We start from the raw sequence: 56,655 nt of genomic DNA, 5'->3' as shown, positions 1-56,655 counted from the left end.
CGAACAGGTCCGGGCCACCGGCACCCGGGTGCTCAGCCCCCAGCAGGTGCTGGACGCGGCGGCCGTGCCCACCGGCATCCCGATGATCTCCGTGGACACCGGTGCCACGGAGGACCGGCTGCGCAGGAAACTGCCCCGAATCGACACGATCGACGTGGTCCGGTCGTGGCCGCACGGAATCGGGCTGAAAGTGACGGAGCGCAAACCGGTTCTGCTTCTGGCGGAAGGCCCTGCCGCCGCGCGCACCTTCACCGAAGTGGACAGGAACGGTGTGCGGTTCGCCACGGTGACAAAGCCGACAGCCGGGGTACCGCGCCTGGAGATGGCGGCCGGCCGCTCCCCGAGCCTGCGCCGGTTCGGCCAACAGAGGCTGCTGGCCGAGGCGGTGCGGGTCGCCGGGGGGCTGCCGCCCGTCGTGGCCCGTAACCTGACGGTGGTGAAGGTGACGTCGTACGACTCGATCACACTGGAACTGGGGCGTGACCGCAGCGTTTTCTGGGGCAGTGGTGAGAGTGGCGAGGTCAAGTCCCGGGCCCTTCTCGCCCTGATGAAGGCGTCCCCCGACGCGAAGCACTTCGATGTGAGCGCCCCCACCGCGCCTGCCGCATCGGGAAGTTGACGGCTCTTCGGGCCGGTCAGCCCCCTGGTTGGTCAGCGATCCGGGTGATCACATAGGGTGAAAAGAAAAACGGGAGGTTCGGCGTGTTCGTTGAACGCGCACCACTTGTCGACTTAGTGTCCTGTCCGGAAGAGTCCAAGGGACAGGCACACTGGTAACCCTAAACTTCAGCGTTAGGGTTCGGGTCGGCATTCGAACCGCCCCAAATTCGGCATCAGTCGTCGCGGCGCGGCAAACTCCGTGGCGGCACGTAAATCGAGGCGAGAGGCCTTCGACGTGGCAGCACCGCAGAACTACCTCGCAGTCATCAAGGTCATCGGTGTCGGCGGCGGTGGTGTCAATGCCATCAACCGGATGATCGAGGTCGGTCTGAAGGGCGTCGAGTTCATCGCCATCAACACCGACGCGCAAGCGCTGTTGATGAGCGACGCCGACGTCAAGCTGGACGTCGGCCGTGAACTCACCCGAGGACTTGGCGCAGGCGCCAACCCCGACGTCGGCCGCAAGGCGGCCGAGGACCACCGCGAGGAGATCGAGGAGGTCCTCAAGGGGGCCGACATGGTCTTCGTGACGGCAGGCGAAGGCGGCGGCACCGGAACCGGTGGCGCACCCGTCGTCGCCAACATCGCCCGCTCGCTGGGCGCCCTGACGATCGGCGTGGTCACCCGCCCGTTCACCTTCGAGGGTCGCCGTCGGGCGAACCAGGCGGAGGACGGCATCGCCCAGCTCCGCGAAGAGGTCGACACCCTCATCGTCATCCCCAACGACCGGCTCCTGTCGATCTCCGACCGCCAGGTCTCGGTCCTGGACGCCTTCAAGTCGGCCGACCAGGTCCTGCTCTCGGGTGTCCAGGGCATCACCGACCTGATCACCACCCCGGGCCTGATCAACCTCGACTTCGCCGACGTCAAGTCGGTCATGTCCGAGGCGGGCTCCGCGCTCATGGGCATCGGCTCGGCGCGCGGCGACGACCGCGCGGTGGCGGCGGCCGAGATGGCGATCTCCTCGCCGCTCCTGGAAGCCTCCATCGACGGTGCCCGTGGTGTGCTGCTCTCCATCTCCGGCGGCTCCGACCTCGGTCTCTTCGAGATCAACGAGGCCGCGCAACTGGTCAGCGAGGCCGCCCACCCCGAGGCGAACATCATCTTCGGCGCCGTCATCGACGACGCCCTGGGCGACGAGGTGCGGGTCACCGTCATCGCCGCCGGATTCGACGGCGGCCAGCCGCCGGCCCGGCGCGAGAACGTCCTGGGCGCCGGGGCGCAGAAGCGCGAGGAGAGCGCGCCGCCGACGCGTCCCGCGCCGGAGCCGACCCGGCCGACCGGCATCGGCTCCGTGCCGGTGCGCGAGGAGGCCCCGGCCCCGGTCGAGGTGCCCGCACCGGTCAGCGAGGTCCCCGTGCAGACGAGTCCCCCCCACGTCCCGCCGGCCCGCCCGTCCTACGCGGACGCCTCGGCCGAGGAGCTGGACGTACCGGACTTCCTGAAGTGATCCGGACCGTCTAGGTGATACAGCGGTACGACGACGAGAACGGCGCGCACTTCGCCTTCACCGACCGGTGGGGCGGGGTGAGCGCCGTTCCGTACGAGCAGCTCAACCTGGGCGGGGCGGTCGGCGACGACTCCGAGGCCGTACGGGCCAACCGCACGCTGGCGGCCGGGTCCCTGGGGCTCGACCCGGCGCGGGTGGTCTGGATGAACCAGGTGCACGGGCGGGACGTCGCCGTGGTCGAGGGGCCCTGGGCCCCGGACGCGGACATCCCCTCGGTGGACGCCCTGGTGACCGCCCGTCGGGGCCTCGCCCTCGCGGTGCTCACCGCGGACTGCGTCCCCGTCCTGCTGGCCGACCCCGTCGCCGGGGTGGCCGGGGCGGCGCACGCCGGACGCCCCGGAATGCTGGCGGGGGTGGTTCCCGCGGCGGTGGAGGCGATGGTCGCGCTGGGCGCCGAGCCCTCCCGGATGCACGCGTGGACCGGGCCGGCCGTGTGCGGCACCTGCTACGAAGTGCCCGAGCGGATGCGGGCGGAGGCCGCCGCGACCGAACCGGCCTGCTGGGCCGAGACCGGCTGGGGCACCCCGGCGGTCGACGTCGGCGCCGGAGTGCACGCCCAACTGGCGGCGCTCGGGGTGCGCGAGCGGTCGCGGTCGCCGGTGTGCACGCGGGAGTCGGCCGATCACTTCTCTTACCGCAGGGACCGCACCACGGGGCGGCTCGCCGGATATGTCTGGTTGGACGGGCAGGACTGATGGACCGTACGGAAGACACCGCCGCGCTCGCGGCGCGCAAGGACGAACTCGCCGCGAACCTGGCACGAGTGGAGGAACGTATCTCCTCCGCTTGTGCGTCTGTCGGGCGCGCCCGTGAAGAAGTGACCCTGATCGTGGTCACCAAGACCTACCCGGCGAGCGACGTGCGGCTGCTGGCCGGGCTGGGGGTGCGCCATGTCGCCGAGAACCGCGACCAGGACGCCGCCCCCAAGGCCGCGGCATCCGCTGACCTGCCGCTGACCTGGCACTTCGTCGGGCAGTTGCAGACCAACAAGGTGCGCTCGGTGGTCGGTTACGCGGACGTGGTGCAGTCCGTGGACCGGCTGAAACTGGTCGGCTCGCTGTCGTCCGCGGCGGTACGGGCCGGGCGCGAGGTCGGCTGTCTGCTCCAGGTGGCGCTGGACGCGGAAGTGGGCGCGAGGGGGGAGCGGGGCGGCGTCTCACCGGACGGCGTCGAGGAGCTGGCGGCCGCGGTGGCGGCCGCGCCCGGACTCCGGCTCGACGGCCTGATGACGGTCGCTCCCCTCGCCGGTGCGTACGCGGGCCGCCAACGGGCGGCTTTCGACCGGCTGGTGGAAATCTCGACCCGCCTGCGCACGGCACATCCGGCTGCCACCATGGTGTCCGCGGGCATGAGCGCGGACCTCGACGAGGCGGTGGCCGCCGGGGCGACACATGTGCGCGTCGGCACTGCGGTACTCGGTGCGCGCCCTCGCCTCGGGTAACGTCGCGAAGCAGTCGGACCACAGCAGAAAATATGGTCATCCCCACTATCCGGGGCAGGCCCAGTGGATCGCCGGCACTTGGTGACGAGGCCGATCCACCACAGAGCGGAGGACTCAGGAAATGGCCGGCGCGATGCGCAAGATGGCGGTCTACCTCGGCCTCGTGGAGGACGATGGATACGACGGCCGGGGCTTCGACCCCGACGACGATTTCGAACCCGAGCCGGAGCCGGAGCGCGACCACCGTCGCCACCAGCCCCCGCACCAGGTGGAACGGGAACGGGAGGAACCGGTGCGAGCGGTACAGCCGCCGGCCCCCCGCGAGCCCGTTCAGCTTCCGGCGGAAAGCACACGACCTGCACGAATCGCCCCCGTGGCGTCCATCACACCTGAACGTCCGAGCCTGGAGAAGAACGCACCGGTGATCATGCCCAAGGTCGTGTCCGAGCGGGAGCCGTACCGCATCACCACGTTGCACCCCCGGACCTACAACGAGGCCCGTACCATCGGGGAACACTTCCGCGAGGGCACTCCGGTGATCATGAACCTCACGGAGATGGACGACACCGACGCAAAGCGACTTGTCGACTTTGCCGCAGGTCTTGTCTTCGGTCTGCATGGCAGCATTGAGCGAGTGACGCAGAAGGTCTTCCTGTTGTCGCCTGCTAACGTCGATGTCACGGCGGAGGACAAGGCCCGTATCGCAGAGGGCGGTTTCTTCAACCAGAGCTGACAGAGCCGAGAGCAGGACCACCGGGAACAACCGGCCACCGGGGCCGGACCGAGGCGTGAGCCAGGGGAGAGGGAAGCACGGGAATGGGCATCGCACTGGACGTGATCTACATCGCGTTGATGTGTTTCCTCGTCGTGCTGATCTTCCGGCTCGTCATGGACTACGTCTTCCAGTTTGCCCGTTCGTGGCAACCCGGCAAGGCGATGGTGGTCGTTCTGGAGGCCACCTACACTGTCACCGATCCACCGCTCAAGCTTCTGCGGCGGTTCATTCCGCCGCTGCGTCTCGGGGGCGTGGCACTCGACCTGTCCTTCTTCGTTCTGATGATCATCGTCTACATCCTGATCAGCATTGTTAACAGCTTTGCGAGCAGGGTGTGAGCGATACGGTCCTGCCGACTGCCGACGACTACGTAGAGGTGAAGAAGAGATGCCGCTGACCCCCGAGGACGTGCGGAACAAGCAGTTCACGACCGTCCGCCTCCGAGAAGGCTATGACGAGGACGAGGTTGACGCCTTCCTCGACGAGGTCGAGTCCGAACTGACCCGCCTGCTCCGTGAAAACGAGGACCTGCGCGCCAAGCTGGCCGCGGCGACCCGTGCGGCAGCGCAGAACCAGCAGCAGCAGCAGGGCATGCGCAAGCCGGAACCGCAGGACAACCGCCCCGGTGGCCCGGGCGCACCCGTCCCCGCGGCCATATCCGGACCGCCTCAGCAGCAGCAGCAACCCCCGCAGCAGCAGATGCAGCAGCAGGGCGGCCAGCTCCAGCTCCCCGCGGGCCCCGGCGGGCAGCAGCAGGGCCCCGGTCCGATGCAGGGCCAGCACGGCCCCGGCCCGATGGGCCAGGGTCCCGGTCCGATGCAGGGCCAGCACGGTCCCGGCCCGATGGGCCAGAACCCCATGCAGCAGCAGGGCGGCCCCATGGGCCAGCCGCAGGGCATGGGCCAGGGCCCGATGGGCGGCCCCATGGGCCAGCCTCCGATGCAGCAGCAGCCGCCGATGCCGCAGCCCGGTGGCGACAGCGCCGCCCGGGTGCTCTCGCTCGCGCAGCAGACCGCCGACCAGGCGATCGCGGAGGCCCGTTCCGAGGCCAACAAGATCGTCGGCGAGGCCCGTTCGCGCGCCGAGGGCCTGGAGCGGGACGCCCGTGCCAAGGCCGACGCGCTGGAGCGGGACGCGCAGGAGAAGCACCGTGTCGCGATGGGCTCGCTGGAGTCCGCCCGCGCCACGCTGGAGCGCAAGGTCGAGGACCTGCGCGGCTTCGAGCGCGAGTACCGCACGCGTCTGAAGTCCTACCTGGAGTCCCAGCTCCGTCAGTTGGAGACCCAGGCCGACGACTCGCTCGCTCCGCCGCGGACCCCGGCGACGGCCTCGCTGCCGCCGGCTCCGCAGATGAGCAGCTCGATGGCTCCGGCCGGGGCGTCCTCCATGGGCCACTCCATGGGCGGCAACCCGTCGATGGGCGCTCCGTCCCCCATGGGCGGCCAGTCGAACGGTGCTCCGTCCTACGGCGGTCAGCAGCAGATGGCTCCGGCCATGACGCAGCCGATGGCACCGGTGCGGCCGCAGGGCCAGCCGCCGATGCAGCAGGCGCCGTCGCCGATGCGGGGCTTCCTGATCGACGAGGACGACAACTGAGGCCGGAGTTGCGCGTGATGAACGCGTAGCCGTCGGCAGGCTGAGGGGCGGGCCCCGGGACCTTGATGGTCCTGGGGCCCGCCCCTTTGGCATGGGCGGTACGGGGGCGGAGCGGGCCCGCCGGACGGCGCGGCCGGCGCCGGGGCGGGCAAGGGGGCTGGGGACAAAGGGAAAGGGGGGCGGGCCGGGAGCGTGTGCTTCCGGCCCGCCCCCCTCGGGGCGCCGGGCGGATCAGACCTTGCGGAGGTGGAAGGTCAGGGCGAGCGGCTCGTCCGTGAACGCGGGGCCGTAGGAGGAGTCGGGGGAGCCCTCCGCGTAGTCCGTGGCGAGGACCTCGTCGGCGATGAGCGGGGCGTGGTGGGCCAGCGCCTCCGCCGTCTCCGGCGAGGTGGACGTCCAGCGGACGGCGATGCGGTCGGCCACGTCCAGCCCCGAGTTCTTGCGGGCCTCCTGGATCAGCCGGATCGCGTCACGGGCGAGGCCCGCGCGCCGCAGCTCCGGAGTGATCTCCAGGTCCAGGGCGACGGTCGCACCGGAGTCGGAGGCCACCGACCAGCCCTCGCGGGGGGTTTCGGTGATGATGACCTCTTCGGGGGTGAGCAGGATCGTCTCGCCGTTCACCTCCAGCGGGGCCTCGCCGTCGCGCAGGGCGAGGGAGAGCGCGGCGGCGTCGGCGGCGGCGACCGCCTTGGCCACGTCCTGCACGCCCTTGCCGAACCGCTTGCCCAGCGCCCGGAAGTTGGCCTTGGCGGTGGTGTCGACCAGCGAACCGCCGCCCCGCTCATCAGTGGGGTCGGCGGAGAGGGAAGCGAGGGAGCTGACGTTCAGCTCCTCGGTGATCTGCGCCTGGAGTTCGGGGGAGAGCCCCGAGAAACCGGAAGCCGCCACCAGGGCGCGGGACAGCGGCTGGCGGGTCTTGACGCCCGACTCGGCGCGCGTGGCCCGGCCCAGCTCGACCAGCCGGCGTACCAGCGCCATCTGCGTGGAGAGGGCCGGGTCGATCGCGGCGAGGTCGGCCTTCGGCCAGGAGGAGAGGTGGACGGACTCCGGGGCGTCCGGGGTCACCGGCACGACCATGTCCTGCCAGACCCGCTCGGTGATGAAGGGGGTCAGCGGGGCCATGAGCCGCGTGACGGTCTCCACGACCTCGTGCAGCGTGCGCAGCGCGGCCTTGTCGCCCTGCCAGAAGCGGCGCCGCGAGCGGCGGACGTACCAGTTGGACAGGTCGTCCACGAAGGCCGACAGGAGCTTGCCCGCGCGCTGGGTGTCGTACGACTCCATGGCCTGCGTGACCTGGTCGACCAGCGCGTTCAGCTCGGACAGGAGCCAGCGGTCCAGGACCGTGCGCTCGGCGGGGGCCGGGTCGGCGGCGCTGGGCGCCCAGGCGGACGTACGGGCGTACAGGGCCTGGAAGGCAACCGTGTTCCAGTACGTCAGGAGCGTCTTGCGGACGACTTCCTGGATGGTGCCGTGGCCGACCCGGCGGGCCGCCCACGGGGAGCCGCCGGCCGCCATGAACCACCGCACGGCGTCCGCGCCGTGCTGGTCCATCAGCGGGATGGGCTGGAGGATGTTGCCCAGGTGCTTGGACATCTTGCGGCCGTCCTCGGCGAGGATGTGGCCGAGGCAGACGACGTTCTCGTAACTCGACTTGTCGAAGACCAGCGTGCCGATCGCCATCAGGGTGTAGAACCAGCCGCGCGTCTGGTCGATGGCCTCGGAGATGAACTGCGCCGGGTAGCGCTTCTCGAAGATCTCCTTGTTCTTGTACGGGTAGCCCCACTGCGCGAACGGCATGGAGCCCGAGTCGTACCAGGCGTCGATGACCTCGGGCACGCGGGTGGCCGTCAGGGCGCAACCCTCGTGCGTGCAGGGGAAGGTGACGTCGTCGATGTACGGGCGGTGCGGGTCCAGGGCGGACTGGTCACGGCCGGACAGCTCGGAGAGTTCGGCGCGGGAGCCGACGCAGGTGAGGTGGTCGTCCTCGCAGCGCCAGATGGGCAGCGGGGTGCCCCAGTAGCGGTTGCGGGACAGGGCCCAGTCGATGTTGTTGTTCAGCCAGTCGCCGAAGCGGCCGTGCTTGACGGTGTCCGGGTACCAGTTGGTCTTCTCGTTCTCTTCGAGGAGACGGTCCTTGACGGCGGTGGTGCGCACGTACCAGGACGGCTGCGCGTAGTAGAGGAGCGCCGTGTGGCAGCGCCAGCAGTGCGGGTAGCTGTGCTCGTACGGCACGTGGCGGAAGAGCAGGCCGCGGGCGGCCAGGTCCTCGGTGAGCTTCTCGTCGGCCTTCTTGAAGAAGACGCCGCCGACGAGCGGGACGTCCTCCTCGAAGGTGCCGTCGGGGCGGACCGGGTTCACGACCGGCAGTCCGTACGCCTTGCAGACCAGGAGGTCGTCGGCGCCGAAGGCGGGGGACTGGTGGACGAGGCCGGTGCCGTCCTCGGTGGTGACGTAGTCGGCGTTGACGATGTAGTGGGCCTCGGAGGGGAACTCGACCAGGTCGAAGGGGCGCTGGTAGGTCCAGCGCTCCATCTCGGCGCCGGTGAAGGACTCGCCGGTGGCCGTCCAGCCCTCGCCGAGGGCCTTCTCGAGCAGCGGCTCGGCGACGACGAGCTTCTCCTCGCCGTCGGTGGCGACGACGTAACGGACCGTCGGGTGCGCGGCGACGGCCGTGTTGGAGACCAGCGTCCAGGGGGTGGTCGTCCAGACCAGCAGCGCGGCCTCGCCCGCGAGGGGGCCGCCGGTCAGGGGGAAGCGGACGAAGACCGAGGGGTCGACGACCGTCTCGTACCCCTGCGCCAGCTCGTGGTCGGAGAGGCCGGTGCCGCAGCGGGGGCACCAGGGGGCGACCCGGTAGTCCTGGGTGAGGAGGCCCTTGTTGAAGATCTCCTTCAGGGACCACCAGACGGACTCGACGTACTCGGGGTCCATCGTGCGGTACGCGTCGTCCAGGTCCACCCAGTAGCCCATGCGCCGGGTCAGCTCGGCGAAGGCGTCGGTGTGGCGGGTGACGGACTCGCGGCACTTGTCGTTGAACGCGGCGATGCCGTAGTTCTCGATGTCCTGCTTGCCGCTGAAGCCGAGTTCCTTCTCGACCGCCAGCTCGACCGGGAGGCCGTGGCAGTCCCAGCCGGCCTTGCGACCGACGTGGTAGCCCTGCATGGTGCGGAAGCGGGGGAAGACGTCCTTGAAGACGCGGGCCTCGATGTGGTGGGCGCCGGGCATGCCGTTGGCGGTCGGCGGGCCCTCGTAGAAGACCCACTCGGGGCGGCCGTCGGACGCTTCGAGGGACTTGGTGAAGACCTTGGCCTGCTCCCAGAACTCCAGCACGGCGTGCTCGAGGGCGGGCAGGTCGACCTGCGCGGGGACCGGGTTGTACTGCGGCGGTGTCATCGGGCGCTCTTCCTCCGGCGGACTGGTGGCTTCCGTCGGAGGGACGAGAGCGATCGTGCTGCTCCCGCGGTACCACCCTCCTTGGCCCCGGACGACGTGCGTCCGCGGCCCCCTCATTAGGGGCGCGATGCCGGGTCTACTCGCCCGCCGTTCGTGCGCGGGATTTCTTCCGGCGGCTCCGGGGTGATGCTTCACGCCGTGCTCGCCCCCGGGCTCTCACCGTCCCCGGGTCGCTCATGGCTGCGTGCGGCGCTACTCGGCCCCATCCATGCCTTTCGCTGGGGCCAGTGTACGGGGCGGGGTGCGGGGCGGCTCACCGGTTTCCGCGGGCAGGCGGGCGGGGTCCGCGCCGGGGGCCGGGGTGACCCGAATGGGCATACGGGGGCGAACGGGCTCGGGGGCCGGTTCCCGGGGGCGATTACCCGGCGGAGAGCTGGGCACAACGGTTGCAGGTTCGTCGGGGAGCGGTGGGGGGAGGGCGAAATCGGCGGCGTGCCCCGTTGCCGCGGCGTTGGGGTCGATTTATCGTCCCAGCACGATGCGCGTGCAAGATCACAAAATGTGAAGGGGCCGCGGCCATGGTGGCTGACAAGACCCGGGGTGCCGAGAGTGCCGCGAAGAAGGCTCCGGCCCAGAAGGCGGCTGCCAAGAAGGCCTCGGCACCGGTGAAGAAGGCGGCGGCGAAGAAGGCGGCGGTGAAGAAGGCCGCGGTGAAGGAGGCCGCGGCCGAGGTGACTGCCGCCGGGGAGCCCGGCGCCGAGGAGGCGCCCGCCAAGGAGGCGGCGCCGAAGAAGGGCACGGCGAAGAAGAGTGCGGTGAAGCAGAGCACGGCGAAGAAGAGCGCGGTGACGAAGACGGCGGCGAGGAAAGCGGCCGGGAAGAAGGCGGCGGCCGGCCCGGCCGCCGCCGACGGGCCGGAGACCGCGGAGCTGGCCGCGGTCTCCGGGAAGCAGGCCGCGTCCGCGGCCGAGGGGGCGGCGCAGGCCGCACAGACAGGAGCCGAGACGGTGGTAGCGAAGAAGAGCCCGGGCTCAGCGGCGACGGCCGGCACCAAGGCGGTGCCGCAGGCCCGCGCCACGACGGCCGTGGTGCCGGGGCAACTGGCCGTCCGGCCGGGGGAGGACCCCTGGACGCCGGACGAGATCGCCGAGGCGCGGGCCGAACTGGACGGCGAGGTCCTGCGGCTGCGGGCCGAGATCGCCTCCGCGGAGGAGGCGCTGAGCGGGCTGATGCGCGACTCCGCGGCGGACAGCGCGGGGGACGACGACGCGGACACCGGTACGAAGAACATGACCCGTGAGCACGAGATGTCCCTGGCGGCGAACGCCCGGGAGATGCTGGAGCAGACGGAACGGGCCCGCGACCGGCTGGACGCGGGGACGTACGGGGTCTGCGAGAACTGCGGGAAGCCGATCGGCAAGGCGCGGGTGCAGGCGTTTCCCCGGGCGACGTTGTGCGTCGAGTGCAAGCAGAAGCAGGAGCGCCGGTACTAGGCGGAGGTGCGCGGACGGGCCCGGACCCCCTCGGACGGGCGTCCGGCGCCCCGGGGGCGCGCGGGGGAGCGCGGAAGGCGGCCCGCGGGGTCCCGAGGCAGTGGGGGGCGTACGGCTGTGCCGTAGTCTCGTGGCAATCGGGTACGAGGGCGAGGGACTGACGTGGCAGAGGCGGAGCGCATCATCGGTACGCCGGACGACGAAGAGGCCGGTGTGAGCGAGGAGTCGGCCGAGGGCGGGGCCACCGTTGTCGGCCGGATCAAGCGGAAGCTGCCGATGCTCCTGATCATCGCGCTGATCGCGTACGCGCTCGACCTCGGCAGCAAGCTCCTCGTCGTGGCGGAGCTGGAGCCCAGCGGCAGGACGATCAACGTGATCGGCGAGCTGTTGCAGTTCCGGGCGATCCGCAACCCGGGTGCCGCGTTCGGCATCGGCGAGGCGTACACGATCGTCTTCACCGTCATCGCGGCCTCGGTGATCGTGGTGATCGCCCGGCTCGCCCGCAAGCTCTACAGCACGCCGTGGGCCATCGCGCTCGGGCTGCTGCTCGGCGGTGCGCTCGGCAATCTCACCGACCGGATCTTCCGTACGCCCGGATTCCTGGAGGGGGCGGTCGTCGACTTCATCGCGCCCGCGCACTTCGCGGTGTTCAATCTGGCCGACTCCGCCGTCGTGTGCGGCGGGATCCTGATCGTGATCCTGTCGTTCAAGGGCCTGGACCCGGACGGGACCGTCCACAAGAGCTGAGGCGGGGCCCGTGCGGTAAGGGCTTGCCGGTGCGGTCCTGCATACTCGACGGGTGAGTACGATTCCCGAGATCCGCACCCTGCCCGTTCCCGATGGCCTTGAGGGCGAGCGCGTCGACGCCGCCATTTCCCGGATGTTCGGGTTCTCCCGGACCAAGGCGGCCGAGCTCGCCGCTGCCGGAAAGGTCCAGGTCGACGGCTCGGTGGTCGGGAAGTCCGAGCGCGTGCACGGCGGGGCCTGGCTGGAGGTCGAGATGCCCGCCCCCGCCTCCCCCGTCCAGATCGTCGCCGAGCCCGTCGAGGGCATGGAGATCATCCATGACGACGACGACGTGCTCGTGATCGTGAAGCCGGTCGGGGTCGCCGCCCACCCCAGCCCCGGCTGGACCGGTACGACCGTGATCGGCGGACTGGCCGCCGCCGGGTACCGGATCTCGACCTCGGGCGCCGCCGAGCGCCAGGGCATCGTGCACCGGCTCGACGTCGGTACGTCGGGGCTGATGGCCGTCGCCAAGTCGGAGCGCGCGTACACCTCGCTCAAGCAGCAGTTCCGCGAGCGGACCGTGGACAAGCGCTACCACGCGCTGGTGCAGGGACACCCGGACCCGATGAGCGGGACGATCGACGCGCCGATCGGCCGGCACCCGAACCACGACTACAAGTGGGCCGTCGTCGCCGAGGGCAAGCCGTCGGTGACGCACTACGACCTCATCGAGGCCTTCCGCGCCGCCTCGCTGCTGGACATCAAGCTGGAGACGGGGCGCACCCACCAGATCCGGGTGCACATGTCCGCCCACCGCCACCCCTGCGTCGGCGACACGACGTACGGCGCGGACCCCACGATCGCCAAGCGGCTCGGCCTGACCCGGCAGTGGCTGCACGCCGTGCGGCTCGGGTTCACGCACCCGGGCAGCGGCGACTGGGTCGAGTTCGAGAGCGCGTACCCGGCGGACCTCCAGCACGCGCTGGATGTGATCCGGGCGGAGAGCGAATGAGCTCCCAGGACGGGCCGCGCGTGCCGTTCGCGGTGCGGGTGGCCGAGGGGCCCGAGGACCTGGAGGCGTGCTTCGCGGTGCGCAAGGAGGTCTTCGTGGTCGAGCAGGAGGTGCCCGCGGAGCTGGAGTACGACGCGTACGACGCCACCGCGGTGCACGTCCTGGCGGTCGGCCGGGACGGCACTGCGCTGGGGACCGGACGGCTGCTGTACGGGGCGGACGCGGCCGGGAAGACCGGCGCGGGCCCCGAAGTGGGCTCGCTGGGCCGCCTCGCGGTGAGTGCGGCCGCCCGGGGGCTCGGGGTCGGGGCGGCGCTCGTGCGGGGGATCGAGGCGGCGGCGCGGGAGCTCGGGCTGACCGCGGTCGATCTGCACGCGCAGACGCAGGCGCTCGGGTTCTACGAACGGCTGGGGTACACGGCCTACGGGCCGGTGTTCCCGGACGCGGGGATCGACCACCGCGGGATGCGGCGCGCGCTGCCGTAGGGGAGCCCGCGCCGGCCGGAGGTTCTGCTGTGCCGCGCGGGGGTCGTCTGTGCCGGTTTGAGGGGTTCGTGGCACGCTGGGGGTCTTGATCGTTCACTCCGGAGGCGTACCCGTGGATCAGCTGGCTCTGTTGTTCGTGCTGCTGCTCGGGGCCGTGGTCTCCGTACCGCTGGGGGAGCGGCTGGGACTGCCCGCGCCGGTGCTGATGACGCTGGCGGGCGTCGTGCTGGCGCTGATCCCGTTCGTCCCCAATCCGGACATCCCGCCGGAGTACATCCTTCCGCTGGTGCTGCCGCCGCTGTTGTACGCCGCCGTGCAGCGGACGTCCTGGCGGCAGTTCACCGCCAACTTCCGGCCCATCCTGCTGCTGGCCGTGGCCCTGGTGTTCGTGACGACGGCGGCCGTGGCGGCCGTCGCGCACGCGGTCGTGCCGGGGCTGCCGATCGCCGCCGCCGTCGCGCTGGGGGCGCTGGTGGCGCCGCCGGACCCCGTGGCCGCCACCGCGGTGGCCGGGTCCCTGGGGCTGCCCCGGCGGCTCGTGTCGATCCTGGAGGGGGAGGGGCTGTTCAACGACGTCACGGCGATCGTGCTGTACCACGTGGCGATCGGCGCGGCGGTCAGCGGGACGTTCTCCTGGCCCGCAGCGATGGGGGAACTGGTGCTGTCGGCCGTCGTCGCCGTGGTGGTCGGGGGCGGGCTCGGCTGGGCCAGCAACAAGCTGATGGGGCTGCTGGGGGACGCGACCCTGCAGATCGGGCTGACGCTGTTGGTGCCGTTCGTCAGCTACGTGTTGGCGGAGGAGTTCATGGGGTCGGGCGTGCTGGCGGTGCTCACGTCGGCCCTGTACCTCGCGTCCCACGCGGTCGACGCGGACGACGTGCAGGGCCGGCTGGCCGGGCAGACCTTCTGGCAGGTCGTGGACACGCTCGTGACGGGCGTCGCCTTCGGGCTCATCGGGCTGGAGCTGCACAGCGTCTTCGGGCTCGCCGACGGGCGGTTCGGGGAGATGCTGGGGTGGGGCGCGGTCGTGGTGGTCGTGGTGGTCGGAGTGCGGCTGCTGTGGCTGCTGCCGGCGACCTGGCTGGCGAAGCGGCTGCACAAGCGGCGGGACGTGGACGAGGACATCCCGGTGTCCTGGCGGGAGACCGTCGTCATGTGGTGGGCGGGGATGCGCGGGGTGGCGTCGGTGGCGCTGGTGCTCGCGATTCCGCTGAAGACGGAGTCGGGGGAGCCGTTCCCGGCGCGGGACGAGATCCTCTTCGTCGCGTTCTGCGTGATCATGACGACGCTGGTCTTCCAGGGGCTGACCCTGCCGTGGCTGGTGCGCAAGCTCGGGGTGCGGGCGGACTCCGACGCCGAGCGGGAGCTGGAGCACACGCTCGCGGTGCGGGCGGCGAAGGCGGCCCGGCGGCGGCTCAAGGAGATCGAGGAGGTCGAGGAGCTGCCGGAGGAGGTGTCGGAGCGGTTGCAGCGCGGGGCGTTCGACATCGGGGCGCGGATCAGCCCGGACATCGTGGACGAGGAGCGGCGGGAGGCGTACGCGTCGCGGGCGGAACGGCTGAAGGCCGTGATGCGGATTCAGCGGGAGATGATGTCGGCGGCGCGGCACGAGGTGCTGGCGGCGCGGAACGAGGCGGGGGTGGATCCGGAGGTGGTGGACCGGGTGCTGCACCAGTTGGATCTGCGCAGTATGAGGTAGGGCAGGGTACGGGGGCGCCCGGGTGTGCGGCCGGGCCGGGCGGGGGCGTTCCGGGGTGGGCCGGGAGCGGGAGGGGCCGCCCCCTTGCCCGCCCTCCCCCAAGGTCTCGGCTTCGTTCGAGCAGGGGGTGCCCCCGTCGCCCAAGGGGGCGAGGCGGGGGTGGGGCCGGTCAAGGGGGCGGGGGACTGCGCTGCCCGACGGGGCGGTGCTCTGTGGGGGTCAGCCGCGGCCTGTGTGGGGGAGGGCGGGGTCGGGGGCGGGGGCCGGGGCCGCCGTGGTGCGGCGGGCCGCCGCGCCACGGGCGCCGGGGGCCGGGGCGTCGTCGTCGGTGCGGATGTCCGCGTTGTTGGTGTGGATCTCCTCGGGGCGCGGGGCCCGGCCGTTCGAGGAGGCGCGGGACGGCCACTGGTCGCCCGGGGGCGGGACCGCCTCCGCGGTGCTGACCTTGGGGAGGGCGTACGGGTGGTGCGCGCACAGCCAGCTGATCATCTGCTCGCGGACCGCGCAGCGCACCGTCCAGATGTCGTCGGCGTCCTTCGCGGTGACCACCACCCGTATCTCCATGGTGTTCGGGGTGGTGCCCGTCACCGCCAGGCTCCAGTCGCGGCCGTCCCAGGACGGGGTGGAGCTGAGGATCTCGCGGAGCTTGTCGCGCATCTCGGCCACCGGGGCGTGGTGGTCGAGCTGGAAGAAGACCGTGCCGGTCATCTGCGCGCCGCCGCGCGACCAGTTCTCGAAGGGCTTGCTGGTGAAGTACGAGACCGGCATGGTGATGCGGCGCTCGTCCCAGGTGCGCACGGCCAGGAAGGTCAGGGTGACCTCCTCGACCACGCCCCACTCGCCGTCCACGACCACGGTGTCGCCGAGCCGCACCATGTCGCCGAACGCGATCTGGAAACCCGCGAAGAGGTTGCCCAGGGTGGACTGCGCGGCGACACCGGCGACGATTCCGATGATTCCCGCCGAGGCAAGCACCGACTTCCCGATGGCCTGCATGTTCGGGAAGGTCATGAGCATGGCGGCGACGGCGACCACGGCCACGACGGCCGTCACGATCCGCATGATGAGGGTGACCTGGGTGCGCACGCGCCGCACCCGCGCGGCGTCCCGGGAGAGGGAGGCGTAGCGGGCGTACGACGACTCGACGACGGTGGACGCGACCCGCACGATGAGCCACGCCGTGGCCGCGATGAGGACGAGGGACAGGACCTGGCCTATGCCCGCCTCGTGCTCCTCGATGAGCTCGATCCTGGTCTGGTCGTACGCGCCGCGCAGCAGGGCGGTGAGCAGCACGACCATCAGGGGTGGCCGGCAACGGCGCAGCAGTCCCCACAGGGGGGTCTCGTGGTGTCGGGCGTCGGCCCGGCGCAGCACCACGTCGACGATCCAGCCGACGAACAAGGTGAGTACGACCGAGCCGCCCAGCACGATCAACGGACGCAGTGCGTTCTCCATGAATTCGTGACTCCGGCGCTGGTGGCAGGATGGACGGAATGGACATCATTCTTTTCCACTCCGTCTACGGTCTGCGCCCGGCCGTGCACGCCGCCGCCGAACGGTTGCGCGCTTCCGGGCACCAGGTGCACGTGCCCGACCTCTACGAAGGTCAAACGGCCGGGACCGTCGAGGAGGGCCAGGCCGTCCTGGACCGGATCGGCCGCGAGGAACTGCTGCGCCGGGCCGTGCAGGCCGCGGCCCCGCACTCCGAGAAGGGCCTGGTGTACGCCGGTTTCTCGTGGGGCGGCGCGGTCGCGCAGAACCTCGCGCTGGGCGACGAGAAGGCGCGCGGGCTGCTGCTCCTGCACGGTACGTCGGACCTCGCGGAGGGCACGACCGTCGACGAACTGCCCGTACAACTGCACATCGCCGACCCCGACCCCTTCGAGTCCGACGACTGGCTGAACGCCTGGTACCTCCAGATGCAGCGGGCCGGGGCGGACGTCGAGATCTACCGGTACGCCGGGGCCGGGCACCTCTTCACGGACGCCGGGCTGCCCGACTTCGACCAGGCCGCAGCCGAGCAGGCATGGAAGATCGCGGTGGGCTTCCTGGCGACGCTGTAGGCACTGCTCAGTCCCGGGTGCAGCGGCCCCGCGGGCTGCTCGCGGGGGGTTGGCAGAGGTAGCCGCGGTCCGCCCGGTCGTCGCTGATCCAGCGGCCCACGCAACTGTTCGCGGTGGTGCGGCCGCGCAGGGCGCAGTACGCGAGGGCCGCCCGGCCGCTCTCGAAGGGGCCCGGCGCGTAGATCACCCGGTAACCCGGGTTCAGGGACGCGTAGTCGTCGCTCAGCAGGACCCGGGCGTCCGGCACCTGGGCCCTTGTCCGCGCCAGGCTGCGGTCCAGGCCGCGTCGGCCCGTCGAGACGGGTTCGGAGTGCAACTGCGCGACCCAGGTGCCGCCCGGCCCGGCGGGCGGCGCGCTCGGGGGCGTGGACGGCGGGGGCGGCGGGGGCGGCTCGGCGGGGGGCCTGGAGGTGCTGGGCGTCGGTGCGGGCGACGGCGGGAGTGCGGCGGACGCGCCGGAGCCGGCCGGGGTGCCCGAGGGGGACGCGCCGGAGCCGGAGCTGCCCGAGGCGGCCGGTGCGCCGCTCGCCCCCAGTACCGGGGCGACCGGGTCCCGTTCCCCGCCTGCCAGCACGTACGTTCCGCCCGCCACCAGCCCCAGCGCGAGGACCGCGCCGACGACCGCCGCCACCCCGCGCCGGTTCCGGCCGGTGGTCCGGGGCCGCGTCGACGGCTTCCCGGTGTGCCCGGGCGGCAGCCGGCCCGCCCCCGAGGTCGCGGCGTCCGGGCCGGCGCCCCTCGGCACGGTCGGGTACGTGTCCGGGCCGCCCGGGGGAGGCGGCGGCACACCCGGCCCTCCTCCCGGCGGCGGCGGCACGCGCCCGTCCAGCACCGTCGGGGTCGGCCCGGCGGCGGCACCCGCCCCGGCCCCGCCGCCCGACTCGACCGCGGCCAGCAGCGCGTCCAGCCGGGCCCCGTCCGGGCGTGCCGCCGGATCCCGCACCAGCACCCCGGCCAGCACGGGGCCCAGCGGCCCGGCCAGGCGGGGCGGCGGCACCGGGTCGTCCAGTACGGCGGCCAGCGTGGCCAGGGTGCTGTCCCGGCGCATCGGACTGCGGCCCTCCACGGCCACGTACAGCAGCATGCCCAGCGACCAGAGGTCGGCGGACGCGGCGTCCTCGGCGCCCCGCACCCGTTCCGGCGCGATGTACTCGGGCGAGCCGACGAACTCGCCGGTCAGGGTCAGCGGGGACGCCCCGGCGAGCGCGGCGATGCCGAAGTCGGTGAGGACGGCGGTGCCGTCGGGCCGCAGCATCACGTTCGCCGGTTTGACGTCCCGGTGGTGGATTCCGGCGGCGTGCGCGGCGCGCAGCCCGGCCAGGACGCCGCGGCCCAGCCGGGCCGCCGTGCGGAAGTCCAGCGGGCCCCGGGCCAGGTGCTCCTGGAGGCTGCGGCCCGGCAGCAGCTCCATCACCAGCCACGGGTGCGCCGCCCCGGCCGCCGCGTCGGCCGCGGGCCCCGCGCCGTCCACGATGTGGTGGATGGTCACCACGTTGGGGTGGCTGATCCTGGCCAGCGCCCGCGCCTCGCGCAGCACCCGCAGCCGCAGGTGGCGCGAGGCCGTGGGGTCGGCGGCGGCCAGGGCCGGATCGGGCGGGCGGACCTCCTTGAGCGCCACCTCGCGCTCCAGTGCCAGGTCACGGGCCCGCCACACGGTGCCCATCCCGCCGCTGCCCAGCCGTTCCAGCAGTTCGAACCGGCCGTCGACGATCCGTCCCGGCCCGTCGGCCCCGTGCGCCGCGCCCCCAGTCATGCGGCTCAGCGTACGGGCTGGTGCACCCTCTCCACCGCCTGAGTTCCCGAACGGGTCCGGTAGGACCTGCGCCACGAACTGCTCGCGTCCCGGCGGGTCTTGTCGGACACCGCGTAGTAGTCCATCTGCGCGTGCTCGGGCCGCACGTCCAGGACGCCGTAGCCGTGCGAGTCCATGTCGACGTACTTCACATGGCGGTTGGCGGCCCTGACCGCGGTGCCCGCCGCGGGCGACAGGGTCTGCGGGGCGACACGCAGCATGTCGTCCAGGTTGTCGGAGGTCACCGAGGTCACCACGAACTCGACGCCCGCCGAGCCCGAGGCCGGGTAGGTGGCGGCCTTCACCGGCACGTCGTTGGCCCAGGCCATGTGGATGTCGCCGGTGAGGAAGACCGTGTTGGAGATCCCCCGGTCCTTGAGGTGGCCGATCAGCTCCTTGCGGTCGTCCGTGTAGCCGTCCCACTGGTCGGTGTTGACGGCGATGCCCTCCTTGGGCAGGCCGACGAGCTCGGCGACGGGCCCGAGGAGGTGCGCGGGCACCGAGCCGAAGGCCACCGGCGAGATCATCACCGAGGTGCCGACCAGCTTCCAGGAGGCGTCGGAGGCGGCCAGCCCCGACTTCAGCCAGTCCAACTGGGCGCGGCCGGTGATCGTGCGGTCCGGGTCGTCCACCTTGCCGCTGCCGACGGAGACCTGTTCGGTACGGAAGGACCGCAGGTCGAGCAGGTGCAGGTCGGCCAGCCTGCCCCAGCGCAGGTGGCGGTGGACGGTGCCGGCGGTGGAGGCGCGTACCGGCATCCACTCGAAGTAGGCCTGCTTGGCGGCGGCCATCCGGGCCGGCCAGTCGCCCTCGGCGCCGGGGGTGTGGTTCGTCGCGCCGCCGGGGAAGGCGTTGTCGGCGAACTCGTGGTCGTCCCAGATCGCGACGACCGGGTGCCGGTGGTGCAGGGCCTGGAGGTCGGGGTCGGTCTTGTACGTGCCGTGCCGCAGGCGGTAGTCGGCGAGGGTGACGGTCTCGTGCCGCGGCATGTGCGGGCGGACGACGTGCTTCGGCTTCGGGTAGGCGCCGGTGGCGTACTCGTAGAGGTAGTCGCCGAGGTGCAGGACCGCGTCCAGGTCCGGGCGGGCCGCGAGGTGGCGGTACGCGGAGAAGTAGCCCGCCTCCCAGTTGGCGCAGGAGACCACGCCGAAGCGCACGCCCGCGACGGCGGACTCGGTGGCCGGGGTGGTGCGGGTGCGGGCGGCGGGGGAGCGGACGTCGCCGCAGGAGAAGCGGAAGTAATAGTCGGTCGCCTGGCGCAAGCCCCTTACGTCGGCCTTGACCGTGTGGTCGGCGGCGGCACTCGCGGTCGTCGTCCCCCGGGCGACGACCCGGGCGAACGCCTGGTCCTCCGCGACCTCCCAGGCCACCGCGACGTCCGGGCCGAGACCGGAGCCGGGCGTGGCCCCGGGCGTGGGCGTGACACGGGTCCAGAGCAGGACGCCGTCGGGCAGCGGGTCGCCGGAGGCCACGCCGTGCAGGAAGGCGGGGGCGGCCGGGGCCGCGTGGGCGGCCGCCGCGGTGAGGGCGGGCGCGGCGAGCGCCGCGGCGGCCGCGGCCTTCAGGGCCGTGCGGCGGGACGGGGACCCGGAGGCGGAGGAGACGCCCGTGGCAGGAGTGAGTTGACTGGTCACGGGCGATCACATTACGGATCGGCAAGGCCTTCGGGTGGGCGAAACAGAAAGGTTTCGCCCACCCGCTGCCCGCCCGTCGGGCAGGCGCCGGGCGCGGTGTGACGGAGCGTCAGGCCTTCAGGGCCTTCTCCAGCGCCGCCTGGAAGTCCGCCGGGGCCATCGGGGCGGCCTCGGTGCCCTCCTTGACGACGGCCTTGCCGTCCATCTTCAGCGTCGGCGTGCCCTTGATGCCGCTGGCGTCGAACTTCTGCGACATCTTCAGCGCCCAGGGGTCGAAGGTGCCGGCCTTGACCGCGTCCTGGAACTTCTTGTTGCCCTTCAGGGCGGGCACCTGGTCGGCGATCTTGATCAGGTAGCTGTCGTCGCCGAACTTGTCGTCGCGCTCGTCGGGGTGGTTGGCCTGCGCGTACAGCTTGCCCTTGTACTCCAGGAAGGCCTCGCCGCTCACGTTCAGCGCGGCGCCCAGCGCGCTGGTGGCGTTCTTGGAGCCCTCGCCGCCGGCCATGTTGTCGATGAAGGTCGCGCCGACGTACTGGACCTTGTACTTGCCCGCGTCGACGTCCTTCTTGATCTGCTCGCCGTTGGCCTGCTCGAAGGCGGCGCAGCTCGGGCAGCGCGGGTCCTCGTACAGCTCCAGGGTCTTCTTGGCGTCGGCCTTGCCGATGACGACGGTGGTGCCGTCGGCGCCGGTGGTGTGGGCGGGCTTGGTGACCGAGCCGTCCTTGGCCACCTCCGCGGCGGCCTCCCAGGCCTTCGGCTTGTTGGCCTGGACGACGAAGTAGCCGACGCCGCCGGCGATCGCGAGGACGGCCACGACCGACCCGGCGACCACGAGCTGGCGCTTGGTCTTGTCCTTCTTCGCCTGCCGCTCGCGCTCCGCCTTCAGCCGCTCGCGGGCCGCTGCCTTGTTCGCCTGGTTGTTGCGTGCACTCATGATCGTTTCACTCCGTGGGTACTGACGTGCCGGGTGGGGGTGCGCCGGGCCGGGTGCGGCTCAGGCGGCGGGGGAGAACCCGGCGGCGGGCGGGCCGCGCCGCCCCACGGAGTGCACGAGGTGCCGGGTGCGCAGCAGCGCGGCCGCCGCCTCCCGGCGGGCCGCCGGACGCGCGGGGCCCCGTACGAGGAAGAATCCCGCCACCGAGGCCACCGCGAACAGCAGCGGCCGGAACGCCAGGCAGCCGGCCGTGCGCAGCAGCCCGGCCAGCGCCGCCTCGCCGCGCCGCAGCCACAGCGCGGCCAGCAGCCCGACCGCCAGGTGCGCCCCGAGCAGCAGCCAGGGCAGCGCGGGGTCGGGCGAGGCCAGCAGGACGCTCAGGCGTTCCTTCGTGCCGGTGTGGACGAACGGGGCGCCGACCGGGGTGCCGCCGCACAGCACGTCGAGCCCGACGGAGCGCAGCGCACCGGCGACGGGACCGCCGGACGGCCCGTAACAGACGTGCTGCCCGGTGGTGAAGAGGGTGTCCGCCGCCAGCTCCAGCGGCACCAGCAGGGCGGCGATCGGACCGAAGCCGCGTTCCCGCCCGGCGAGCGCGTACGCGAGGCCGAACACGGCCGCGCCGAGGGCGACGACCGTGAGCGGCGGCAGCGGGACTCCGGACAGCAGCACGTGCGAACCCACGGACAGCGTCACGACGACCGCCGTGAAGAGCGCTGCCCGCAGGGTGCGAAGCGGAGTCCTGGTTATGCCCATCGTGAATGAGTCTGCCACGAGCCCTCGTAAGGGCCTTCTAAGGATCAGAGACCCGTGATGCGACCGTTGCGGAACAGGTCCACGAAGATCTGGTGGTCGGCGCGGGCGCGCGCCCCGTAGCTGTGCGCGAAGTCCACCAGCAGCTCGCCGAAGCCGTCCTCGTCGGCGGCGATCGCCGCGTCGATGGCCCGCTCGGTGGAGAACGGCACCAGCGAGTGCCCGCTCTCGTCGTCGGCCGCCGAGTGCATGGTGGCGGTCGCCCGGCCCAGGTCGGCGACGACGGCCGCGATCTCGGCGGGCTCGTCGATGTCCGACCAGTTCAGGTCCACCGCGTACGGCGACACCTCGGCGACGAGCTGGCCCTGCCCGTCCAGCTCGGTCCAGCCCAGCCACGGGTCGGCGTTCACCTGCAGGGCGCGCTGCGAGATGACCGTGCGGTGGCCCTCGTGCTGGAAGTACTCGCGCACGGCGGAGTCGGTGACGTGCCGGGAGACCGCCGGGGTCTGGCCCTGCTTCATGTAGATGATCACATCGTTCTCCAGGGCGTCGCTGTTGCCCTCCAGGAGGATGTTGTACGAGGGCAGGCCAGCCGAGCCGATGCCGATGCCGCGGCGTCCGACCACGTCCTTCACGCGGTACGAGTCGGGGCGGGTCAGCGAGGACTCCGGGAGCGTCTCCAGGTAGCCGTCGAAGGCGGCCAGCACCTTGTAGCGGGTGGCGGCGTCCAGGTCGACGGCGCCGCCGCCGGAGGCGAAGCGGCGCTCGAAGTCGCGGATCTCCGTCATCGAGTCGAGGAGCGAGAACCGGGTCAGCCGCCGGGCGTCGCGCAGGGCGTCCAGCAGCGGGCCCTCGGCCGTGTCCAGGGTGAACGGCGGCACCTCGTCGTTCTTGGCGCCGGTGGCGAGCTGGTGGACGCGCTCGCGGTAGGCGGCCGCGTACACCCGGACCAGGTCGCCGATCTGCGCGTCACCGAGCGCCTTCTGGTAGCCGATGAGGGCGATCGAGGCGGCGAAGCGCTTGAGGTCCCAGAGGAAGGGGCCGACGTACGCCTCGTCGAAGTCGTTGACGTTGAAGATCAGGCGGCCTTCGGCGTCCATGTACGTGCCGAAGTTCTCCGCGTGCAGGTCGCCGTGGATCCACACCCGGCTGGTCCGCTCGTCCAGGTAGGGGCCGGCGTGCTGCTCGCGCTCCTGGTCGGCGTAGAAGAGGCCCGCCGCGCCCCGGTAGAAGGCGAAGGCGGAGGCGGCCATCTTGCGGAACTTGACCCGGAAGGCCGCCGGGTCGGCAGCGAGGAGCTGGCCGAAGGCGGTGTCGAACACGGCGAGGATCTCCTCGCCGCGCTGGGTGGCTGCTGTCTGCGGAACCGACATCGCCGGGCCTCCTGGTGCGGGCGTTCACGTGCTTGCGGGGACGGGTCGGACGGGCGCCGGGGGCAACCGTCCTCCCGTCCAACGCACGACCGTACCGCTGAGTGCCCCGCGGATCGGACGGTCTGCCGAACCGCCGCACGGCGGGCCGCGGAGCCCCGGTCCTGTCAGTGCGGGGAAGTAGACTCGGCTCTCGCATCCACCGCCTGTCACCGACCCGCCGCCGGAGGCCCCCGCCGTGACCAAGCCGCCCTTTACGCACCTCCACGTCCACACCCAGTACTCGATGCTGGACGGTGCCGCGCGGCTCAAGGACATGTTCGACGCGTGCAACGAGATGGGCATGACGCACATCGCGATGTCCGACCACGGCAACCTGCACGGGGCGTACGACTTCTTCCACACGGCGCAGAAGGCGGGCGTCACGCCCATCATCGGCATCGAGGCGTACGTCGCCCCGGAGTCCCGGCGCAACAAGCGGAAGATCAAGTGGGGCCAGCCGCACCAGAAGCGCGACGACGTCTCCGGTTCCGGCGGTTACACCCACAAGACGATCTGGGCGGCGAACAGCACCGGGCTGCACAACCTCTTCAAGCTGTCCTCCGACGCGTACGCCGAGGGCTGGCTCCAGAAGTGGCCGCGCATGGACAAGGAGACCATCTCCCAGTGGTCCGAGGGGCTCATCGCCTCCACCGGCTGCCCGTCCGGCGAGCTCCAGACCCGGCTGCGGCTCGGCCAGTACGAGGAGGCCAGGCAGGCCGCCTCCGACTACCAGGACATCTTCGGCAAGGACCGGTACTTCCTGGAGCTGATGGACCACGGCATCGACATCGAGCGCCGGGTCCGCGACGACCTCGTCAAGATCGGCAAGGAACTCGGCATCCCGCCGCTGGTCACCAACGACTCGCACTACACCTACGCGCACGAGGCCTCCGCGCACGACGCGCTGCTGTGCATCCAGACCGGCAAGAACCTCTCCGACCCGGACCGCTTCCGCTTCGACGGCACCGGCTACTACCTGAAGTCCACCGACGAGATGTACGCGGTGGACTCCTCGGACGCCTGGCAGGAGGGCTGCCGCAACACCCTCCTGGTCGCCGAGCAGATCGACACCACCGGGATGTTCGAGAAGCGCGACCTGATGCCGAAGTTCGACATCCCGGAGGGCTTCACCGAGGTCACCTGGTTCCAGGAGGAGGTGCGCCGCGGCATGGAGCGCCGCTACCCGGGCGGCGTCCCCGAGGACCGCCAGAAGCAGGCCGAGTACGAGATGGACACCATCATCTCGATGGGCTTCCCCGGGTACTTCCTCGTCGTCGCCGACTTCATCATGTGGGCGAAGAACCAGGGCATCGCCGTGGGCCCGGGCCGTGGTTCGGCGGCTGGCTCGATCGTGGCGTACGCCATGGGCATCACCGACCTCGACCCGATCACGCACGGCCTGATCTTCGAGCGCTTCCTGAACCCCGAGCGCATCTCCATGCCCGACGTCGACATCGACTTCGACGAGCGCAGGCGCGTCGAGGTGATCCGGTACGTGACGGAGAAGTACGGCTCGGACAAGGTCGCCATGATCGGCACCTACGGCAAGATCAAGGCGAAGAACGCCATCAAGGACTCCGCCCGCGTCCTCGGCTACCCGTACGCGATGGGCGACCGCCTCACCAAGGCCATGCCCGCCGACGTCCTCGGCAAGGGCATCGACCTCTCCGGCATCACCGACCCCAAGCACCCGCGCTACAGCGAGGCGGGCGAGATCCGGGGGATGTACGAGAACGAGCCGGACGTCAAGAAGGTCATCGACACCGCGAAGGGCGTCGAGGGCCTGGTCCGTCAGATGGGCGTGCACGCGGCCGGCGTCATCATGTCCAGCGAGCCCATCGTGGACCACGCCCCGCTGTGGACCCGGCACACCGACGGCGTCACCATCACGCAGTGGGACTACCCCCAGTGCGAGTCGCTCGGCCTGCTCAAGATGGACTTCCTGGGCCTGCGCAACCTGACCATCATGGACGACGCCGTCAAGATGGTCCGGGCCAACAAGGGCATCGACCTGGAGATGCTCTCCCTCCCGCTGGACGACCCGAAGACCTTCGAACTGCTCTGCCGCGGCGACACGCTCGGCGTCTTCCAGTTCGACGGCGGCCCCATGCGCTCCCTGCTGCGCCAGATGCAGCCCGACAACTTCGAGGACATCTCCGCCGTCTCGGCCCTGTACCGGCCGGGCCCGATGGGCATGAACTCGCACACCAACTACGCGGAGCGCAAGAACGGCCGCCAGGAGATCACGCCGATCCACCCGGAGCTCGAAGAGCCCCTGAAGGAGACGCTGGGCCTCACCTACGGCCTCATCGTGTACCAGGAGCAGGTGCAGAAGGCCGCCCAGATCATCGCCGGGTACTCGCTCGGCGAGGCCGACATCCTGCGCCGCGTGATGGGCAAGAAGAAGCCCGAGGAACTGGCCAAGAACTTCGTCCTCTTCCAGGAGGGCGCGAAGAAGAACGGCTACAGCGACCAGGCCATCCAGGCGCTGTGGGACGTGCTGGTGCCGTTCGCCGGCTACGCGTTCAACAAGGCGCACTCCTCCGCGTACGGCCTGGTCACCTACTGGACCGCCTACCTGAAGGCGAACTACCCCGCCGAGTACATGGCGGCCCTGCTCACCTCGGTGAAGGACGACAAGGACAAGTCGGCCGTCTACCTCAACGAGTGCCGCCGCATGGGCATCAAGGTGCTCCCGCCGAACGTCAACGAGTCGGAGTCCAACTTCGCCGCCCAGGGCGACGACGTGATCCTCTTCGGCCTCACCGCCATCCGCAACGTCGGCCAGAACGTCGTGGACTCGATCATCCGGATGCGCAAGGCGAAGGGGAAGTACAGCTCCTTCCCCGACTTCCTCGACAAGGTCGAGGCCGTCGTCTGCAACAAGCGCACGGTCGAGTCCCTCATCAAGGCCGGCGCCTTCGACGAGATGGGGCACACCCGCAAGGGCCTCGTCGCCCACCACGAGCCGATGATTGACAACGTGGTGCAGGTGAAGAGGAAGGAGGCCGAGGGCCAGTTCGACCTCTTCGGCGGCGGCGAGGAGGACAGCAGCGAGCCCGGCTTCGGACTCGACGTGGAGTTCTCCGACATCGAGTGGGAGAAGTCCTACCTGCTCGCGCAGGAGCGCGAGATGCTCGGACTGTACGTCTCCGACCACCCGCTGTTCGGCCTGGAGCACGTCCTGTCCGACAAGGCGGACGCGGCCATCGCCCAGCTCATGGGCGGCGAGCACGCCGACGGCGCGGTCATCACGGTCGGCGGCATCATCTCCGGCCTCCAGCGCAAGATGACCAAGCAGGGCAACGCCTGGGCGATCGCCACGGTGGAGGACCTGGCGGGCTCCATCGAGTGCATGTTCTTCCCGGCCACCTACCAGTTGGTCTCCACGCAGCTCGTCGAGGACACGGTGGTCTTCGTCAAGGGCCGTCTCGACAAGCGCGAGGACGTGCCCCGGCTGGTCGCGATGGAACTCCAGGTCCCGGACCTGTCGAACGCGGGCGCCAACGCCCCCGTCGTCCTGACCATCCCCACGGTCAAGGTCACCCCGCCGATGATCAGCAAGCTGGGCGACATCCTGTCCCACCACCGGGGCAACACCGAGGTGCGGATCAAGCTCCAGGGCCCGCGCAAGACGACCGTGCTGCGGCTGGACCGGCACCGGGTGACCGCGGACCCGGCGCTCTTCGGCGACCTGAAGGTCCTGCTCGGCCCGAGCTGCCTGGCCGGATAGGCGCTGTGCGTGGCCGGCCGCGGGTGCGTGGTGGCCGGCCGCGCGGCTCCCCGCGTCCCGCAAGGAAAGGCGCGCCCCCCTCATGGAGGGGGGCGCGCCTTCTTCATATGCCAGAAGTGATCAGTTGTGGCCGAAACGCCGCTGGTGCTTGCGCGCCACGTCGGCCGGGCTGCCCTGGGCCGGGGGCTGCGCCTGTGCCTCGAAGGAGCTGCTCTTCTCGGACTGCTGCGCGGCCTTGTCCTGAGTGGTGGGCTGCTTGCGGGAGTTCTTGTTCTTGGCCATGGAATGCCTCCTGAAAGGTGTCGGTGCCAGGGCCGCGACCAGACTCACACAAGGGGACAGACCTCGCATTTTCGATCATCGCCGTACGTAACCGACGCCATCGGGAGTAACCTCCCCGGTAACTTCGTCCGTCGCCACGCCGATGATCGAGTTCCGGCCGTTAAGCCCCGCGAGGTCGGGCAGACTCAGGTGAAACCCGCGAAGACTGCCGGTCCTTGTCCTTTGTTTTCGAGATCTCACCAGTTCTTCGAACATTTTTCGAGGTTCCAGAAAGAGGGTGGAACGCGTGGACCGCTGCGTCGTCCTGGTGGACGCCGGCTACTTGCTGGGCGCCGCCGCGAGTCTGCTGGCCGGGGAGCCGGCCCGCTCGCGCATCACCGTCGATCACGCCGCCCTCATCCAGGGCCTGCGTGAACGCGCCGAGGCCGATACGCAGCAGCCCCTGCTGCGCATCTACTGGTTCGACGGCGCGCCCGACCGCGTTCCGCAGCCCGAGCACCGGCGGCTGCGCGTCATGCCGCGGGTGACCGTGCGCCTGGGCGCCCTGACCCGCAGCGACGGCCGCTGGGCGCAGAAGGGCGTCGACGCGGCCATGCACGCCGAGCTCACCGAACTGGCCAGAAATCGCGCCTGCTCCGACATCGTGCTGGTGACCGGCGACGGCGACCTGCTGCCCGGACTGATGTCCGCCAAGGAACACGGCGTCGCCGTCCACCTGTGGGCGGTGCAGGCCGCCGACGGCGACTACAACCAGTCCGAGGACCTCGTCGCCGAGGCCGACGAACGCCGCGTCCTGGACCGGGTCTGGATCACGCGCGCGGTACGGGCCAAGGAGTACGGCGGCGGGTGCGCCCCGTCGCCGGCCCCCCGCCCCGAGATCGCCGCGATCCTCTCCGCCCCGCTGCCCGAGTCCGCGCTCGCCGCCCAGGCGGAGGCGCAGGCCCGCGCCGACGCCCGGGCCTGCGACGCCCAGGCCCCCGCCCGGGACGGCGCCCCCGCCCGCAACGGCTCCGCCGAGGCCCCCGCCGCCGCGAGCGGCCGTGCCGTGCCCACGCCGAAGGACCTCGCCGGACTGCGCGGCCCCGGCAGCCAGCCCGCCCAGCCCCCCGGGCACGCCGCGCAGCCCCCGGCGACCAGCGCCACCCTGCGCTGGTCGTCCGACCGGGGATGGGTGGAGCGCCCCGGCTCCGGTCCCGCGCTCGGCGAGCCCCCCGAGACGGCGTCCCTGCCCACCCTCGCCCAGCTCACCAGCGCCGAGCAGCGCTGGGCGGACCGCGAGGAGGACATCACCACCGTCGGCGGCGACCCCTTCGAGGTCGGCCAGGTCTTCGCCCGCCGCTGGATGGAACGCCTCCCGGAGCCCGGCCACACCCAGAAGCTCTCCACCATGTACCCGCGCATCCCGCACCGCATCGACGGCGAGCTGCTGCGGTACGCGGCCCGCTTCGGCCTCCTCGCGCACAAGGACGACCAGATCGACGAGCACGACCGGTACGCGATCCGGGCGGGCTTCTGGCGCGAGATCGACGTCCGGGCCGCCGCGGAGCACGCGACGGTCGCGGACTGAGCCCCCGGGACGACGGCCACCGGCCGCCGCCCGGCCGGGGCGAACGCACCCCGACCGGTACGCCATAGGAGGGACCCGGCGGAGCGGACGCCGCCGGGGACCCCGTAAGGTCGTGGCTCGTGAGTACGGGCAGCGGCGCGCCGCGAGTGGAGTCGGCGCAGACAGCGGGCACGGCCCCGGCACCGCACGACAGGTCCCCGGGAACGTCTCCGGACGTGTCCTCCGGCAGGCCCCGCGCGGGGGACCGGGACGTCGTGTGCGCGGTCGAAGGGCTGGTCAAGGTGTACGCCGCCGCACGCGCCCGGCGCGGCGCGCCCGCCGTGCCCGAGGTGCGGGCCAGCGACGGCGTCTCCCTGGCCGTGCGCCGGGGCGAGATCTTCGGCCTGCTCGGCCCCAACGGGGCGGGCAAGACCACCCTGGTGCGCCAGCTCACCGGCCTGATGCGTCCCGACGCGGGCAGCGTCTCCGTACTCGGCCACGACCTGGTGCGCCACCCCGAGCGCGCCGCCCGGCTGCTGGCCTACCTCGGCCAGGAGAGCAGTGCCCTCGACGAGCTGACCGTGGCCCTGGCCGTGGAGACGACCGGCCGGCTGCGGGGGCTGTCGCTGAAGCAGGCGCGCGCCGAGCGCGACGACGTACTCGAAGAACTGGCCCTGACCCCGCTCGCGGGCAAGGCGCTCAAGAAACTCTCCGGCGGACAGCGCCGGCTGGCCTGCTTCGCGACCGTACTGGTGGGGGAGCGGCCGGTACTGGTCCTCGACGAGCCGACGACCGGGATGGACCCGGTCGCCCGGCGCGCCGTCTGGTCGGCCGTCGACCGGCGGCGCGCCGAACGCGGCGCGACGGTCCTGCTGGTCACCCACAACGTGATCGAGGCCGAGACCGTCCTGGACCGGGTGGCCGTGCTGGAACGCGGCAGGGTCATCGCCTGCGACACCCCCGCCGGGCTCAAGGCGCACGTCGCCGACGAGGTCAGGCTCGAACTGGTGTGGCGCGAGCGGGCCCCGCTGGAGGTCCCCGAGGTGGCGGCCCTGCGCGAGCTGGGCTCCGCGGTGCAGGAGTCCGGGCGGCGCTGGACGCTGCGGCTGGCGCCGGACGAGGCGCGGGCGGCGGTCGCCGCGGTCACCGGAGGCGCGGCGTTCGCCGCCCTCGACGACTTCACGCTGGCCACCCCCAGCCTGGAGGACGTGTATCTCGCGCTCGGCGGCGGGCGCAACGAAGGGCTGGTCAAGGCGTGAGCGCTGGATCCATCGAGGCAGTGGGGACGACGACGGGGTCCGCCGCCGCGCGCACGGACGCGGGGCCGGACGTCGGGCCGGACGCCGCGGACCTCGCGCCCGCCGCGCGCTTCCTGCCCTCCCTCGCTGCCGTGTACCGCTCGCAGCTCTCGCGCGCCCGGGTGGCGCGCATCCCGCTCCTGTTCGTGGCGACGTTCCAGTCCGTCGGGATCATGATCCTGATGCGGGGCGTCGTGGACGGGGGCGGGGAGGCGCGGGCGGTCGTCGCCGGGTCGAGCGTGCTGGTGGTCGCCTTCGTCGCGTTGAACCTGCTGGCGCAGTACTTCGGCCAGTTGCGGGCGAGCGGCGGACTGGACCACTACGCGACGCTGCCGGTGCCGCCCGCCTCGGTGGTGCTGGGCGCGGCGGGCGCGTACGCCTCCTTCACGGTCCCCGGAACGCTCGTCACGGCGGGCATCGGCTGTGTGCTCTTCGGCCTGCCGATGGGGCACCTCTGGGTGCTCGCGGCGGTCGTCCCGCTGGCCGGGGCGGCGCTCGCCGGGCTCGGCGCGGTCCTCGGCCTGCTCGCCCCCAAGCCCGAACTGGCCACGCTGCTGGGGCAGTTGGGAATGTCGGCGGCGCTGCTGCTAGGGGTGCTCCCGGCGGAACGGATGCCGCTGGTGATCTCCTGGGCGCGGGACCTGCTGCCCTCCACCTACGGGGTGGAGGCCTTCGCCCGTACCTTCGACGCGCACCCGGACTGGGCGGCGGTCGGCCTCGACCTGGCGGTCTGCGCCGGGGTCGGCGTGGTGTCCCTCGCCGTGGCGACCTGGGCCTACCGGCGGGCCGCCGTCCGCTGACGCGCGCCGACGCCCGAGTGCCGGACAGGAGGGGCGTCCGGTGAGGCGCCGCCCGCAGGGGCCTGGCACGATGTCAGGGTGACTGCTCCTCTGACACCGCCTCACCAGCCTTCGCCGCACGACCCCTGGCAGACGCCCGAGGGCGCGACCGAAGCCCCGTACGCTCCGGCCGACGACGCGTCCGAGCGCTCCGCCGAACTGGCCGCGGACATCCGCAAGGGGCTGGTCGTGCTGGTGGTGACCGCGGTGGCGGGTCTGCTGCTGGGCGCGCTGTGGGCGTGGCTGGCGCCGAAGGTGCCGCTGATCTCGACCGACAAGGCCGTCTTCCTCAAGGACACCGAGGGCGAGGAGGCGGCGGGCGCGGACGGCGTCTTCGTCCTGCTGTCACTGGGGCTGGGGCTGCTCACCGGGCTCGGCGCCTTCCTCCTCCACCGCCGGGGCGGAGTGCCGGTGGTCCTGGGCATCGCGCTCGGCGCGCTCATGGGGGCGTGGCTGGGGTGGATGGCCGGGGGCTGGTTCGGGCCGACGGCGGACGTGGTCGCGCACGCGAAGGCGGCGGGGGCCGGGGCCGTCTTCGACGCGCCGCTGAAGCTGGGGGCGAAGGGGGCGCTGCTGGCGTGGCCGTTCGCGGCGGTGCTGGTGCACTTGGGGCTGACGGCGGTGTGGGGGGTACGGGACCCGGAGCCGGAGTTCGAGTGGGGTGCGTACTACGGCGCACCGTCCCAGGCGGGGCCGGCGCCGCAGGACACCGGGTCGGCGTAGGGGCGGGGGCGACTGCCCGAAGGGCACGCCCTCGGGGGCGCGGGGAACTGCGCGACCGGCCACGAGGCAGCCGCACATCCAACGGCTCAGCCGCCTCGCACCCGCCCGGGACAGCCACGACGCAGCCGCACATCCAACGGCTCAGCCCTCTCCCATCCGCCCGGGACAGCCGCCTCGCACCCGCCCGGCCTACGCCCGCCCGATCGGTGCGAGGACCGCCGAGGTCAGCGCCGCCAGGTCCGCGGGGGCCAGTTCGACCTCCAGCCCCCGGCGTCCCGCCGAGACGCAGATCGTGGCGTGCGCGGACGCCGACGCGTCCAGCACCGTGGGCAGCCTCCTGCGCTGGCCGAGCGGCGAGATCCCGCCCCGCACGTACCCCGTGGTGCGCTCCGCCGCCGCCGGGTCCGCCATGACGGCCTTCTTGCCGCCGACGGCCGAGGCCAGCGCCTTGAGGTCCAGGGACCCCGCCACCGGCACCACCGCGACGGTCAGCGTCCCGTCCACGTCCGCCACCAGCGTCTTGAAGACCCGGTCCGGGGTGACGCCGAGCGCCCGGGCGGCCTCCTCGCCGTACGAGGGCGCCGCCGGGTCGTGCGCGTAGGAGTGCACCGTGTACGCCGTGCCCGCCGCCGTCAGGGCCACCGTCGCGGGCGTCCCGCCCGCCTGCGCGGTCTGCTTCTTCTTCGCCACCGTAACGAGGTCCTCAGCTCAGTTGGGGCAGGTGGGGGCCCGGGTCAGGGCCTCCGCCGGAATTGACGGCAGGTGCCGGATCAGGGCCGACTCCTGGCGCAGGATGGTCAGCTCCTCGCGCAGCCGGGTCGCCGTGTCGGGGGCCTGGAGCAGCCGCTGCCGGGTCGGCGTGTCGAGCATGGTCGCCGCCGCCACCAGGTAGGAGACCACCGACGGCTCGTCGGGCAGGTCGGCGGCCGTCGTCAGGGTCGCCTCGCGCGCCCCCGCCAGCCGCTTCTGGTACGTCCGGAACGCCCGCAGCACCCCCTCGGCGAGGGCGCCCGCCTCGTCGCCGGGGTCCTCCTCCAGCTCCTCCAGCTCGGCCACCAGGTACGGGCCGCTCGCGTCCACGGACAGCAGCCGCACCCGCCGCGTGCCCGTGGCGAGCACCTCGAAGCTGCCGTCCTCGCGCTCGCGGATGGTCGCCGCGTCGGCGATGCAGCCCACCCGGTGGAAGGCCTGGATGGGGTCGGCGCCGAAGCCGGCCGCCGGGCCCTGCTCGGTCACGGCGGTCGGGTCGTCGGGCATGCCGGTCGCGGTGCGGGCGGTCTCCCGGCCGTCGCGGATCGCCACGACCGCGAAACGGCGCGCCTCGTCGTCGGCGCCGTCGGCGTCCTGGCCGGCGCCGCCGGGCCCTTCGGCGTCGGGGGACGACTTCAGCAGGTCGCGCATCATCGCGCGGTAACGCTCCTCGAACACGTTCAGCGGCAGGACGAGGCCGGGGAACAGCACCGAGTTGAGCGGGAAGAGCGGAAGGCGAGCGGTGGTCACAGCGCTCAAGCGTAATGGCCGTCGGACCTGCTGCGGCCGTGAGACCACTTCCGGGCCCCCTCGGGTCTCGTGCGGTCCGCCGCCGGCGGCGGACCGGCCCCCGCCAGCGAGCGCGCCGTGTCCCGCAGTTCGAGGAACCTGCCGAGCGGGTCCCCGGTGAGCCGGGCCCACGGAAAGGACGTGGCGTACGGCCCGATCAGCCGGAACTGCTCGACCGCCTCCGCCCACCGCTCGCGGCGGACCAGGACGTAGGCGAGGAGGTTGCGGACCTCGGCCGCCCAGGGGTCGCCCGGCGCGTACTCGGCGGACAGGGCGATCGCCAGGTCGGCCGCCTTGTCGACGCGGGCGCCCAGCCCCGCCGCGAGGGGCTGCGCGGTCCCCGTGCCCCGGTCCACCAGGAGCACGAAGGCGGCCCGCAGGGGGAGCGCCTGGATGAGGGAGCCGGGGAGCGCGTCGTCGGCGGCCTGTTCGGCGAAGTCGAAGCACTCGCGGTACGTGGAGCCCTGTGCGGCCAGGTACTTCAGGGCCGCCACATGGCACCCGTAGTGGTGGGAGGACCGGCGGATCGCCTGCCCCCACAGCGCCTCGAAGGTGTCGTGGTCGGCCTGGGTGCCGCGCGCGTGGTCCAGCGCGATGCGCCAGGGCACCGGGTCGCTGGGCGCGCCCGCGGCGGCGGCGTCGATGAGCGGGCCCGCCGGGCGCAGCCGGTCGGCCGGGGCCGGGGACTCCAGCGCCCTGCGGACCTCCAGCTCGGCCTTGACCAGCAGGGCGTCCGGGTCCCGGGGGGCGGCGAGCAGCCAGTCGGTGAGCCAGTCCTGGCGGTGCCGGGCGAACGCGGCCAGCCGCAGCGCGTACCGGTCGCGGTTCTCCCACTCGGCGCCTTCGCGGGTCGCGGCGAGCAGGGCGGCGGCGGGTGCGTGACGGCCCTGGGCGGCGGCGACGAGGGCGGGGGCGATGCGGTCGTCGGGGGCGTCGAGCAGCAGCTCCTCGTCCGTGGCGGGCGGCCCGTCGGCCGCGTGCGGGGAGTCCCGGCGGGACCGGCGTGCGGTGCTCATCAGGGCGCGAAGGAAAGACATGGTCAGACCATTGAAAACCGCAGGTGAGCGGGGTGCCAGGGGTGGTCTGTGAAGCTTTGGTAGCGGCGCGAAGGTTGTACGGTTTTCGGTCAAGGGACGGTAAAGAAAGAGGGCGGAGACGAAGGGTGTGTGGGGGCGCGGGGGAGGCGGGGTGAACGGCTCGAAACTCCGTGCCGGTACCCATGCGCACCCGACCCGCGCCGCACCCCGGCACCCGCCCCGCCCCGGAAGCCCCCCATTACCCCCCGGAGGCCCCCGCCTCACCCCCGCCGCAGCAGTCGGGACGCGCCCGCCGCGACCGTCGTCGCCAGGACCCAGCCCAGCAGGATCAGCCCCGCTGCCGCCCACTGCCAGACGCCCTTGAGCAGCCAGTGGCCGTCCTGGCCGAGGTTGATCACGGGCACCAGCAGGTCCAGGGCGTAGAGGGCCGCACTCCACTGCGGGTGCTCGTCGGCCTTGATGGGCTCGGGATCGTAACGCGAGAAGGCGAGCGTCCCCGCCGCCCACAGCACCGCCATCCACAGCGCCGCCCGGCCCGGCCGGTACCCGTACGCGACCGTCCAGTCCTGGAGGACGCCCCAGGCCTTTCCGGCCAGCGGCAGCGTCTCCCGCCGCCGGCGCTGCTTGGTGAGCAGCACCTCGCGCGCCTCGGAGTCCTCGCCGCTGTTGCGCTTGACGGCGGCCAGCCGCTCGTACGGCTCCGGGGCGTACTCGGGGGTCGCCGCCGTCACCCACTCCAGCCGTCTGGCCAGCGGGAAGTGCCCCACCGGGACCAGGGTCTCGTACACGAAGCCGCCCATCGAGAGCTGCCCGGGCCCCGGCCAGCTCGTCGACTTGTCGACCAGGGTGACGATCCGCGCGCCGGACAGCACCACCCTGCCCCGCTCCGGACGCTCGCCGAGGAAGCGCAGCTCGGGGGTCTGGATGCGGCGCAGCGAGACCTCCTGGTCGTTCTCCAGCGTGAAGCGCGCGTCCTGGAGGTCGACCGCGTCGCCGAACCGGCCGTCGTCCAGCCGGATGCCGCCCAGGCACTCGAAGCGCTGCACGCGCACGCCCCGGGCGGGGGTGCCGCCGATGCCGCGCCCGATGCCGTACGGGGGAGTGGCGTTGCCGTAGAGCTGCGAGGAGAGTCCGGCCGGGGTCAGGTAGAGCGAGCGCTCCACCGTGAGCTGCGGGGCGTTGAGCGCGAGCTTGCCGTACGGGTTGCTGAGCCGGCTGCCGCGCAGGCTCAGCGACACGCCGATCTTCGCGCCGCGCAGGCTGATCTCGCCGTGCGTCTCGATCAGCTCCGCCTGGAGGTCCTGGGCGACCGAGAGCCCGTCGGCGAGCAGGGACTTCCCGCGCCGGTCGCGGCCGATCACGACCTGGTTGATCAGCAGGTCGGTGCCGATCTGGGCGTCGGTGAGCCGCACCCCGTTCTCCACCCGGCAGCGCGGCAGGTGCAGGTCGCCCTCGGTGTGCAGCCGGGCCGCCTCCAGGCGCGGAACCGAGCAGCCCACCAGCCGCAGCGTGGTGAACCGGCACTCCGGCAGCAGCAGCTCGCCGTCGAAGCGGCAGCCGTTCAGCTCCACGTACGGAGCCACCGTGCCGCCCGACAGGTCCAGCGCCCCGGTGATCTGCACCCCGCGCAGCTTCAGCGCCGCCACCCGGCCGGGCCGCGCCTCGGGCCCGCTGAGCAGCAGCAGCGCGACCACCCTGGCCCGGACCGTGCGCTCGGGCCCCCAGGAGCGGGCCGCCATCGGGTCGTCGGCGAGCGGGTCGCGCACCCGCAGGTCGTAGGCGCTGCCGTTGCGGAAGGCCTGCCACATCCCCAGCTCCGCCGCGCTGAGCCAGTCGGGCGCCTCGTCGTCCCGCTGCCCCTCGGTCACTGCGCCGCCCCATCCCTCGGTTGCGTACGTAACGCAGTGCACGCTAGTGGTCACCGGTGACACACGGGACCACTGTGCCGCGTATCAGCCAGTGATACGGGCGGCCGGTGGCCGGAAGCCGTCTGCGAGAATTGGGTACGTGATCTCACGAATCGATCTGCGCGGCAAGGCCCTCCCCGAGGGCGGAGCCCTGCGCGACCTGCTGCCCCGAGCCGACTTCGACGTGACGGCCGCCCTGGAGAAGGTGCGGCCGATCTGCGAGGACGTGCATCATCGTGGCGACGCGGCGCTGGTCGAGTACGCCCAGAGGTTCGACGGGGTCACGCTGACCGAGGTCCGGGTCCCGGCGCGGGCGATCGCCGACGCGCTGGAGCAGCTCGACCCGGAGGTCAGGGCGGCCCTGGAGGAGTCCATCCGGCGGGCCAGGCTGGTGCACCGCGCACAGCGCCGCTCCACCCGCACCACCCAGGTCGTGCCCGGCGGCACGGTCACCGAGAAGTGGGTCCCCGTCGACCGGGTGGGCCTGTACGCGCCCGGCGGCCGGTCCGTCTACCCGTCGTCCGTGATCATGAACGTGGTCCCCGCGCAGGAGGCCGGCGTCCCGTCGGTCGCCCTCGCCTCCCCGGCGCAGGCCGAGTTCGGCGGCCTGCCGCACCCGACGATCCTCGCCGCGTGCGCGCTGCTGGGGATCGACGAGGTGTACGCCGCGGGCGGCGCCACCGCCGTCGCGATGTTCGCGTACGGCACCGAGTCCTGCGCGCCCGCCAACATGGTCACCGGGCCCGGCAACATCTGGGTCGCCGCGGCCAAGCGCTACTTCGCGGGCCGCATCGGCATCGACGCCGAGGCCGGGCCCACCGAGATCGCCGTCCTCGCGGACGACACCGCCGACCCGTCGCACGTCGCCGCCGACCTGATCTCGCAGGCCGAGCACGACCCGCTGGCCGCCGCCGTGCTGGTCACGGACTCCGTCGCGCTCGCGGACGCCGTCGAGCGCGAACTCGTGCCGCAGGTGGACGCCAGCAAGCACCGGACCGACCGGATCCGCCCGGCGCTCGCCGGGCGGCAGTCCGCGATCGTGCTGGTGGACTCGGTGGCGGACGGCCTCACGGTGGTCGACGCGTACGGCGCCGAGCACCTGGAGATCCAGACCGCCGACGCCGCCGCCGTCGCCGACCGGGTCCGCAACGCGGGCGCGGTCTTCGTCGGCGCGTACGCCCCGGTCTCCCTCGGCGACTACTGCGCGGGCTCCAACCACGTCCTGCCCACCGGCGGCTGCGCCTGCCACTCCTCGGGCCTGTCCGTCCAGTCCTTCCTGCGCGGCATCCACGTCGTGGACTACTCCCGCGAGGCCCTCGCCGACGTCGCCCACCACGTGGTGACGCTCGCCGAGGCGGAGGACCTGCCCGCGCACGGCGCGGCGATCAAGGCGAGGTTCGGATGGAAGGTGCCCGGCAAGTGACCGGTATCGACGACCTCCCCATCCGCGAGGAGCTGAAGGGCAAGACCCCCTACGGCGCCCCCCAGCTCGACGTCCCCGTCCGGCTGAACACCAACGAGAACCCGTACCCGCTCCCCGAGGAGCTGGTCGACCGCATCGCCGAGCGCGTCCGCGAGGCCGCCCGCACCCTCAACCGCTATCCCGACCGGGACGCGGTCGAGCTGCGGACGGAGCTGGCCGCGTACCTGACGAAGACCGCCGGGCACCCGGTCGCCGTCGAGAACCTCTGGGCGGCCAACGGCTCCAACGAGATCCTCCAGCAGCTCCTGCAGACCTTCGGCGGTCCGGGCCGCACCGCCATGGGTTTCGAGCCCTCGTACTCCATGCACGCGCTCATCTCGCGCGGCACGGGCACCGGCTGGATCCCGGGCCCCCGCAACGAGGACTTCACCATCGACGTCGAGGCGGCGCAGCAGGCCATCGCCGAGCACCGGCCCGACGTGGTGTTCATCACCAGCCCCAACAACCCCACCGGCACCGCCGTCGAGGCCGACACCGTCCTCGCGCTGTACGAAGCCGCCCAGGCCGCCAAGCCGTCCCTGGTCGTCGTCGACGAGGCGTACGGCGAATTCAGCCACCGCGCCTCCCTGCTGCCGCTGATCGAGGGCCGCCCCCACCTGGTGCTCTCGCGCACCATGTCCAAGGCCTTCGGCGCGGCGGGGCTGCGGCTCGGCTACCTCGCCGCCGATCCGGCCGTGGTGGACGCGGTCCAGCTCGTACGGCTGCCGTATCACCTGTCCTCCGTGACCCAGGCCACCGCGCTCGCCGCGCTGGAGCACACCGATACCCTGCTCGGGTACGTCGAGGCGCTGAAGGCCGAGCGCGACCGCCTGGTCGCCGAACTGCGGGCCATCGGCCACGAGGTCACCGAATCGGACGCCAACTTCGTCCAGTTCGGCCGCTTCGACGACGCGCACGCCGTGTGGCAGCAGATCCTCGACCGGGGCGTCCTGGTCCGGGACAACGGCGTACCCGGCTGGCTGCGGGTCACGGCAGGCACCCCCGACGAGAACGACGCGTTCCTGGAAGCGGTACGCGACCTGAAGAAGGAGCGAGACGCATGAGCCGCATCGGACGTGTCGAGCGGACCACCAAGGAGACCTCGGTCGTCGTCGAGATCGACCTCGACGGCACCGGCAAGGTCGACGTCGCCACCGGGGTCGGTTTCTACGACCACATGCTCGACCAGCTCGGCCGCCACGGCCTCTTCGACCTCACCGTCAAGACCGACGGCGACCTGCACATCGACACCCACCACACCATCGAGGACACCGCCCTCGCGCTCGGCGCCGCCTTCCGGCAGGCCCTCGGCGACAAGGTCGGCATCTACCGCTTCGGCAACTGCACCGTGCCGCTGGACGAGTCCCTCGCCCAGGTCACCGTCGACCTCTCCGGCCGCCCCTACCTCGTGCACACCGAGCCCGAGAACATGGCGCCGATGATCGGTTCGTACGACACGACCATGACCCGGCACATCTTCGAGTCCTTCGTCGCGCAGGCCCAGGTCGCCCTGCACATCCACGTGCCGTACGGACGCAACGCCCACCACATCGTGGAGTGCCAGTTCAAGGCCCTGGCGCGGGCACTGCGCTACGCCGCCGAGCGCGACCCGCGGGCCGCCGGCATCCTCCCGTCGACCAAGGGCGCGCTGTAACCCCATGAACGGCCTCTCCACCATCCTCATCGTCGTCGGGCTCTTCCTGCTCGGCGGCATGTACTCCTTCTCCAAGCAGAAGATGCCCAAGGGCGTGATCGTGCTGCTCGGACTGGCCTCCGCGATGTGCCTGGTCGCGGGCGTCCTGCGAATTCAGGGACTCTGGGAATGACGAACACGAAGAAGGTCGTCGTCTTCGACTACGGCTTCGGCAACGTCCGCTCCGCCGAGCGGGCGCTCGCCCGGGTCGGCGCGGACGTCGAGATCACCCGCGACTACGACACCGCGATGAACGCGGACGGGCTGCTGGTGCCCGGCGTCGGCGCGTTCTCCGCCTGCATGGAGGGACTGCGCGCGGCGCGCGGCGACTGGATCGTCGGCCGCCGGCTGTCCGGCGGCCGCCCGGTCATGGGCATCTGCGTCGGCATGCAGATCCTCTTCGCGCGCGGCATCGAGCACGGCGTCGAGAGCGAGGGCCTGGACGAGTGGCCCGGCGAGGTCGCGCCGCTCAAGGCCGACGTCGTGCCGCACATGGGCTGGAACACCGTCGAGGCCGCCGAGGGCTCGGAGCTGTTCGCCGGTCTGGACGCCGACGAGCGCTTCTACTTCGTGCACTCCTACGCCGTGCACGACTGGTCGCTGGAAGTCACCAACCCCCTCATCCGGGCCCCGCGCGTCAGTTGGGCCACGCACGGCGAGCCCTTCGTGGCGGCCGTCGAGAACGGGGCGCTCATGGCCACCCAGTTCCACCCCGAGAAGTCCGGCGACGCCGGAGCCCAGCTGCTCACCAACTGGATCGGAACCCTCTGATGCCCCCCAAGCTTGAGCTTCTTCCCGCCGTCGACGTCCGCGACGGCCAGGCCGTGCGCCTGGTGCACGGCGAGTCCGGCTCCGAGACCTCGTACGGCTCCCCGCTGGAGGCGGCCCTCGCCTGGCAGAAGTCCGGCGCCGAGTGGCTGCACCTGGTCGACCTGGACGCCGCCTTCGGCACCGGCGACAACCGCGCGGTCATCGCCGAGGTCGCCGCCGCCATGGACATCAAGGTCGAGCTGTCCGGCGGCATCCGCGACGACGCGTCCCTGGCGGCGGCCCTCGCCACCGGCTGCAGGCGCGTCAACCTCGGCACCGCCGCCCTGGAGACCCCCGAGTGGGTCGCCAAGGTCATCTCCGAGTACGGCGACAAGATCGCGGTCGGCCTGGACGTCCGCGGCACCACCCTGCGCGGCCGCGGCTGGACCCGGGACGGCGGCGACCTCTACGAGACGCTGGCCCGGCTCGACGCCGAGGGCTGCGCGCGCTACGTCGTCACCGACATCGCCAAGGACGGCACCCTCCAGGGCCCCAACCTGGAACTCCTGAAGAGCGTCTGCGCCGCCACCGACAAGCCCGTCGTGGCCTCCGGCGGCGTCTCCTCGCTGGACGACCTGCGGGCCCTCGCCTCCCTGGTGCCCGACGGCGTCGAGGGCGCGATCGTCGGCAAGGCGCTGTACGCGAAGGCGTTCACGCTGGAAGAGGCGCTGGAGGCGGTCTCCCGATGAGCTCCCCCGACGTGCGCCGCGTCCGGACCGGCGCCCCCTGGGAGGAGCAGTTCGGCTACGCCCGGGCCGTCGAACTGCCCAACGGCCTCGTCCTGGTGGCCGGCTGTACGTCCGTGGTGGACGGCGTCATCGACGCGGGCACCCCGTTCGAGCAGACCATGACCGCCTTCGGCGTCGCCGAGCAGGCCCTCGGACAGCTCGGCCTGACCCGCGCCGACATCGTCCGCACCCGCATGTACCTCACGCACGCGCGGGACGTCGAGGAGGTGGGCCGCGCCCACAAGGAGCTCTTCGACACGATCCGCCCGGCCGCGACCATGCTGATCGTCAACGGTTTCGTCGACCCCTCGCTGGTCGTCGAGGTCGAGGTGGAGGCGTACCGGGGAGGGGCCGCATGAGCGTCTCCGTACGGGTCATCCCCTGCCTGGACGTGGACAACGGGCGCGTCGTCAAGGGCGTCAACTTCCAGAACCTGCGGGACGCCGGCGATCCCGTCGAGATGGCCAAGCTGTACGACGCCGAGGGCGCCGACGAGCTGACCTTCCTGGACATCACCGCCTCGTCGGGCGACCGCGAGACGACCTACGACGTGGTGCGGCGCACCGCCGAGCAGGTCTTCATCCCGTTGACCGTCGGCGGCGGCGTGCGCACCGCCGACGACGTGGACCGGCTGCTGCGGGCCGGGGCCGACAAGGTGGGCGTGAACACCGCGGCCATCGCCCGTCCCGACCTGATCCGCGAGATCGCGGAGCGCTTCGGCCGTCAGGTGCTGGTGCTGTCGGTGGACGCCCGGCGCACCGCGTCCGGCTCCTTCGAGGTGACCACCCACGGCGGCCGCCGCTCCGCGGGCATCGACGCCGTCGAGTGGGCGCACCGGGCGGCGGAGCTGGGCGCGGGCGAGATCCTGCTCAACTCGATGGACGCCGACGGCACCAAGGACGGCTACGACACCGAGATGATCACGGCCGTACGGGCACACGTCACCGTCCCCGTCATCGCCAGCGGCGGCGCGGGCAGGCTGGAGCACTTCGCCCCGGCCGTCGACGCCGGTGCGGACGCGGTCCTCGCGGCCTCCGTCTTCCACTTCGGGGACCTGAAGATCCGTGAGGTCAAGACGGCCCTCAGCGGCGCGGGCCACCCGGTGCGCTGACCCGGACACCGGGCAACTGACGTGAAACCGGCTGTGGTGGAAGATCGGCACTGACTAGCGTTCCCCCTCGGAGAGACCATCCGAGGGGGAACAGCCATGTCCGCTTCCACACCCGCCGTCGAACTGCTGGAACTCAGCCCCGACTTCGTCGCCGATCCCCACCCCGGCTACGCCGCCCTGCGCGCCCGGGGACCGGTGCACCGCGTGCTGACCCCCGACGGGGACGACCTGTGGCTGGTCGTCGGCCACGAGGCGTGCCGGGCGGCCTTCGTCGACCCCCGGTTCAGCCGGGACTGGCGCACCCACGGCCACCTCGCGCCGGAGCTGCCCGCCTACGCGCACGGGCCGGGCAACGCGCACGTCCTGCTCAGCGACCCGCCGGACCACACCCGGATGCGCCGGCTGGTGGCCCGCGAGTTCACGCCACGCCGCATCGAGGCCCTCGCGCCCCGCGTGCGGCAGCTCACCGACGAACTGCTGGACGCGATGGAGGCGGGCGGCGCGCGCACCGCCGACGTCATCGACGCGCTCGCCTTCCCGCTGCCGATGACCGTCATCTGCGACCTGCTCGGGGTGCCCGACCTGGACCGCGACTCCTTCCGCGGCTGGTCCAACGAGACCGTCTCGCCCAGCAGTCCCGAGGCCGAGCGGGCCGCGTACGCCGCCGTCATGCCGTACCTCACCGAACTCATCGAGGCCAAGCGCGGGCAGCCCGGCGAGGACCTGCTGAGCGCGCTCATCCACACCGCGGACGAGGACGGCGACCGGCTCAGCCAGGACGAACTCCTCTCCATGGCCTTCCTGCTGATCGTCGCGGGCCACGAGACGACCGTGAACCTGATCGGCAACGGCCTGCGCGCCCTCTTCCGCCACCCGGACCAACTGGCCCTGCTGCGCGGCGACCTGGACGGCCTGATGGGCGGCGCCGTCGAGGAGATCCTGCGCTACGACGGGCCGGTCGAGAGCTCGACCCCGCGCATCGCCCGCGAGGACGTGGAGTTCGCCGGGGCGCGCATTCCGGCGGGCTCGACGGTGCTGATCGTGATGGCCGACGCGGACCGCGACGGGACGCGCTTCGAGGACCCCTCCCGCTTCGACATCCGGCGCGACGCCCGCGGACACCTCGCCTTCGGGCACGGCATCCACTTCTGCATCGGCGCGCCGCTCGCCCGGCTGGAGGGCCGCATCGCCCTCCGCGGGCTCCTGGAGCGCTTCCCGGGCCTCGCCGCCGACGGCCCGCCGGACGCCGGGCCATGGATTCCCGGAATGCTCATCCGGGGCGTACGAAAGCTGCGAGTTCGCTGGTAAAGCGTCAATTCGGCGCACCGCAAGGGAAGTTGCAGCCGGAAAGTTCCGCAAAGAACATTGCGCAACTTTCCTTTCCTTCCTTACTGTGCCCAGATGGCCCCGGCACCCGAACAAACGCCCGATCCTCGGCGCATCACGGACCTCGACGCCCTCAAGGTGTTCACCCACCCGCTGCGCATCGAGCTGTACCGGGCCCTGTTCACCGGGGGTGCGGCCACCGCGTCCCGCCTCGCCGGCCAGCTCGGCGAGGCGGTCTCGCTGGTCAGCTACCACCTGCGGAAGCTGGCCGCGCACGGCTTCATCGTGGAGGCCCCGGAGCTGGCCGGCGACGCCCGGGAGCGCTGGTGGCGGGTCGAGCGCGGATTCACCTTCCGCAACTCCGACTTCGGTGACTCGCCGCAGAGCGTGGCCGTCGTCGGCCAGGTCACCCGGCAGCTCCTGCGCGCCCGGCAGGAGCGGTACGACACCTACCTCGACGGCAGTGCGAGCTGGGGCGCCCAGTGGGTGGACGCCGCCTTCAACTGGGAGTACATGCCCCGGCTGACCGCCACCGAGCTCCAGCAACTGTCCGAGGAACTGCGGGAATTGATCATCACCTACCGGGAGCGCGGACGGGCCGCCGAGGCGGCGGGTGACACGGAGGGGCGCGAGCAGGTCTCCGTCCAGATGTTCGGCTTTCCGTTCCGTCCCTGAGAGGGCTCAACAGCGATGACTGAATCACGTGTGGAACCGGTGGAGGACGGGACGGAGGGCCCCGGCCCGGCGGGCGGACCCGCCTACCGCGACGGCAACGTGCTGCGCTGGCTCACCGCGTACGCCGCCTCCCTCGTCGGCGACAGCGTCTACTTCCTCGCCCTCGGCTGGGCGGCCGCGCAGGCGGGCGGGCCCGCCGAGGTCGGCATGATCATGGCCACCGGGGCGATACCCCGGGCGGTCCTGATGCTCGGCGGCGGAGTGATCGCCGACCGGCTCGGCCCGCGCGCGGTCGTCATCGGCGCGGACGCGGTGCGCTGCGCGGTGATCGTCGGCATCGCGGTGCTGCTGATGGCCACCGGCCCCGCGGTGTGGGTGCTGGTGGTCGTCGCGCTCGTCTTCGGCGCGGTGGACGCCCTGTTCCTGCCGGCGGTGGGAGCGCTGCCGCCGCGCATCACGGGCGCCGACCAGCTCGTCCGGGTCCAGGGCATGAAGGCCCTCACCAACCGCTTCGGCGGGATCGTCGGCGCGCCGGTCGCGGGGCTCGCGATGGGGCTCGGCGGGCCCGCGGCGGCGTTCGCGGTGGCGGGCGCGCTGTTCGCGGTGTCGCTGGTGCTGCTGGTGGCGGTACGGGTGGCGCCGCTGCCGGAGGCGCCGGGCGAGGCCGCTCCCGAGGGGGCGGCCGCGAAGCGGAACGTCTGGGGAGACCTCACCGAGGGGCTCGGCTACCTGCGCCGGCACAAGCTGGTCGGGCCGCTCGTCGCCTCCAACATCCTCTTCGAGCTGGGCGGCATCCCGGTCATCAACGTCGGCATGGTGCTGCTCTGCTCGGACCGGGGCTGGGGCGCGGCCGGGATCGCCTGGATCGTGGGCGCGTTCAGCGTGGGCGCGGCGTGCAGCGCCCTGACGCTGACGCTGGTGAAGCGGGTGGCCAGGGCGGGACGGGTGCGGCTGGTCGCGCTCGCGGCGGGCTCGGCGCTGGTGGCGGTGCTCGGGTCGGCGCCGACACTGGCGGTGGCGGTGGCGGTGACGGTCCCGATGGGGCTGCTGGTCGGCATGAGCGGGGGGCTGACCGCGGGACTGGTCCAGGTGAACACGGCGCCCGCCTTCCTGGGCCGCGTCACGTCCGTGAAGTCGCTGGTGAGCCTCGGCGTGGCACCGCTGATGTACCCGGTGGTGGGGGCCGCGACGGGAGTGTGGTCGATCCCGGCGGTCTTCGCGGGGTGCGCGGTGCTGTGCGGGCTGGGGGCGGTGGCGGGGATCTGGTCCCCCGAGGTCCGGGGCGCGGAACTGCCCCGCTGAGGCCCCCTCCGGCACCGGAGGGGGCTTCCCCGTACCCGTCGCGGGGACGGGACCCTCAGAGGCCGAGCTTGGCTTCGGTGAGGCGCAGCACGGCGTCCTTGTCGCCGTCGAGCTCGACCGAGGCCCGCTCCTGGCGGCCGAAGACGAACAGGAGCAGCTCGCCGGGCTCGCCGGTGACCGTGACGACCGGCGTGCCCCGGTGGGCGACCGCCGTCCGGCCGTCGGGACGGCGCAGCACCAGCCCGACGGGGGATTTCCGCCCCAGGACCCGGGCCATCTTCTCCACCCGCGTCCACAGCGCGTCCGCGAACACCGGATCGAGCACCCGGGGCGTCCACTGCGCCTGCGCCCGCCGCACGTCCTCGGCGTGGACGTAGAACTCCACCGTGTTCGCCGCCTCGTCCACCTGCTTCAGCGCGTACGGGGAGCGCTTCGGCGGTCCCGTGCGGATGAGCCGCACCAGCTCCTCGTACGGCTTCGCGGTGAACTCCGCCTGGACGCGCTCCAGGCGGTTGCGCAGGGCGGGGACCAGCAGCCCGGCCGCCGCGTCCGAGCGGCGTTCGCGGACCACCACATGGGCGGCGAGGTCGCGGGCGCTCCAGCCCTCGCAGAGGGTCGGCGCGTCGGGGCCCGCGGCCTCCAACAGGTCGGCGAGAAGAAGCCGTTCACGCTTGGCATGGGTCGACATGTCGGCCAGCGTACGGCGACCGGGGGGCGTCCGCACAGTGGACGTCGGGCCAAACCCCGTACCGCGAGCGGCACAATTGCCCCATGAGTACGCCCGCACCCCAGCCCCGCCCCGACCGCGCCCCCGCCTCCGGCAGCACCCCCGGCAGCGGCCTCGACCCCGCCGTCGCCGCCCGCCTCAAGCGCACCCCCGACGGACTGGTCCCCGCCGTGGCCCAGCAGTACGACACCGGCGAGGTGCTGATGCTCGGCTGGATGGACGACGAGGCCCTGCACCGCACGCTGACCACCGGCCGGTGCACCTACTGGTCGCGCAGCCGCCGGGAGTACTGGGTCAAGGGCGACACCTCGGGCCACGTCCAGCACGTGAGGTCGGTCGCGCTGGACTGCGACGGCGACACCCTGCTGGTCAAGGTCGACCAGACCGGCGCCGCCTGCCACACCGGCGCCCGCACCTGCTTCGACGCCGATGTGCTCCTCGCCGCCGACGTGCCCGCCGGCACCGACGGCAAGTAGGGTCAGCGGCCATGGATCTGGAGACCTTCCGCAAGCTGGCGGCCGACCGCCGCGTCATCCCCGTCAGCCGCACCCTCCTCGCGGACGGCGACACCCCCGTCGGGCTCTACCGCAAACTCGCCGCCGAACGCCCCGGCACCTTCCTCCTGGAGTCCGCCGAGAACGGCCGGTCCTGGTCCCGCTACTCCTTCGTCGGCGTCCGCAGCGCCGCCACCCTCACCGCGCGCGACGGCCGCGCCCACTGGATCGGGACGCCCCCCGTCGGCGTGCCGACGGACGGAGACCCGCTCGAAGCGCTGCGGGCGACGGTCGAGGCCCTGCACACCCCCCGCGACCTGGCCGCCGACCTGCCGCCGTTCACCGGGGGCATGGTCGGCTACCTCGGGTACGACATCGTGCGCCGCCTGGAGAGGATCGGCGAGCACGGCGCGGACGAGCTCGGACTCCCCGAACTGACCATGCTCCTCACCTCGGACCTCGCGGTGCTCGACCACCGCTACGGCACCGTCCGGCTGATCGCCAACGCGATCAACCACAACGACCTCGACACCGGGGTCGACGAGGCGTACGCGGACGCCGTCGCCCGCCTGGACGCCATGGAGGCCGACCTCTCCCGGGCCGTCCCGACCGACCCCGCCGTGCTGCCGCCCTCCGAGGTCCCGGTGTACACGGAGAAGTGGGGCGGCGCGGCCTACCGGGCGGCCGTCGAGGACGTCAAGGAGCGCATCAGGGCGGGCGAGGCCTTCCAGGTCGTCCCGTCGCAGCGGTTCGAGACGCCGTGCACCGCCACCGCCCTGGACGTCTACCGGGTGCTGCGCGCGACCAACCCGTCGCCGTACATGTACCTCTTCCGCTTCGACGGCTTCGACGTGGTCGGGTCCAGCCCCGAGGCGCTGGTGAAGGTCGCGGACGGGCAGGCCATGGTGCACCCCATCGCCGGGACCCGGCACCGCGGCGCCACCCCGCGGGAGGACCAGGCGCTGGCCGACGAACTGCTGGCCGACCCCAAGGAGCGGGCCGAGCACCTGATGCTCGTCGACCTCGGACGCAACGACCTGGGGCGGGTCTGCGAACCCGGCTCGGTCGAGGTCGTCGACTTCATGTCGATCGAGCGGTACTCGCACGTCATGCACATCGTCTCGACCGTCACCGGGCGGGTCGCGCGGGGGCGCAGCGCCTTCGACGTGCTGACCGCCTGCTTCCCCGCCGGCACGCTGTCCGGGGCCCCGAAGCCGCGCGCCCTGCAGATCATCGAGGAGCTGGAGCCGACCCGGCGCGGGCTGTACGGGGGGTGCGTCGGCTATCTCGACTTCGCCGGCGACTCCGACACCGCGATCGCCATCCGTACCGCCCTGCTGCGGGACGGCACGGCGTACGTGCAGGCCGGAGCCGGTGTCGTCGCCGACTCCGACCCCGCGGCCGAGGACCAGGAATGCCGCAACAAGGCCGCTGCGGTCCTGCGGGCCGTGCACACGGCCAACCGCCTCGGCCGCTGAGGGACCTCCGCCCCGGCGGCTGAGGAACCTCCGCCTCGGTCGGCGCGGGAGGGGTGAGGGATAGTGGGGGGTGTGACCGCCGCACCCCCCGCCCCCCAGACCTCCTCCGCCGCCCGTGGCACGGGCCGCCGAAGCCTCGCCGCGGCCCTGCTGCTCGGGGCCCTCGGCTCCACCGTCGTCCTCATCGCCTCCGGCCAGACCTGGCGGTCGGGCACCGCCACCGTCGCCGGCATCGGCGCCAAGATCCTGGAGGCCGACGGCCAGGCCGTCACCGGTGTGCCCGCCGCCCTCGCCATCGTCGCCCTGGCCGCCCTGGTCGCGGTCTTCGCGGTGCGCCGCGCGGGACGCGTCCTCGTGTCGGCGCTGCTGGCCCTGAGCGGGGCGGGAGCCGTCGCGGCCTCGCTGCTGGGGGCCGGGGACCGCGCGGCGCTGGACGAGCAGGCGGCCAAGCTGTCGGGCGACGCGGCCGCCACGGTGAGCGGACTCACCCAAACGGGCTGGCCGTACGTCACCGCTTTCGGGGGGCTGCTGATCCTCGCCGCCGGGCTGCTCGCGCTGCGGTTCGGGGGGAAGTGGCCGGGCATGGGCGGCCGGTACGAGCGGGAGGGCGGCCCGCGCGGCCGGACGGCCGCCCGCCGCCCGGCGGACCCCGAGCGCCCCGAGGAGCTGTGGAAGGCGCTCGACCGGGGCGAGGACCCCACCGCCGCGCCGACGCGCGAAGGGTGACCCGACGTCACGCGCGGTGTCCGGGTGGGGAACAATGAGCCCCGAGCATTCCAGCGGAAGACACAACAAGGAGCACCTCATGGCGGGCGTTAGCCGCGGACACCACGGACGTACCCCGGCCGCCTGGACCGGCGTACTGATCGCCTTCATCGGCATCTGCGTCTCCAGCGCGTACACGGTGATGGCCCAGCCGGCGGGCTTCTGGGCCGGCATCGGCATCTCCGTGGTCGGCGGCCTGGTCGGACTCGGCATGCGGATGGCGGGCCTCGGCATGCCGAAGGAGCCGTCGGCCCTGGTCGAGGCGCGGACGGCGGCGGGACGGGCCCAGCTTCGGTAGCTCCGCCGGGCGGTACGACGTGAGAGGCGCGGGCCCGGTTCTCCGGACCCGCGCCTCCGCGCGTCCGGGGTCCGGGCGCACGGAGGCACTGAAACGACGCAGCGGTGCGTGCGTTCCGGGGGAGGGGAGGGGAGAATCGCGGAGTGGACGCCTTCCCGTCAGCCCCCGCCCCCGCACCGACCCCGCCGGCCAAGCGGCTCGTGGCGCCCCTGGCCACCCTCGCCGGGGTCGTCGGCGCGTTCGTGTACGTCGGGGCCGTCGATCCGAACGAGGCCGGGCACTACCCGACCTGCCCCCTGCTCGCCCTGACCGGCATCCTGTGCCCCGGCTGCGGCGGGCTGCGCAGCGCGCACGCCGTCGCGCACGGTGATCTCGTCACCGCGGCCGGGGCCAACGCCATGGCGGTGGCGGGGTACGCGGCCTTCGCCGTGCTCATGGTGGTGTGGATCACACGGGCGGTGAAGGGGAGGAGAATGGACGTCTCCCTGACGCGCGTCCAGTGGTGGGTCCTCGGGACCGTCTTCGCCGTCTTCAGCGTTGTCCGGAATCTGCCGTTCGGCTCAGCCCTCGCACCGTGAAGCCGCAGGCACCGCCCGGGCGGCGGCCGGGCGGTGCCCAGGTAGTGGGACACCCGGCAGCCGGATGCGGGGGGAGCGGCCCGGTGCGGATACCATCGCTCGTGGCCGATCCTGGCCCTCCACCACCGTCCCGGAAGGGGGCAGCTCGCGTGAGTGTGCTCGACGAGATCATCGAAGGCGTCCGCGCCGACCTCGCAGAGCGGCAGGCGCGGGTCGGCCTGGAGGAGCTCAAGGAGCGGGCTGCCAAGGCGCCTGCCGCCAAGGACGGCGTCGCGGCCCTGCGCGGCGACAGCGTCAAGGTCATCTGCGAGGTCAAGCGGTCCAGCCCGTCGAAGGGCGCCCTGGCGGCCATCGCGGACCCGGCCGGTCTCGCCGCCGACTACGAGGCGGGCGGCGCCGCCGTCATCTCCGTGCTCACCGAGCAGCGCCGCTTCGGCGGTTCGCTGGCCGACCTGGAGGCCGTACGCGCCAAGGTCGACATTCCGGTGCTGCGCAAGGACTTCATCGTCACGGCCTACCAGCTCTGGGAGGCGCGTGCGTACGGCGCCGACCTGGCGCTGCTGATCGTCGCCGCCCTGGAGCAGGACGCGCTCGTCTCGCTGATCGAGCGGGCCGAGTCCATCGGGCTCACCCCGCTGGTGGAGGTGCACGACGAGGACGAGGTCGACCGGGCCGTCGACGCCGGGGCGAAGATCATCGGCGTGAACGCGCGGAACCTGAAGACGCTCAAGGTCGACCGCGGCACGTTCGAGCGGGTCGCGCCGGAGATCCCGGACCACATCGTCAAGATCGCCGAATCGGGTGTGCGCGGGCCGCACGACCTGATCGCGTACGCCAACTCCGGCGCGGACGCGGTGCTGGTCGGGGAGTCGCTCGTCACCGGGCGCGACCCCAGGGCCGCCGTGGCGGACCTGGTCGCCGCCGGGGCGCACCCCGCGCTGCGGCACGGCCGGGGTTAGGGTTCCCGTCATGACTCCGCACGCCCGTCTCGCCCGCGGCTGCCGCCCCCGCGGCTGCCGCGCGCCCGCGCGACGGGTGCTGGGCAGGCGGGTCCGGTACCACATCGGTGCCGAGCCCGGTCAGATCAACGGCATGCGATGGCGTCGCTGAACGTCCCTCCGGGGCGTTGTGTCCAGTGACTTCCGTCTTCCCCTCGAACGCGTGCGACGCACGCGTTCCTCCTGAGGAGTTTCCGCATGCCCAGCGAGTTCTTCCTGCCCGATCCCCAGGGGCTGGTCCCCACCACCGAGGGCTACTTCGGTGACTTCGGCGGCAAGTTCATCCCCGAGGCGCTCGTCGCCGCGGTGGACGAGGTCGCCGTCGAGTACGACAAGGCCAAGGCCGACCCGGCGTTCGCGGCCGAGCTCGACGACCTGATGGTCCACTACACCGGCCGGCCCAGTTCGCTGACCGAGGTGCCGCGCTTCGCGGAGCACGCGGGCGGGGCCCGGATCTTCCTCAAGCGGGAGGACCTCAACCACACCGGCTCGCACAAGATCAACAACGTGCTGGGGCAGGCCCTGCTCACCCGGCGCATGGGCAAGACCCGGGTCATCGCCGAGACCGGCGCCGGTCAGCACGGCGTCGCGACCGCCACCGCCTGTGCCCTGTTCGGGCTCGACTGCACCATCTACATGGGCGAGATCGACACCGAGCGGCAGGCGCTGAACGTCGCGCGGATGCGCATGCTCGGCGCGGAGGTCGTCGCGGTCAAGTCCGGTTCGCGCACGCTCAAGGACGCCATCAACGAGGCGTTCCGCGACTGGGTCGCCAACGTGGACCGCACCCACTACCTCTTCGGCACGGTCGCCGGGCCGCACCCCTTCCCCGCCATGGTCCGGGACTTCCACCGGGTGATCGGGGTGGAGGCGCGCCGGCAGATCCTGGAGCGCGCCGGACGGCTGCCGGACGCGGCCGTGGCGTGCGTGGGCGGCGGGTCCAACGCGATCGGGCTGTTCCACGCGTTCATCCCGGACGCCGGGGTGCGCCTGGTCGGCTGCGAGCCCGCCGGGCACGGCATCGAGACCGGGGAGCACGCGGCCACCCTGAGCGCGGGCGAGCCGGGCATCCTGCACGGGTCGAGGTCGTACGTGCTCCAGGACGAGGAGGGGCAGATCACCGAGCCGTACTCCATCTCCGCCGGCCTGGACTACCCGGGCATCGGGCCCGAGCACGCGTACCTCAAGGACCTCGGGCGCGGTGAGTACCGGGCCGTCACCGACGACGCCGCGATGCAGGCGCTGCGGCTGCTGTCACGCACGGAGGGCATCATTCCGGCCATCGAGAGCGCGCACGCGCTCGCCGGGGCGCTGGAACTCGGCAAGGAGCTGGGTGAGGACAGGCTGATCCTGGTCAACCTGTCCGGGCGCGGCGACAAGGACATGGACACCGCCGCCCGCTACTTCGGGCTGTACGACACGGACGCGGCCGTCGCCGCGGACGCCGCCGCCGTCGCGGAGATCACGGAGGACGCCAAGTGAGCGGGAACGTACAGCTGTTGAGCGACACCCTCGCCGCCGCGAAGAGCGAGGGGCGGGCCGCGCTGATCGCCTACCTCCCGGCCGGGTTCCCCACCGTGGACGGCGGCATCGAGGCGGTCAAGGCCGTCGTCGCCGGCGGCGCGGACGTCGTGGAGGTCGGACTGCCGCACAGCGACCCGGTGCTGGACGGCCCGGTCATCCAGACCGCCGACGACATCGCCCTGCGCGGCGGCGTCAAGATCGCCGACGTGCTGCGCACGGTGCGCGAGGCACACGCCGCCACCGGGGTGCCGGTGCTGGTCATGACGTACTGGAACCCCGTCGACCGGTACGGCGTCGAGCGGTTCACCGCCGAACTGGCCGAGGCGGGCGGGGCCGGGTGCATCCTGCCCGACCTGCCGGTCCAGGAGTCCGCGCTGTGGCGCGAGCACGCCGAGAAGCACGGCCTGGCCACGGTGTTCGTGGTCGCGCCGAGCAGCAGGGACGAGCGGCTGGCGACGATCACCGCCGCCGGTTCCGGATTCGTGTACGCGGCCTCGCTGATGGGGGTCACCGGAACGCGGGAGTCCGTGGGGCACGAGGCGCAGGAGCTCGTCCGGCGGGCCAGGGCGACCCGCGAGGACCTGCCGGTGTGCGTCGGGCTCGGGGTCTCGAACGCCGCGCAGGCCAAGGAGGTCGCGGCCTTCGCCGACGGAGTCATCGTCGGGTCGGCGTTCGTCAAGCGGCTGCTGGAGGCCGAGACCGCCGGGGACCGGGCGTCGGGGCTGCGGGCCGTGCGGGAGCTCGCGGGCGAGCTCGCGGCCGGCGTGCGGCGCGACTGACGTCCGTCTGTTGGCTGCGTAACTTTATGGTTCCGTAGTCCATTTGAGTGGAATCCGGGCCGGGGTGGCACATCGGTGCCGCCCCGGTTCGTTGCTGCGGGTGTGAGCGAGAAGAACTCTGAAGGCAAGCGAACCGCCCGCGAGCGGCTCATCAAGGAACGCGAAGTGCAGAAGTCGCGCGAGAAGCGGCGCCGGGTGATGGTCGTCGGCGCGGCGGTGGTCGGCGTCCTCGGCCTGGCTGCGGTGGCCGGAGTGGTCGCCGCGAACAGCGGCGGCTCGAAGGACGACGCCGACAAGGCGGGCCCGGTCGTGCCGCCTGCCGGCGTGGTGGGCGAGGCGGGGGTCGCCGTTCCGGTGGGGAAGCCCGACGCGCCGTCCGTGCTGACCGTGTACGAGGACATGCGCTGCCCGGCGTGCGGGATGTTCGAGAACAGCATGCGGGACACGGTCAACAAGCTGGAGAAGGAAGGGAAGATCCGGGCCGAGTACCACCTGGTGTCCTTCATCGACAAGGCCGTCCCGGGCAACGGCTCGAAGTTCGCCGCGAACGCGCTCGGGTGCGCGCAGGACGCGGGGAAGTTCCACGCGTACCACGACACGCTCTTCCGCAACCAGCCGCAGGAGACGGACGACGCGTTCGGCAAGAAGAGCCGTCTGCTGGAGCTGGCGGACAAGGTGCCGGGGCTGCGCGGGACCGCCTTCGACGCGTGCGTGGACAAGGGGACGCACGCGGGCTGGGTCACCAAGGTGCAGGAGGAGTTCGACAAGTCGGCCTACAAGGCGACGCCGACGGTGCTCCTGAACGGGGAGGCGATCTTCCCGCAGAAGGGCAGCGAGCAGATCTCGCCGGCGAACCTGGTGAAGTGGGTGGACCAGGCGAACAAGGGCAAGCCGCTGGGGACGAAGGCGCCGGTGCGGTAGCACGGCACGGTCCGGGCCCGGGGGCCGCCGGGCCTCCGGGCCCGGCCCCCGTTACCCAGACGTTGCCGGTCGGGTACTCCGGGCCGCGCCGGGCAGGGTAGCGTCGTCCCCGTCATGAACCTTGCCTTCATTCCCAGCCCGGCGGCCGGTGAGATCCACCTCGGACCCCTCCCGCTGCGCGGCTACGCGCTCTGCATCATCATCGGCGTCTTCGTGGCCGTCTGGTACGGCAACAAGCGCTGGATCGCCCGCGGCGGCAAGCCCGGGACGGTCGCCGACATCGCCGTCTGGGCGGTTCCCTTCGGGCTCGTCGGCGGACGGCTGTACCACGTCGTCACCGACTACCAGCTCTACTTCAGCGAAGGCAAGAACTGGGTCAACGCCTTCAAGATCTGGGAGGGCGGCCTCGGCATCTGGGGCGCCGTGGCGCTCGGCGCCGTCGGCGCCTGGATCGGCTGCCGCAGGCGGGGCATCCCGCTGCCGGCCTGGGCCGACGCGATGGCCCCCGCGCTCGTCATCGCGCAGGCCATCGGGCGCTGGGGCAACTGGTTCAACCAGGAGCTGTACGGGCGGGCGACCGACCTGCCCTGGGCGCTGAAGATCACCAAGGGCGAGGAGCCGGGGCTCTACCACCCGACCTTCCTGTACGAGTCGCTGTGGTGCCTCGGTGTCGCCGCCGTGATCGTCTGGGCCGACCGCCGGTTCAAGCTCGGGCACGGGCGGGTCTTCGCGCTGTACGTCGCCCTGTACTGCGCCGGGCGCGGCTGGATCGAGTACATGCGCATCGACGACGCCCACCACATCCTGGGCCTGCGCCTCAACGTCTGGACGGCGATCGTCATCTTCGTCCTGGCCGTCGTCTACTTCGTGCTGTCGTCGCGGCTGCGTCCGGGCCGCGAGGAGATCGTGGAGCCGGAGCGGGCGGGGGCGGCCGAGGACGCGGGCGCCGCGGACGCGGCGGACGCCGGGGAGGCCGAGGGCGGCACGGTGCCGGCCGCGGCCGAGAAGGACGACGTGAAGGCCGGGTCCGGTGCGACCGCGGCTCCGGTCAAGACCGACCTCACGAAGGCCGAGGCGGGGGAGTCGGGCAAGAAGGGCTGACGCGACGCGTCGCACGTGGCCAAGGGCCGCCGGGACCACAGGGTCCCCGGCGGCCCTTTCCCATGCCCCCGGCCGGCGGGGGCCCGCCGCGTGACGCTGTGCGCGGTGCCCCTTCAGGGGCGCGGGGAACTGCGCGACCGGCCACGACGCATCCGCAGTGAACCTTGGGCAGCCGCGCGGCGAGCGCTTTAGGGAAAGGGGCGGGTCCGGGGCCTCTCTGCCCGAGCCGGGCGGGGCTGTGCGTCCGGTACGGGGCTGGGCTCTCGGCCTCGCCGAAGGAGCTTGCCCAGCACAGGCGCTTGCGTGGGGGCGGCACCCGGGCGGGCCGGGAGCGGGAGGGGCCGCCCCCTTGCCCGCCCGTTCCGCCCCCTTGGGGCGGCCCCGTCGCCCAAGGGGGCGGGGGTGGGTAGGGGGAGGGCGGCCCCGCCCAAGGGGGCGAGGGGTGAAGGCGGGACGGCTGTGAGGCACAAAGGGACGGGGGCAGAAGGGGTCGGGAAGGGAGGGGGAGTGAGGGAAGGCTTGCCTTGGGAAGTGGGGGTTGGGGGGCTCTCAAGGGAGGTAAGTACGGCCTTCCTTGCTGGCGGCGCCTTCGAATCGTGCGTACTTTCGATCACGTCGGGGCGCCCCCCGGCCGCAGAAAAACACCGGGGTACGGGGAGAACGACCGTGGCGATCATCGAGACCGAAGCGACACTGCACGAGGCCCACCGCGACAACCACACCCACCGGGACGTGAACGGCGGCTGGCTGCGGCCCGCGGTGTTCGGCGCGATGGACGGCCTGGTGTCCAACCTGGCGCTGATGACCGGTGTGGCAGGCGGCGCCGTGTCCCAGCAGACCGTCGTGATCACCGGCCTCGCGGGCCTCGCCGCCGGCGCGTTCTCCATGGCGGCCGGCGAGTACACCTCCGTCGCCTCGCAGCGCGAACTCGTACAGGCCGAACTCGACGTCGAGCGCGAGGAGCTGAGGCGGCACCCCGCGGACGAGGAGCGCGAACTGGCCGCGCTGTACGTCTCGCGGGGCGTGGAGCCGGAGCTGGCCCGGGAGGTGGCGCGGCAGTTGTCGGTGGACCCCGAGCAGGCGCTGGAGATCCACGCCCGGGAGGAGCTGGGGATCGACCCCGACGACCTGCCCTCGCCGCTGGTGGCCGCCGTGTCGTCGTTCGGGGCGTTCGCGCTGGGCGCGCTGCTGCCCGTACTGCCGTACCTGCTGGGGGCCGCTTCGCTGTGGCCCGCGGTGCTGCTGGCGCTGGTGGGGCTGTTCGGGTGCGGGGCCGTGGTGGCGCGGGTGACCGCGCGGACCTGGTGGTTCAGCGGGCTGCGGCAGCTCGCGCTCGGCGGTGCCGCGGCCGCGGTGACGTACGGCCTCGGGACGCTCTTCGGCATCGCCGTCGGGTAGGTGTCAGGGGCGCTGGAGGAGACGTACGTGACCGTGCGGCCGGTCAGAGGCAGCGGTGTCGAGCTGTCGGCGGCCGGGGTGCCGCGCGGCCGGCCCGCCGTCGCGGGCAGCCCCGCCGGGGGCTTCCCCGGCGGGGCGAAGGCGTCCGGGCCGCCGGGCGGAGGGATGCGGGTCCTCGCGCGGGTGTGACGAACGCCCCGGT

The 56,655-nt window shown here is 72.5% G+C and carries 55 protein-coding genes (1 of these 55 only partly in view); 42 read left to right on the top strand and 13 right to left on the bottom strand.

Features of this window, described 5'->3' with window-relative positions; all coding sequences use genetic code 11:
* The 7 genes from ACZ56L_RS18175 to ACZ56L_RS18145 form a co-directional block, all read left to right on the top strand.
* A protein-coding gene (locus ACZ56L_RS18175) for a cell division protein FtsQ/DivIB (protein ID WP_401757566.1) crosses the window boundary here: on the top strand, positions 1-619 show its 3' portion. 215 nt of this gene lie to the left of the window's left edge; only the last 619 of its 834 coding nucleotides appear in the window; its start codon lies beyond the left edge, outside the window; it ends in the stop codon at positions 617-619.
* Between the two features lie 276 nt (positions 620-895).
* Positions 896-2,110: a cell division protein FtsZ gene (ftsZ, locus tag ACZ56L_RS18170; protein ID WP_401757568.1), complete on the top strand. Its 1,215-nt coding sequence runs from the start codon at positions 896-898 to the stop codon at positions 2,108-2,110.
* A 14-nt stretch (positions 2,111-2,124) separates the two neighbouring features.
* Entirely contained in the window at positions 2,125-2,865 is a 741-nt protein-coding gene (pgeF, locus tag ACZ56L_RS18165; protein WP_471064968.1) for a peptidoglycan editing factor PgeF, read from the top strand.
* Positions 2,865-3,611 carry a YggS family pyridoxal phosphate-dependent enzyme gene (locus ACZ56L_RS18160; protein WP_401757572.1) on the top strand — a complete coding sequence of 249 codons (747 nt, stop codon included), beginning with the start codon at positions 2,865-2,867 and terminating at the stop codon, positions 3,609-3,611. The genes pgeF and ACZ56L_RS18160 overlap by 1 nt, the downstream gene beginning before the upstream one ends.
* Before the next feature lie 121 nt (positions 3,612-3,732).
* Positions 3,733-4,344, top strand: a complete 612-nt coding sequence (locus ACZ56L_RS18155) for a cell division protein SepF (protein WP_345223790.1) — start codon at positions 3,733-3,735, stop codon at positions 4,342-4,344.
* Positions 4,345-4,427: 83 nt separating this feature from the next.
* Positions 4,428-4,724 (top strand): YggT family protein, encoded by a 297-nt coding sequence (locus tag ACZ56L_RS18150; protein WP_345223792.1) that lies wholly within the window; start codon positions 4,428-4,430, stop codon positions 4,722-4,724.
* 49 nt (positions 4,725-4,773) lie between these two features.
* Positions 4,774-5,982 (top strand): DivIVA domain-containing protein, encoded by a 1,209-nt coding sequence (locus ACZ56L_RS18145; RefSeq protein ID WP_471064965.1) that lies wholly within the window; start codon positions 4,774-4,776, stop codon positions 5,980-5,982.
* A gap of 231 nt (positions 5,983-6,213) precedes the next feature.
* Here the strand turns inward: ACZ56L_RS18145 and ileS are convergent, their stop codons facing one another.
* A complete protein-coding gene (gene ileS, locus ACZ56L_RS18140) occupies positions 6,214-9,375 on the bottom strand; it encodes an isoleucine--tRNA ligase (protein ID WP_345223799.1) in 3,162 nt (1,053 codons plus the stop codon).
* Between the two features lie 578 nt (positions 9,376-9,953).
* On the opposite strand from ileS, the gene ACZ56L_RS18135 reads away from it, so the two are divergent.
* The 5 genes from ACZ56L_RS18135 (at position 9,954) to ACZ56L_RS18115 (ending at position 14,793) form a co-directional block, all read left to right on the top strand.
* The gene (locus ACZ56L_RS18135) at positions 9,954-10,868 is read left to right on the top strand and encodes a TraR/DksA family transcriptional regulator (protein ID WP_471064963.1); all 915 of its coding nucleotides are present in this window, start codon (positions 9,954-9,956) and stop codon (positions 10,866-10,868) included.
* 162 nt (positions 10,869-11,030) lie between these two features.
* Positions 11,031-11,615, top strand: coding sequence for a signal peptidase II (gene lspA, locus ACZ56L_RS18130; protein WP_345223806.1), 585 nt, complete (start codon positions 11,031-11,033; stop codon positions 11,613-11,615).
* 52 nt (positions 11,616-11,667) lie between these two features.
* Positions 11,668-12,609 carry an RluA family pseudouridine synthase gene (locus tag ACZ56L_RS18125; protein WP_345223807.1) on the top strand — a complete coding sequence of 314 codons (942 nt, stop codon included), beginning with the start codon at positions 11,668-11,670 and terminating at the stop codon, positions 12,607-12,609.
* Positions 12,606-13,094, top strand: coding sequence for a GNAT family N-acetyltransferase (locus ACZ56L_RS18120; RefSeq protein WP_468683886.1), 489 nt, complete (start codon positions 12,606-12,608; stop codon positions 13,092-13,094). Before ACZ56L_RS18125 ends, ACZ56L_RS18120 begins: the two co-directional genes overlap by 4 nt.
* 112 nt (positions 13,095-13,206) lie before the next feature.
* Positions 13,207-14,793, top strand: coding sequence for a Na+/H+ antiporter (locus ACZ56L_RS18115; RefSeq protein WP_345223812.1), 1,587 nt, complete (start codon positions 13,207-13,209; stop codon positions 14,791-14,793).
* A gap of 219 nt (positions 14,794-15,012) precedes the next feature.
* On the opposite strand, the gene ACZ56L_RS18110 is transcribed toward ACZ56L_RS18115, so the two are convergent.
* Complete coding sequence (locus tag ACZ56L_RS18110) at positions 15,013-16,248, bottom strand: mechanosensitive ion channel family protein (RefSeq protein ID WP_471064960.1); 1,236 nt, start codon at positions 16,246-16,248, stop codon at positions 15,013-15,015.
* Between the two features lie 29 nt (positions 16,249-16,277).
* Between ACZ56L_RS18110 and ACZ56L_RS18105 the strand changes: the two genes are divergently transcribed.
* The gene (locus ACZ56L_RS18105) at positions 16,278-16,856 is read left to right on the top strand and encodes a dienelactone hydrolase family protein (RefSeq protein WP_401757583.1); all 579 of its coding nucleotides are present in this window, start codon (positions 16,278-16,280) and stop codon (positions 16,854-16,856) included.
* Positions 16,857-16,863: 7 nt separating this feature from the next.
* Here ACZ56L_RS18105 and ACZ56L_RS18100 read toward each other — a convergent pair whose 3' ends face one another.
* The 5 genes from ACZ56L_RS18100 to ACZ56L_RS18080 form a co-directional block, all read right to left on the bottom strand.
* Entirely contained in the window at positions 16,864-18,609 is a 1,746-nt protein-coding gene (locus ACZ56L_RS18100) for a serine/threonine-protein kinase (RefSeq protein WP_471064958.1), read from the bottom strand.
* 5 nt (positions 18,610-18,614) lie between these two features.
* Positions 18,615-20,282, bottom strand: coding sequence for an alkaline phosphatase D family protein (locus tag ACZ56L_RS18095; protein ID WP_471064956.1), 1,668 nt, complete (start codon positions 20,280-20,282; stop codon positions 18,615-18,617).
* Between the two features lie 109 nt (positions 20,283-20,391).
* Complete coding sequence (locus ACZ56L_RS18090) at positions 20,392-21,216, bottom strand: thioredoxin domain-containing protein (RefSeq protein ID WP_471064954.1); 825 nt, start codon at positions 21,214-21,216, stop codon at positions 20,392-20,394.
* Positions 21,217-21,276: 60 nt separating this feature from the next.
* Complete coding sequence (locus ACZ56L_RS18085) at positions 21,277-21,972, bottom strand: hypothetical protein (protein WP_345226547.1); 696 nt, start codon at positions 21,970-21,972, stop codon at positions 21,277-21,279.
* Positions 21,973-22,016: 44 nt separating this feature from the next.
* Positions 22,017-23,342, bottom strand: a complete 1,326-nt coding sequence (locus ACZ56L_RS18080; protein WP_345223826.1) for a DUF2252 domain-containing protein — start codon at positions 23,340-23,342, stop codon at positions 22,017-22,019.
* 235 nt (positions 23,343-23,577) lie between these two features.
* Here ACZ56L_RS18080 and dnaE point away from each other — a divergent pair, with 235 nt between their 5' ends.
* Entirely contained in the window at positions 23,578-27,114 is a 3,537-nt protein-coding gene (gene dnaE / locus ACZ56L_RS18075) for a DNA polymerase III subunit alpha (protein ID WP_345223828.1), read from the top strand.
* A gap of 120 nt (positions 27,115-27,234) precedes the next feature.
* On the opposite strand, the gene ACZ56L_RS18070 is transcribed toward dnaE, so the two are convergent.
* Entirely contained in the window at positions 27,235-27,396 is a 162-nt protein-coding gene (locus ACZ56L_RS18070; RefSeq protein ID WP_345223830.1) for a hypothetical protein, read from the bottom strand.
* A 277-nt stretch (positions 27,397-27,673) separates the two neighbouring features.
* Here ACZ56L_RS18070 and ACZ56L_RS18065 point away from each other — a divergent pair, with 277 nt between their 5' ends.
* The 4 genes from ACZ56L_RS18065 (at position 27,674) to ACZ56L_RS18050 (ending at position 31,802) form a co-directional block, all read left to right on the top strand.
* On the top strand, positions 27,674-28,963 hold the full coding sequence (locus ACZ56L_RS18065; protein ID WP_401757592.1) for an NYN domain-containing protein: 1,290 nt from the start codon (positions 27,674-27,676) through the stop codon (positions 28,961-28,963).
* A gap of 215 nt (positions 28,964-29,178) precedes the next feature.
* On the top strand, positions 29,179-30,201 hold the full coding sequence (locus ACZ56L_RS18060) for an ABC transporter ATP-binding protein (RefSeq protein ID WP_471064951.1): 1,023 nt from the start codon (positions 29,179-29,181) through the stop codon (positions 30,199-30,201).
* The gene (locus tag ACZ56L_RS18055; protein WP_345223833.1) at positions 30,198-31,040 is read left to right on the top strand and encodes an ABC transporter permease; all 843 of its coding nucleotides are present in this window, start codon (positions 30,198-30,200) and stop codon (positions 31,038-31,040) included. The genes ACZ56L_RS18060 and ACZ56L_RS18055 overlap by 4 nt, the downstream gene beginning before the upstream one ends.
* A gap of 78 nt (positions 31,041-31,118) precedes the next feature.
* Complete coding sequence (locus ACZ56L_RS18050) at positions 31,119-31,802, top strand: ABC transporter permease (protein ID WP_345223834.1); 684 nt, start codon at positions 31,119-31,121, stop codon at positions 31,800-31,802.
* A 189-nt stretch (positions 31,803-31,991) separates the two neighbouring features.
* Here ACZ56L_RS18050 and ybaK read toward each other — a convergent pair whose 3' ends face one another.
* From ybaK to ACZ56L_RS18030, 4 genes are all read right to left on the bottom strand, one after another.
* Positions 31,992-32,492 carry a Cys-tRNA(Pro) deacylase gene (ybaK, locus tag ACZ56L_RS18045; RefSeq protein ID WP_401757599.1) on the bottom strand — a complete coding sequence of 167 codons (501 nt, stop codon included), beginning with the start codon at positions 32,490-32,492 and terminating at the stop codon, positions 31,992-31,994.
* A gap of 18 nt (positions 32,493-32,510) precedes the next feature.
* On the bottom strand, positions 32,511-33,302 hold the full coding sequence (locus tag ACZ56L_RS18040) for an LON peptidase substrate-binding domain-containing protein (protein WP_471064949.1): 792 nt from the start codon (positions 33,300-33,302) through the stop codon (positions 32,511-32,513).
* A gap of 5 nt (positions 33,303-33,307) precedes the next feature.
* Entirely contained in the window at positions 33,308-34,378 is a 1,071-nt protein-coding gene (locus ACZ56L_RS18035; protein WP_345223840.1) for a hypothetical protein, read from the bottom strand.
* Between the two features lie 260 nt (positions 34,379-34,638).
* Positions 34,639-36,186: an oxidoreductase gene (locus ACZ56L_RS18030; RefSeq protein WP_345226551.1), complete on the bottom strand. Its 1,548-nt coding sequence runs from the start codon at positions 36,184-36,186 to the stop codon at positions 34,639-34,641.
* Positions 36,187-36,385: 199 nt separating this feature from the next.
* Between ACZ56L_RS18030 and hisD the strand changes: the two genes are divergently transcribed.
* From hisD to ACZ56L_RS17975, 11 genes are all read left to right on the top strand, one after another.
* A complete protein-coding gene (hisD, locus tag ACZ56L_RS18025; RefSeq protein WP_471064947.1) occupies positions 36,386-37,708 on the top strand; it encodes a histidinol dehydrogenase in 1,323 nt (440 codons plus the stop codon).
* Positions 37,705-38,811, top strand: a complete 1,107-nt coding sequence (locus ACZ56L_RS18020; RefSeq protein ID WP_380836945.1) for a histidinol-phosphate transaminase — start codon at positions 37,705-37,707, stop codon at positions 38,809-38,811. Before hisD ends, ACZ56L_RS18020 begins: the two co-directional genes overlap by 4 nt.
* Complete coding sequence (hisB, locus tag ACZ56L_RS18015) at positions 38,808-39,401, top strand: imidazoleglycerol-phosphate dehydratase HisB (RefSeq protein WP_345223847.1); 594 nt, start codon at positions 38,808-38,810, stop codon at positions 39,399-39,401. Before ACZ56L_RS18020 ends, hisB begins: the two co-directional genes overlap by 4 nt.
* A gap of 4 nt (positions 39,402-39,405) precedes the next feature.
* Positions 39,406-39,573 (top strand): hypothetical protein, encoded by a 168-nt coding sequence (locus tag ACZ56L_RS18010; protein ID WP_345223849.1) that lies wholly within the window; start codon positions 39,406-39,408, stop codon positions 39,571-39,573.
* Positions 39,570-40,211 carry an imidazole glycerol phosphate synthase subunit HisH gene (gene hisH / locus ACZ56L_RS18005; protein WP_345223852.1) on the top strand — a complete coding sequence of 214 codons (642 nt, stop codon included), beginning with the start codon at positions 39,570-39,572 and terminating at the stop codon, positions 40,209-40,211. The genes ACZ56L_RS18010 and hisH overlap by 4 nt, the downstream gene beginning before the upstream one ends.
* Positions 40,211-40,939, top strand: coding sequence for a bifunctional 1-(5-phosphoribosyl)-5-((5-phosphoribosylamino)methylideneamino)imidazole-4-carboxamide isomerase/phosphoribosylanthranilate isomerase PriA (gene priA, locus ACZ56L_RS18000; protein ID WP_471064945.1), 729 nt, complete (start codon positions 40,211-40,213; stop codon positions 40,937-40,939). Before hisH ends, priA begins: the two co-directional genes overlap by 1 nt.
* On the top strand, positions 40,936-41,337 hold the full coding sequence (locus ACZ56L_RS17995) for a RidA family protein (protein WP_345223857.1): 402 nt from the start codon (positions 40,936-40,938) through the stop codon (positions 41,335-41,337). Before priA ends, ACZ56L_RS17995 begins: the two co-directional genes overlap by 4 nt.
* Positions 41,334-42,089, top strand: coding sequence for an imidazole glycerol phosphate synthase subunit HisF (gene hisF, locus ACZ56L_RS17990; RefSeq protein WP_345223859.1), 756 nt, complete (start codon positions 41,334-41,336; stop codon positions 42,087-42,089). Before ACZ56L_RS17995 ends, hisF begins: the two co-directional genes overlap by 4 nt.
* A gap of 96 nt (positions 42,090-42,185) precedes the next feature.
* Positions 42,186-43,397 (top strand): cytochrome P450 family protein, encoded by a 1,212-nt coding sequence (locus tag ACZ56L_RS17985; protein ID WP_471064942.1) that lies wholly within the window; start codon positions 42,186-42,188, stop codon positions 43,395-43,397.
* Positions 43,398-43,490: 93 nt separating this feature from the next.
* Entirely contained in the window at positions 43,491-44,090 is a 600-nt protein-coding gene (locus ACZ56L_RS17980; RefSeq protein ID WP_345223863.1) for a winged helix-turn-helix domain-containing protein, read from the top strand.
* Positions 44,091-44,105: 15 nt separating this feature from the next.
* Positions 44,106-45,392, top strand: coding sequence for an MFS transporter (locus ACZ56L_RS17975; protein ID WP_345223865.1), 1,287 nt, complete (start codon positions 44,106-44,108; stop codon positions 45,390-45,392).
* 55 nt (positions 45,393-45,447) lie between these two features.
* On the opposite strand, the gene ACZ56L_RS17970 is transcribed toward ACZ56L_RS17975, so the two are convergent.
* Positions 45,448-46,080 (bottom strand): TIGR03085 family metal-binding protein, encoded by a 633-nt coding sequence (locus ACZ56L_RS17970; RefSeq protein ID WP_471064939.1) that lies wholly within the window; start codon positions 46,078-46,080, stop codon positions 45,448-45,450.
* A gap of 83 nt (positions 46,081-46,163) precedes the next feature.
* Between ACZ56L_RS17970 and hisI the strand changes: the two genes are divergently transcribed.
* The 13 genes from hisI to ACZ56L_RS17905 all read left to right on the top strand — a co-directional run bounded on the left by hisI (position 46,164) and on the right by ACZ56L_RS17905 (position 56,642).
* Positions 46,164-46,595: a phosphoribosyl-AMP cyclohydrolase gene (gene hisI / locus ACZ56L_RS17965; protein ID WP_471064937.1), complete on the top strand. Its 432-nt coding sequence runs from the start codon at positions 46,164-46,166 to the stop codon at positions 46,593-46,595.
* Between the two features lie 11 nt (positions 46,596-46,606).
* Complete coding sequence (locus ACZ56L_RS17960) at positions 46,607-48,091, top strand: anthranilate synthase component I (RefSeq protein WP_471064934.1); 1,485 nt, start codon at positions 46,607-46,609, stop codon at positions 48,089-48,091.
* Positions 48,092-48,163: 72 nt separating this feature from the next.
* Complete coding sequence (locus tag ACZ56L_RS17955) at positions 48,164-48,817, top strand: TIGR02234 family membrane protein (RefSeq protein WP_471064932.1); 654 nt, start codon at positions 48,164-48,166, stop codon at positions 48,815-48,817.
* Between the two features lie 79 nt (positions 48,818-48,896).
* Positions 48,897-49,154, top strand: coding sequence for an HGxxPAAW family protein (locus ACZ56L_RS17950; protein ID WP_345223877.1), 258 nt, complete (start codon positions 48,897-48,899; stop codon positions 49,152-49,154).
* A 143-nt stretch (positions 49,155-49,297) separates the two neighbouring features.
* Complete coding sequence (locus ACZ56L_RS17945; protein ID WP_401757616.1) at positions 49,298-49,732, top strand: DUF2752 domain-containing protein; 435 nt, start codon at positions 49,298-49,300, stop codon at positions 49,730-49,732.
* A gap of 149 nt (positions 49,733-49,881) precedes the next feature.
* Positions 49,882-50,691: an indole-3-glycerol phosphate synthase TrpC gene (gene trpC / locus ACZ56L_RS17940; RefSeq protein WP_345223880.1), complete on the top strand. Its 810-nt coding sequence runs from the start codon at positions 49,882-49,884 to the stop codon at positions 50,689-50,691.
* A 10-nt stretch (positions 50,692-50,701) separates the two neighbouring features.
* On the top strand, positions 50,702-50,842 hold the full coding sequence (gene trpM / locus ACZ56L_RS17935) for a tryptophan biosynthesis modulator TrpM (protein WP_380836942.1): 141 nt from the start codon (positions 50,702-50,704) through the stop codon (positions 50,840-50,842).
* 86 nt (positions 50,843-50,928) lie between these two features.
* Complete coding sequence (gene trpB / locus ACZ56L_RS17930; RefSeq protein WP_471064929.1) at positions 50,929-52,212, top strand: tryptophan synthase subunit beta; 1,284 nt, start codon at positions 50,929-50,931, stop codon at positions 52,210-52,212.
* Complete coding sequence (gene trpA / locus ACZ56L_RS17925; RefSeq protein ID WP_345223885.1) at positions 52,209-53,033, top strand: tryptophan synthase subunit alpha; 825 nt, start codon at positions 52,209-52,211, stop codon at positions 53,031-53,033. Before trpB ends, trpA begins: the two co-directional genes overlap by 4 nt.
* A 102-nt stretch (positions 53,034-53,135) precedes the next feature.
* Complete coding sequence (locus ACZ56L_RS17920) at positions 53,136-53,954, top strand: DsbA family protein (protein ID WP_345223887.1); 819 nt, start codon at positions 53,136-53,138, stop codon at positions 53,952-53,954.
* Positions 53,955-54,068: 114 nt separating this feature from the next.
* A complete protein-coding gene (lgt, locus tag ACZ56L_RS17915) occupies positions 54,069-55,055 on the top strand; it encodes a prolipoprotein diacylglyceryl transferase (RefSeq protein WP_401757621.1) in 987 nt (328 codons plus the stop codon).
* A 666-nt stretch (positions 55,056-55,721) separates the two neighbouring features.
* Positions 55,722-56,453 carry a VIT1/CCC1 transporter family protein gene (locus ACZ56L_RS17910; protein ID WP_345223891.1) on the top strand — a complete coding sequence of 244 codons (732 nt, stop codon included), beginning with the start codon at positions 55,722-55,724 and terminating at the stop codon, positions 56,451-56,453.
* 27 nt (positions 56,454-56,480) lie between these two features.
* Positions 56,481-56,642 (top strand): hypothetical protein, encoded by a 162-nt coding sequence (locus ACZ56L_RS17905; RefSeq protein ID WP_468683934.1) that lies wholly within the window; start codon positions 56,481-56,483, stop codon positions 56,640-56,642.
* Positions 56,643-56,655 lie beyond the last annotated feature (13 nt).

The organism is Streptomyces sp. NPDC039736, from assembly GCF_055596485.1.
This window is presented reverse-complemented; position numbering and strand designations above follow the sequence as displayed.

Bases quoted from the DNA above. Each gene is read 5' to 3' on its own strand.
- ACZ56L_RS18160 (WP_401757572.1), top strand. From the start codon at position 2,865: ATGGACCGTACGGAAGACACCGCCGCGCTCGCGGCGCGCAAGGACGAA.
- ACZ56L_RS18155 (WP_345223790.1), top strand. From the start codon at position 3,733: ATGGCCGGCGCGATGCGCAAGATGGCGGTCTACCTCGGCCTCGTGGAG.
- ACZ56L_RS18150 (WP_345223792.1), top strand. From the start codon at position 4,428: ATGGGCATCGCACTGGACGTGATCTACATCGCGTTGATGTGTTTCCTC.
- ACZ56L_RS18145 (WP_471064965.1), top strand. From the start codon at position 4,774: ATGCCGCTGACCCCCGAGGACGTGCGGAACAAGCAGTTCACGACCGTC.
- ileS (WP_345223799.1), bottom strand. From the start codon at position 9,375: ATGACACCGCCGCAGTACAACCCGGTCCCCGCGCAGGTCGACCTGCCC.
- ACZ56L_RS18135 (WP_471064963.1), top strand. From the start codon at position 9,954: ATGGTGGCTGACAAGACCCGGGGTGCCGAGAGTGCCGCGAAGAAGGCT.
- ACZ56L_RS18120 (WP_468683886.1), top strand. From the start codon at position 12,606: ATGAGCTCCCAGGACGGGCCGCGCGTGCCGTTCGCGGTGCGGGTGGCC.
- ACZ56L_RS18110 (WP_471064960.1), bottom strand. From the start codon at position 16,248: ATGGAGAACGCACTGCGTCCGTTGATCGTGCTGGGCGGCTCGGTCGTA.
- ACZ56L_RS18105 (WP_401757583.1), top strand. From the start codon at position 16,278: ATGGACGGAATGGACATCATTCTTTTCCACTCCGTCTACGGTCTGCGC.
- ACZ56L_RS18100 (WP_471064958.1), bottom strand. From the start codon at position 18,609: ATGACTGGGGGCGCGGCGCACGGGGCCGACGGGCCGGGACGGATCGTC.
- ACZ56L_RS18090 (WP_471064954.1), bottom strand. From the start codon at position 21,216: ATGAGTGCACGCAACAACCAGGCGAACAAGGCAGCGGCCCGCGAGCGG.
- ACZ56L_RS18085 (WP_345226547.1), bottom strand. From the start codon at position 21,972: ATGGGCATAACCAGGACTCCGCTTCGCACCCTGCGGGCAGCGCTCTTC.
- ACZ56L_RS18080 (WP_345223826.1), bottom strand. From the start codon at position 23,342: ATGTCGGTTCCGCAGACAGCAGCCACCCAGCGCGGCGAGGAGATCCTC.
- ACZ56L_RS18070 (WP_345223830.1), bottom strand. From the start codon at position 27,396: ATGGCCAAGAACAAGAACTCCCGCAAGCAGCCCACCACTCAGGACAAG.
- ACZ56L_RS18035 (WP_345223840.1), bottom strand. From the start codon at position 34,378: ATGTCTTTCCTTCGCGCCCTGATGAGCACCGCACGCCGGTCCCGCCGG.
- ACZ56L_RS18030 (WP_345226551.1), bottom strand. From the start codon at position 36,186: ATGTGGCAGGCCTTCCGCAACGGCAGCGCCTACGACCTGCGGGTGCGC.
- hisB (WP_345223847.1), top strand. From the start codon at position 38,808: ATGAGCCGCATCGGACGTGTCGAGCGGACCACCAAGGAGACCTCGGTC.
- ACZ56L_RS18010 (WP_345223849.1), top strand. From the start codon at position 39,406: ATGAACGGCCTCTCCACCATCCTCATCGTCGTCGGGCTCTTCCTGCTC.
- hisH (WP_345223852.1), top strand. From the start codon at position 39,570: ATGACGAACACGAAGAAGGTCGTCGTCTTCGACTACGGCTTCGGCAAC.
- priA (WP_471064945.1), top strand. From the start codon at position 40,211: ATGCCCCCCAAGCTTGAGCTTCTTCCCGCCGTCGACGTCCGCGACGGC.
- ACZ56L_RS17995 (WP_345223857.1), top strand. From the start codon at position 40,936: ATGAGCTCCCCCGACGTGCGCCGCGTCCGGACCGGCGCCCCCTGGGAG.
- hisF (WP_345223859.1), top strand. From the start codon at position 41,334: ATGAGCGTCTCCGTACGGGTCATCCCCTGCCTGGACGTGGACAACGGG.
- ACZ56L_RS17985 (WP_471064942.1), top strand. From the start codon at position 42,186: ATGTCCGCTTCCACACCCGCCGTCGAACTGCTGGAACTCAGCCCCGAC.
- ACZ56L_RS17980 (WP_345223863.1), top strand. From the start codon at position 43,491: ATGGCCCCGGCACCCGAACAAACGCCCGATCCTCGGCGCATCACGGAC.
- ACZ56L_RS17975 (WP_345223865.1), top strand. From the start codon at position 44,106: ATGACTGAATCACGTGTGGAACCGGTGGAGGACGGGACGGAGGGCCCC.
- ACZ56L_RS17970 (WP_471064939.1), bottom strand. From the start codon at position 46,080: ATGTCGACCCATGCCAAGCGTGAACGGCTTCTTCTCGCCGACCTGTTG.
- hisI (WP_471064937.1), top strand. From the start codon at position 46,164: ATGAGTACGCCCGCACCCCAGCCCCGCCCCGACCGCGCCCCCGCCTCC.
- ACZ56L_RS17960 (WP_471064934.1), top strand. From the start codon at position 46,607: ATGGATCTGGAGACCTTCCGCAAGCTGGCGGCCGACCGCCGCGTCATC.
- ACZ56L_RS17950 (WP_345223877.1), top strand. From the start codon at position 48,897: ATGGCGGGCGTTAGCCGCGGACACCACGGACGTACCCCGGCCGCCTGG.
- trpM (WP_380836942.1), top strand. From the start codon at position 50,702: ATGACTCCGCACGCCCGTCTCGCCCGCGGCTGCCGCCCCCGCGGCTGC.
- trpB (WP_471064929.1), top strand. From the start codon at position 50,929: ATGCCCAGCGAGTTCTTCCTGCCCGATCCCCAGGGGCTGGTCCCCACC.
- lgt (WP_401757621.1), top strand. From the start codon at position 54,069: ATGAACCTTGCCTTCATTCCCAGCCCGGCGGCCGGTGAGATCCACCTC.